The organism is Ruegeria sp. BC7 (genome assembly GCF_056539165.1).
This window is the reverse complement of sequence record NZ_JBQFUL010000002.1, coordinates 564643-618599: the sequence shown is the minus strand read 5'-3', so window position 1 is coordinate 618599 and position 53957 is coordinate 564643. Positions and strand designations below refer to the sequence as shown.

At 59.1% G+C, this 53957-nt stretch carries 59 protein-coding genes and 1 tRNA gene (2 of these 60 only partly in view); 28 read left to right on the top strand and 32 right to left on the bottom strand.

Annotated elements, in window-relative coordinates:
• Positions 1-383, bottom strand: partial view of an SDR family oxidoreductase gene (locus tag ACR0KS_RS08075; RefSeq protein WP_170567027.1) — the 5' portion only. Its footprint begins 397 nt before the window's first position; 383 of the gene's 780 nt are visible here — the first part of the coding sequence; it begins with the start codon at positions 381-383; its stop codon lies off the left edge, out of view.
• A gap of 73 nt (positions 384-456) precedes the next feature.
• The gene (locus tag ACR0KS_RS08070; protein ID WP_170382957.1) at positions 457-819 is read right to left on the bottom strand and encodes a nuclear transport factor 2 family protein; all 363 of its coding nucleotides are present in this window, start codon (positions 817-819) and stop codon (positions 457-459) included.
• A gap of 109 nt (positions 820-928) precedes the next feature.
• Between ACR0KS_RS08070 and ACR0KS_RS08065 the strand changes: the two genes are divergently transcribed.
• The 3 genes from ACR0KS_RS08065 to ACR0KS_RS08055 all read left to right on the top strand — a co-directional run bounded on the left by ACR0KS_RS08065 (position 929) and on the right by ACR0KS_RS08055 (position 5035).
• Positions 929-2533, top strand: coding sequence for a peptide chain release factor 3 (locus ACR0KS_RS08065; protein WP_170556936.1), 1605 nt, complete (start codon positions 929-931; stop codon positions 2531-2533).
• An 18-nt stretch (positions 2534-2551) separates the two neighbouring features.
• The gene (locus ACR0KS_RS08060; protein WP_170567029.1) at positions 2552-3493 is read left to right on the top strand and encodes a glycosyltransferase family 2 protein; all 942 of its coding nucleotides are present in this window, start codon (positions 2552-2554) and stop codon (positions 3491-3493) included.
• A gap of 183 nt (positions 3494-3676) precedes the next feature.
• Positions 3677-5035: a DEAD/DEAH box helicase gene (locus ACR0KS_RS08055; RefSeq protein ID WP_170567031.1), complete on the top strand. Its 1359-nt coding sequence runs from the start codon at positions 3677-3679 to the stop codon at positions 5033-5035.
• Here ACR0KS_RS08055 and ACR0KS_RS08050 read toward each other — a convergent pair.
• Genes ACR0KS_RS08050 through ACR0KS_RS08040 form a run of 3 tightly spaced genes read right to left on the bottom strand, consistent with a single transcriptional unit; the run spans position 5032 to position 7036 of the window.
• Positions 5032-5934, bottom strand: a complete 903-nt coding sequence (locus ACR0KS_RS08050) for a DMT family transporter (protein WP_170413551.1) — start codon at positions 5932-5934, stop codon at positions 5032-5034. The two genes, ACR0KS_RS08055 and ACR0KS_RS08050, sit on opposite strands and share 4 nt — an antisense overlap.
• Positions 5935-5955: 21 nt before the next feature.
• Positions 5956-6840, bottom strand: coding sequence for a fatty acid desaturase (locus ACR0KS_RS08045; RefSeq protein ID WP_170567033.1), 885 nt, complete (start codon positions 6838-6840; stop codon positions 5956-5958).
• The gene (locus tag ACR0KS_RS08040; protein ID WP_170382945.1) at positions 6833-7036 is read right to left on the bottom strand and encodes a DUF2061 domain-containing protein; all 204 of its coding nucleotides are present in this window, start codon (positions 7034-7036) and stop codon (positions 6833-6835) included. The genes ACR0KS_RS08045 and ACR0KS_RS08040 overlap by 8 nt, the downstream gene beginning before the upstream one ends.
• 107 nt (positions 7037-7143) lie before the next feature.
• On the opposite strand from ACR0KS_RS08040, the gene ACR0KS_RS08035 reads away from it, so the two are divergent.
• Both ACR0KS_RS08035 and ACR0KS_RS08030 read left to right on the top strand, forming a co-directional pair.
• The gene (locus tag ACR0KS_RS08035; RefSeq protein WP_170567035.1) at positions 7144-8004 is read left to right on the top strand and encodes a helix-turn-helix domain-containing protein; all 861 of its coding nucleotides are present in this window, start codon (positions 7144-7146) and stop codon (positions 8002-8004) included.
• Positions 8005-8075: 71 nt separating this feature from the next.
• A complete protein-coding gene (locus tag ACR0KS_RS08030; RefSeq protein WP_170382941.1) occupies positions 8076-8258 on the top strand; it encodes a hypothetical protein in 183 nt (60 codons plus the stop codon).
• Here the strand turns inward: ACR0KS_RS08030 and ACR0KS_RS08025 are convergent, their stop codons facing one another.
• The 3 genes from ACR0KS_RS08025 to bcoG all read right to left on the bottom strand — a co-directional run bounded on the left by ACR0KS_RS08025 (position 8259) and on the right by bcoG (position 11499).
• Positions 8259-9020 carry an SDR family oxidoreductase gene (locus ACR0KS_RS08025; RefSeq protein WP_170567037.1) on the bottom strand — a complete coding sequence of 254 codons (762 nt, stop codon included), beginning with the start codon at positions 9018-9020 and terminating at the stop codon, positions 8259-8261.
• Positions 9017-10498, bottom strand: coding sequence for a carnitine 3-dehydrogenase (locus tag ACR0KS_RS08020; protein ID WP_170567038.1), 1482 nt, complete (start codon positions 10496-10498; stop codon positions 9017-9019). The genes ACR0KS_RS08025 and ACR0KS_RS08020 overlap by 4 nt, the downstream gene beginning before the upstream one ends.
• An 86-nt stretch (positions 10499-10584) precedes the next feature.
• Positions 10585-11499, bottom strand: a complete 915-nt coding sequence (gene bcoG, locus ACR0KS_RS08015) for a 3-dehydrocarnitine:acetyl-CoA trimethylamine transferase BcoG (protein WP_170413568.1) — start codon at positions 11497-11499, stop codon at positions 10585-10587.
• 132 nt (positions 11500-11631) lie between these two features.
• On the opposite strand from bcoG, the gene ACR0KS_RS08010 reads away from it, so the two are divergent.
• Positions 11632-12618: a GlxA family transcriptional regulator gene (locus ACR0KS_RS08010; protein WP_170567040.1), complete on the top strand. Its 987-nt coding sequence runs from the start codon at positions 11632-11634 to the stop codon at positions 12616-12618.
• 71 nt (positions 12619-12689) lie between these two features.
• Here ACR0KS_RS08010 and ACR0KS_RS08005 read toward each other — a convergent pair whose 3' ends face one another.
• From ACR0KS_RS08005 to ACR0KS_RS07995, 3 genes are read right to left on the bottom strand one after another with little or no spacing between them, the layout of a single operon-like run.
• The gene (locus ACR0KS_RS08005; RefSeq protein ID WP_170567042.1) at positions 12690-13736 is read right to left on the bottom strand and encodes an aldo/keto reductase; all 1047 of its coding nucleotides are present in this window, start codon (positions 13734-13736) and stop codon (positions 12690-12692) included.
• A gap of 36 nt (positions 13737-13772) precedes the next feature.
• The gene (locus ACR0KS_RS08000; protein WP_170567044.1) at positions 13773-14231 is read right to left on the bottom strand and encodes a DNA polymerase III subunit chi; all 459 of its coding nucleotides are present in this window, start codon (positions 14229-14231) and stop codon (positions 13773-13775) included.
• Between the two features lie 4 nt (positions 14232-14235).
• Positions 14236-15702 carry a leucyl aminopeptidase gene (locus ACR0KS_RS07995; protein WP_170567046.1) on the bottom strand — a complete coding sequence of 489 codons (1467 nt, stop codon included), beginning with the start codon at positions 15700-15702 and terminating at the stop codon, positions 14236-14238.
• A gap of 240 nt (positions 15703-15942) precedes the next feature.
• Between ACR0KS_RS07995 and lptG the strand changes: the two genes are divergently transcribed.
• The 5 genes from lptG to rsmA all read left to right on the top strand — a co-directional run bounded on the left by lptG (position 15943) and on the right by rsmA (position 22338).
• Positions 15943-17043, top strand: a complete 1101-nt coding sequence (gene lptG / locus ACR0KS_RS07990; RefSeq protein WP_170567048.1) for an LPS export ABC transporter permease LptG — start codon at positions 15943-15945, stop codon at positions 17041-17043.
• Positions 17043-19205, top strand: coding sequence for an LPS assembly protein LptD (locus ACR0KS_RS07985; RefSeq protein ID WP_170567050.1), 2163 nt, complete (start codon positions 17043-17045; stop codon positions 19203-19205). The genes lptG and ACR0KS_RS07985 overlap by 1 nt, the downstream gene beginning before the upstream one ends.
• The gene (locus tag ACR0KS_RS07980; RefSeq protein ID WP_170567052.1) at positions 19196-20449 is read left to right on the top strand and encodes a peptidylprolyl isomerase; all 1254 of its coding nucleotides are present in this window, start codon (positions 19196-19198) and stop codon (positions 20447-20449) included. The genes ACR0KS_RS07985 and ACR0KS_RS07980 overlap by 10 nt, the downstream gene beginning before the upstream one ends.
• A complete protein-coding gene (gene pdxA / locus ACR0KS_RS07975; RefSeq protein WP_170567054.1) occupies positions 20446-21411 on the top strand; it encodes a 4-hydroxythreonine-4-phosphate dehydrogenase PdxA in 966 nt (321 codons plus the stop codon). The genes ACR0KS_RS07980 and pdxA overlap by 4 nt, the downstream gene beginning before the upstream one ends.
• Before the next feature lie 84 nt (positions 21412-21495).
• On the top strand, positions 21496-22338 hold the full coding sequence (gene rsmA / locus ACR0KS_RS07970) for a 16S rRNA (adenine(1518)-N(6)/adenine(1519)-N(6))-dimethyltransferase RsmA (protein ID WP_170567056.1): 843 nt from the start codon (positions 21496-21498) through the stop codon (positions 22336-22338).
• A gap of 58 nt (positions 22339-22396) precedes the next feature.
• On the opposite strand, the gene ACR0KS_RS07965 is transcribed toward rsmA, so the two are convergent.
• The 3 genes from ACR0KS_RS07965 to prfA form a co-directional block, all read right to left on the bottom strand.
• Positions 22397-22972: a DUF4167 domain-containing protein gene (locus ACR0KS_RS07965; RefSeq protein WP_170413593.1), complete on the bottom strand. Its 576-nt coding sequence runs from the start codon at positions 22970-22972 to the stop codon at positions 22397-22399.
• 237 nt (positions 22973-23209) lie between these two features.
• Positions 23210-24055, bottom strand: coding sequence for a peptide chain release factor N(5)-glutamine methyltransferase (gene prmC / locus ACR0KS_RS07960; RefSeq protein WP_170567058.1), 846 nt, complete (start codon positions 24053-24055; stop codon positions 23210-23212).
• On the bottom strand, positions 24052-25107 hold the full coding sequence (gene prfA / locus ACR0KS_RS07955) for a peptide chain release factor 1 (RefSeq protein ID WP_170567059.1): 1056 nt from the start codon (positions 25105-25107) through the stop codon (positions 24052-24054). The genes prmC and prfA overlap by 4 nt, the downstream gene beginning before the upstream one ends.
• Before the next feature lie 64 nt (positions 25108-25171).
• On the opposite strand from prfA, the gene ACR0KS_RS07950 reads away from it, so the two are divergent.
• Entirely contained in the window at positions 25172-25459 is a 288-nt protein-coding gene (locus ACR0KS_RS07950; RefSeq protein WP_170567061.1) for a hypothetical protein, read from the top strand.
• Here ACR0KS_RS07950 and ACR0KS_RS07945 read toward each other — a convergent pair.
• From ACR0KS_RS07945 to ACR0KS_RS07930, 4 genes are all read right to left on the bottom strand, one after another.
• Entirely contained in the window at positions 25400-25798 is a 399-nt protein-coding gene (locus ACR0KS_RS07945) for a DUF1499 domain-containing protein (RefSeq protein ID WP_480693166.1), read from the bottom strand. The two genes, ACR0KS_RS07950 and ACR0KS_RS07945, sit on opposite strands and share 60 nt — an antisense overlap.
• Before the next feature lie 74 nt (positions 25799-25872).
• Positions 25873-26820, bottom strand: a complete 948-nt coding sequence (gene speB / locus ACR0KS_RS07940) for an agmatinase (protein ID WP_170567065.1) — start codon at positions 26818-26820, stop codon at positions 25873-25875.
• A 62-nt stretch (positions 26821-26882) separates the two neighbouring features.
• Positions 26883-27848: an agmatinase gene (gene speB / locus ACR0KS_RS07935; RefSeq protein ID WP_170567067.1), complete on the bottom strand. Its 966-nt coding sequence runs from the start codon at positions 27846-27848 to the stop codon at positions 26883-26885.
• A gap of 12 nt (positions 27849-27860) precedes the next feature.
• Positions 27861-29024, bottom strand: coding sequence for a M20 aminoacylase family protein (locus ACR0KS_RS07930; protein ID WP_170413614.1), 1164 nt, complete (start codon positions 29022-29024; stop codon positions 27861-27863).
• Between the two features lie 66 nt (positions 29025-29090).
• Between ACR0KS_RS07930 and mazG the strand changes: the two genes are divergently transcribed.
• From mazG to ACR0KS_RS07915, 3 genes are all read left to right on the top strand, one after another.
• A complete protein-coding gene (gene mazG / locus ACR0KS_RS07925) occupies positions 29091-29948 on the top strand; it encodes a nucleoside triphosphate pyrophosphohydrolase (RefSeq protein ID WP_170567098.1) in 858 nt (285 codons plus the stop codon).
• Between the two features lie 64 nt (positions 29949-30012).
• Complete coding sequence (locus ACR0KS_RS07920; protein ID WP_170567069.1) at positions 30013-30954, top strand: nucleoside hydrolase; 942 nt, start codon at positions 30013-30015, stop codon at positions 30952-30954.
• Positions 30951-31400 (top strand): GNAT family N-acetyltransferase, encoded by a 450-nt coding sequence (locus tag ACR0KS_RS07915; protein WP_170382894.1) that lies wholly within the window; start codon positions 30951-30953, stop codon positions 31398-31400. The genes ACR0KS_RS07920 and ACR0KS_RS07915 overlap by 4 nt, the downstream gene beginning before the upstream one ends.
• Positions 31401-31447: 47 nt before the next feature.
• On the opposite strand, the gene ACR0KS_RS07910 is transcribed toward ACR0KS_RS07915, so the two are convergent.
• From ACR0KS_RS07910 to ACR0KS_RS07885, 6 genes are all read right to left on the bottom strand, one after another.
• On the bottom strand, positions 31448-31615 hold the full coding sequence (locus tag ACR0KS_RS07910; RefSeq protein WP_170382892.1) for a hypothetical protein: 168 nt from the start codon (positions 31613-31615) through the stop codon (positions 31448-31450).
• 176 nt (positions 31616-31791) lie between these two features.
• Positions 31792-32304, bottom strand: coding sequence for a GNAT family N-acetyltransferase (locus ACR0KS_RS07905; protein ID WP_170567071.1), 513 nt, complete (start codon positions 32302-32304; stop codon positions 31792-31794).
• A 41-nt stretch (positions 32305-32345) separates the two neighbouring features.
• Entirely contained in the window at positions 32346-33623 is a 1278-nt protein-coding gene (eno, locus tag ACR0KS_RS07900) for a phosphopyruvate hydratase (protein ID WP_170551685.1), read from the bottom strand.
• Positions 33624-33747: 124 nt separating this feature from the next.
• Positions 33748-34629, bottom strand: coding sequence for a DMT family transporter (locus tag ACR0KS_RS07895; RefSeq protein WP_170567074.1), 882 nt, complete (start codon positions 34627-34629; stop codon positions 33748-33750).
• Between the two features lie 137 nt (positions 34630-34766).
• Entirely contained in the window at positions 34767-35180 is a 414-nt protein-coding gene (locus tag ACR0KS_RS07890) for a Fur family transcriptional regulator (RefSeq protein ID WP_170382884.1), read from the bottom strand.
• A 73-nt stretch (positions 35181-35253) separates the two neighbouring features.
• The gene (locus ACR0KS_RS07885; RefSeq protein WP_170382882.1) at positions 35254-35958 is read right to left on the bottom strand and encodes an endonuclease/exonuclease/phosphatase family protein; all 705 of its coding nucleotides are present in this window, start codon (positions 35956-35958) and stop codon (positions 35254-35256) included.
• Here ACR0KS_RS07885 and ACR0KS_RS07880 point away from each other — a divergent pair.
• Positions 35947-37041, top strand: a complete 1095-nt coding sequence (locus ACR0KS_RS07880) for a DMT family transporter (RefSeq protein ID WP_170567076.1) — start codon at positions 35947-35949, stop codon at positions 37039-37041. The two genes, ACR0KS_RS07885 and ACR0KS_RS07880, sit on opposite strands and share 12 nt — an antisense overlap.
• A gap of 10 nt (positions 37042-37051) precedes the next feature.
• Here ACR0KS_RS07880 and ACR0KS_RS07875 read toward each other — a convergent pair whose 3' ends face one another.
• Positions 37052-38470 carry a protein adenylyltransferase SelO gene (locus tag ACR0KS_RS07875; protein ID WP_170567078.1) on the bottom strand — a complete coding sequence of 473 codons (1419 nt, stop codon included), beginning with the start codon at positions 38468-38470 and terminating at the stop codon, positions 37052-37054.
• An 84-nt stretch (positions 38471-38554) separates the two neighbouring features.
• Here ACR0KS_RS07875 and ACR0KS_RS07870 point away from each other — a divergent pair, with 84 nt between their 5' ends.
• Positions 38555-38974, top strand: coding sequence for a cupin domain-containing protein (locus ACR0KS_RS07870; RefSeq protein ID WP_170567079.1), 420 nt, complete (start codon positions 38555-38557; stop codon positions 38972-38974).
• A 3-nt stretch (positions 38975-38977) separates the two neighbouring features.
• Positions 38978-39868 carry a fatty acid desaturase gene (locus ACR0KS_RS07865; protein ID WP_170567081.1) on the top strand — a complete coding sequence of 297 codons (891 nt, stop codon included), beginning with the start codon at positions 38978-38980 and terminating at the stop codon, positions 39866-39868.
• On the opposite strand, the gene ACR0KS_RS07860 is transcribed toward ACR0KS_RS07865, so the two are convergent.
• Positions 39834-40958 (bottom strand): anhydro-N-acetylmuramic acid kinase, encoded by a 1125-nt coding sequence (locus ACR0KS_RS07860; protein WP_170567083.1) that lies wholly within the window; start codon positions 40956-40958, stop codon positions 39834-39836. The two genes, ACR0KS_RS07865 and ACR0KS_RS07860, sit on opposite strands and share 35 nt — an antisense overlap.
• A gap of 183 nt (positions 40959-41141) precedes the next feature.
• Between ACR0KS_RS07860 and tyrS the strand changes: the two genes are divergently transcribed.
• On the top strand, positions 41142-42386 hold the full coding sequence (gene tyrS, locus ACR0KS_RS07855) for a tyrosine--tRNA ligase (RefSeq protein ID WP_170567085.1): 1245 nt from the start codon (positions 41142-41144) through the stop codon (positions 42384-42386).
• Positions 42387-42458: 72 nt separating this feature from the next.
• On the opposite strand, the gene ACR0KS_RS07850 is transcribed toward tyrS, so the two are convergent.
• Positions 42459-43421: a hypothetical protein gene (locus ACR0KS_RS07850; protein ID WP_480693165.1), complete on the bottom strand. Its 963-nt coding sequence runs from the start codon at positions 43419-43421 to the stop codon at positions 42459-42461.
• A 243-nt stretch (positions 43422-43664) separates the two neighbouring features.
• On the opposite strand from ACR0KS_RS07850, the gene ACR0KS_RS07845 reads away from it, so the two are divergent.
• Positions 43665-44420 carry an SDR family NAD(P)-dependent oxidoreductase gene (locus ACR0KS_RS07845; RefSeq protein WP_170564828.1) on the top strand — a complete coding sequence of 252 codons (756 nt, stop codon included), beginning with the start codon at positions 43665-43667 and terminating at the stop codon, positions 44418-44420.
• Between the two features lie 3 nt (positions 44421-44423).
• Here ACR0KS_RS07845 and ACR0KS_RS07840 read toward each other — a convergent pair whose 3' ends face one another.
• The 3 genes from ACR0KS_RS07840 to ACR0KS_RS07830 form a co-directional block, all read right to left on the bottom strand.
• Positions 44424-46232, bottom strand: a complete 1809-nt coding sequence (locus ACR0KS_RS07840) for an ABC-F family ATP-binding cassette domain-containing protein (protein ID WP_480693164.1) — start codon at positions 46230-46232, stop codon at positions 44424-44426.
• A 41-nt stretch (positions 46233-46273) separates the two neighbouring features.
• Positions 46274-47008 carry a GNAT family N-acyltransferase gene (locus ACR0KS_RS07835; protein WP_170564830.1) on the bottom strand — a complete coding sequence of 245 codons (735 nt, stop codon included), beginning with the start codon at positions 47006-47008 and terminating at the stop codon, positions 46274-46276.
• A 97-nt stretch (positions 47009-47105) separates the two neighbouring features.
• The gene (locus ACR0KS_RS07830; protein ID WP_170382863.1) at positions 47106-47582 is read right to left on the bottom strand and encodes an outer membrane protein assembly factor BamE domain-containing protein; all 477 of its coding nucleotides are present in this window, start codon (positions 47580-47582) and stop codon (positions 47106-47108) included.
• Positions 47583-47667: 85 nt separating this feature from the next.
• On the opposite strand from ACR0KS_RS07830, the gene ACR0KS_RS07825 reads away from it, so the two are divergent.
• The 8 genes from ACR0KS_RS07825 (at position 47668) to ACR0KS_RS07790 (ending at position 53058) form a co-directional block, all read left to right on the top strand.
• Entirely contained in the window at positions 47668-48204 is a 537-nt protein-coding gene (locus ACR0KS_RS07825; RefSeq protein WP_170698113.1) for a DUF177 domain-containing protein, read from the top strand.
• Positions 48205-48410: 206 nt separating this feature from the next.
• Positions 48411-48617, top strand: a complete 207-nt coding sequence (gene rpmF / locus ACR0KS_RS07820) for a 50S ribosomal protein L32 (RefSeq protein ID WP_170564836.1) — start codon at positions 48411-48413, stop codon at positions 48615-48617.
• A gap of 24 nt (positions 48618-48641) precedes the next feature.
• Positions 48642-49730, top strand: coding sequence for a phosphate acyltransferase PlsX (gene plsX, locus ACR0KS_RS07815; RefSeq protein ID WP_170382859.1), 1089 nt, complete (start codon positions 48642-48644; stop codon positions 49728-49730).
• A gap of 21 nt (positions 49731-49751) precedes the next feature.
• Entirely contained in the window at positions 49752-50723 is a 972-nt protein-coding gene (locus ACR0KS_RS07810) for a beta-ketoacyl-ACP synthase III (protein ID WP_170564838.1), read from the top strand.
• Between the two features lie 96 nt (positions 50724-50819).
• A complete protein-coding gene (gene ihfA / locus ACR0KS_RS07805) occupies positions 50820-51122 on the top strand; it encodes an integration host factor subunit alpha (protein WP_008755922.1) in 303 nt (100 codons plus the stop codon).
• An 18-nt stretch (positions 51123-51140) separates the two neighbouring features.
• On the top strand, positions 51141-51779 hold the full coding sequence (locus tag ACR0KS_RS07800) for a MerR family transcriptional regulator (protein ID WP_170564841.1): 639 nt from the start codon (positions 51141-51143) through the stop codon (positions 51777-51779).
• A 61-nt stretch (positions 51780-51840) separates the two neighbouring features.
• A tRNA-Pro gene (locus tag ACR0KS_RS07795) sits at positions 51841-51917 on the top strand.
• A 61-nt stretch (positions 51918-51978) separates the two neighbouring features.
• Positions 51979-53058, top strand: coding sequence for a 2'-deoxycytidine 5'-triphosphate deaminase (locus ACR0KS_RS07790; protein WP_170564844.1), 1080 nt, complete (start codon positions 51979-51981; stop codon positions 53056-53058).
• Here the strand turns inward: ACR0KS_RS07790 and ACR0KS_RS07785 are convergent.
• Both ACR0KS_RS07785 and scpB read right to left on the bottom strand, forming a co-directional pair.
• Entirely contained in the window at positions 53055-53297 is a 243-nt protein-coding gene (locus tag ACR0KS_RS07785) for a hypothetical protein (protein ID WP_170564847.1), read from the bottom strand. The two genes, ACR0KS_RS07790 and ACR0KS_RS07785, sit on opposite strands and share 4 nt — an antisense overlap.
• A gap of 64 nt (positions 53298-53361) precedes the next feature.
• Positions 53362-53957: the 3' portion of an SMC-Scp complex subunit ScpB gene (gene scpB / locus ACR0KS_RS07780; protein WP_170564850.1), read on the bottom strand. The gene runs 61 nt beyond the window's last position; only the last 596 of its 657 coding nucleotides appear in the window; the start codon falls outside the window, past its right edge; the stop codon is at positions 53362-53364.

Below are 53957 nucleotides of genomic sequence, written 5' to 3'. Positions count from 1 at the left end.
ATCATCCCCGGCAGCAAGGCTTTCATGAACGCAATCGGCGTCAGCATGTTGGCGTCCAGCGCTTTGATGAAATCCTCACGCTCCCAATCCGACCACATACCCGGAGGAGGGCCGCCCGCGTTTGTCACAAGGATATCAACACCCTGCGCGGCATTAATAACCCGCTCCTGACCGTCCGGCGAGGTGACATCGCACGCCACCGTCTGAACGTTCACGCCATGGTCCGAGCGCAAACGCGCAGCTTCAAACTCTAACGCCTCGGCCCCGCGCGCGTTCATCACCAGATCGACGCCCGCTGCGGCCAAGGCCTCGGCACAGCCCAGACCCAATCCTTTGCTGCTGGCGCAAACCAGCGCGCGTTTTCCTTTGATTCCCAGATCCATATGATCCTCCCCATCTGTTGTTGCCCGCATGTCTAGCACCGGCCAGACGGGGAAGACCAGATTTCAGGGTGCGTTAGTAAAAGAACTCTTCGCGAACGATCTTGCCGTTCGCCACGTGATAGACGCCGACCTCTTGCATATCAAAGGTTTCACCGGTCTCTTTCACCTTGCCCTGCACCGCGAAGATCACGGCAAATCGATCGTCGCCGTGCGGGAACGGATCACTGACCGAGGCACCCGAAACTTCGTGTGCGCCTTCCCACCACTCCTGCTTGCCACGGATCGCGTCCCGACCCTGTGTTTCGCGGCCCATATTCATAAAATCCTGCCCCTCGACCGAAACGGCATCCTCGGCATAGAGTTTTTCCAAATTCTCTTTGGCGCGACCCTCGCGGCAGCCTGCGACAAGCTCGTCTGCGATTTCCTTCAAATTCATTGATCCACTCCACTATTTGTTCACTATATGTTCTTATTGCCACAAGCACACGATTCTAACCACCCCCTTTGTCTTGCTTCGGCGGGATTCCCCGCCTATACGCGCGAATATGCTTGATACCTCGAACCAACCCTCCCTGCCGCCCGAGATCGCCCGGCGCCGGACATTCGCTATCATCTCGCACCCGGATGCGGGCAAGACGACGCTGACGGAAAAGTTCCTGCTGTATGGTGGCGCCATTCAGATGGCCGGTCAGGTCCGTGCCAAAGGTGAGGCGCGGCGCACGCGCTCGGACTTCATGCAGATGGAGAAGGATCGGGGCATCTCGGTCTCGGCCTCGGCCATGTCATTTGACTATGGGAACTTCCGGTTCAATCTGGTGGACACGCCCGGTCACAGCGATTTCTCGGAAGACACCTATCGCACGCTGACCGCCGTAGACGCCGCCGTGATGGTGATCGACGGCGCGAAGGGTGTAGAAAGCCAGACGCAGAAACTGTTCGAGGTTTGCCGCCTGCGCGATCTGCCCATCCTGACTTTCTGTAACAAGATGGACCGCGAAAGCCGCGATACATTCGAGATCATCGACGAAATTCAGGAAATGCTCGCCATCGACGTCACGCCCGCCGCGTGGCCGATCGGTGTGGGGCGCGATTTCATCGGCTGCTATGACATGCTGCGTGACCGGCTGGAGCTGATGGACCGTGCCGACCGCAACAAAGTGGCCGAGAGCATTCAGATCGACGGGCTGGACGATCCCAAGCTGGCGGAACACGTGCCCGAACACCTGCTTGAGAAGCTGTTGGAAGAGGTCGAGATGGCGCGCGAGTTGCTGCCCGCGCTGGACCCGCAAGCCGTCCTGGAAGGCCACATGACCCCGATCTGGTTCGGCTCAGCCATCAACTCGTTCGGCGTCAAGGAACTGATGGAAGGCATCGGCGCTTACGGCCCCCAGCCGCAGGTGCAATCGGCTGAACCACGTCAGATCGCGCCGGATGAAAAGAAGGTGGCCGGGTTTGTATTCAAAGTGCAGGCCAACATGGACCCCAAGCACCGCGACCGGGTGGCGTTTGTCCGCATGGCTTCGGGCCATTTCAAGCGTGGCATGAAGCTGACCCATGTGCGGTCGAAAAAGCCGATGGCGATCTCGAATCCCGTTCTGTTTCTGGCGTCCGACCGCGAACTGGCGGACGAGGCTTGGGCCGGCGACATCATAGGCATCCCCAACCACGGTCAGTTGCGCATCGGAGACACCCTGACCGAGGGTGAAGCGCTGCGCGTGACCGGTATCCCTTCGTTCGCCCCGGAACTGCTGCAATCAGTTCGCGCGGCTGATCCGATGAAGGCCAAGCATCTGGAAAAAGCCCTGATGCAATTTGCCGAAGAAGGCGCGGCCAAGGTGTTCAAGCCCTCAATCGGCTCGGGCTTTATCGTCGGCGTTGTCGGTGCCCTTCAGTTTGAAGTGCTCGCCAGCCGGATCGAGATGGAATACGGCCTGCCCGTGCGGTTTGAGGCATCTCAGTTCACCTCGGCCCGCTGGGTCAGTGGCAGCAAGACCGAGGTTGAGAAATTCGTCAACGCCAACAAGCAGCACATCGCCCATGATCATGACGGCGACATCGTCTATCTGACACGCCTGCAATGGGACATTGACCGGGTCGTGCGCGACTATCCCGAACTGAACCTGACGGCCACGAAAGAGATGATGACGTGACCGACCAAAAGGTCTTGCATGACGCGTGATGCCCCAAGCTGGGGCATCGTCTCAACGGTCCGCGGCTTGTCCTCGGACATACTAAAGTTCGCGGCGTATCATCTGGACCTTGGCGTCGACCGCATCTACCTCTATCTGGATGAACCCAACCCGCGCGCCTTCAACGCCCTGAACCGTCACCCAAAAATCGAGGTTCGCAACTGCGACGCCGGGTTCTGGGCCCATCGTAAACGCGAACGCCCGGACAAGCACCAAACCCGGCAGACGGCAAACGCCACCTTTACCTACCGCAAGGCGCAAGAGGATTGGCTGGCGCATATAGATGTCGATGAATTTCTCTGGTCCGAAAGTTCGATCTCCAGCCTACTCAGCGCGGTCCCGGACCAACTGCTTGGTGTCCGCGTCCGCCCGATCGAAGCGATGGCAGGGGGTGGAGACCAGTACAAAGCCCATATTCCCGCTGGGCCCGAGCGCGAGAACATCGTCCAAACGCTCTATCCCAATTACGGCGCATTCGTTCTGGGCGGATTCCTGAGCCACGTGCAGGGAAAGCTGTTCGTGCGAACCGGGCGGCCGAAAGTCAGCCTTCGTATTCACAACGTGTTTCAGCATGGGGAACTATCGCCCTGCAAAGTAGAGCTGCAGCAAGTTGATCTTTGCCACAGGCACGCCCCGGACTGGGACCACTTCCTTGCGTACTACCAATTCCGGTTTGAACGCGGCTCTTATCAACCGGGCATGTCCCCCAACGTTCCCCGCGAACTTGGAGGCATGAACAAGAATGAACTGCTGGCGTGGATAGAGGCCGAAGGCGGACAGGACGCGCTGCGCACATTCTTTGACGAACTCAGCGGCGCAGACCCCTTGGTACACGCAAGACTTGAGCAGCACGGCCTTATTCAGCACCGACCGCTGCACCTCGATGAAAAGCTTGCGAAACACTTCCCCGGAAGCGTCTGAATTGTTGCAGGAAATCTCCAGCAGTTCGGATCGCCGCTACGTTAATTCGTCTTCATTTGACCCCGATCAACGATTTTGTTATGTCCCCGCCAAGCCGAAATGCGCGCTGCTGCGTATGGTCATCCGGACCCGGCACTCCTTTGACGTGCGGGCCAGGTCTAGTGTCCGCAAAAACGGACATACATGACAAAGTTTAACGAACTGAACCTGAACCCGAAGGTCCTCAAAGCCATTGAGGAAGCCGGATACGAAACCCCCACCCCGATCCAGGAGGGTGCGATTCCCCCTGCGCTTGAGGGTAAGGACGTTCTGGGCATCGCCCAGACGGGCACCGGCAAGACCGCAAGCTTTACCTTGCCGATGATCACCCTGTTGGCCCGTGGCCGTGCGCGTGCGCGGATGCCGCGATCGCTGGTACTGTGCCCGACGCGGGAACTGGCAGCGCAGGTGGCGGAAAACTTCGACACCTACACCAAACACCTGAAGCTGACCAAAGCGCTGTTGATCGGCGGCGTCAGCTTTAAAGAACAAGAGGCGCTGATCGACCGCGGGGTGGACGTTCTGATCGCCACACCGGGCCGTCTGCTGGATCATTTTGAGCGCGGCAAGCTGCTGCTGACCGGCGTTCAGATCATGGTGGTGGATGAGGCCGACCGGATGCTGGACATGGGGTTCATCCCCGATATCGAGCGCATCTTCTCGCTGACGCCGTTCACCCGCCAGACTCTGTTCTTCTCAGCTACTATGGCGTCCGAGATTGAACGCATTACAGACACGTTCCTGTCGGCCCCGGCCCGGATCGAGGTTGCCCGCCAAGCAACAGCGTCTGAGACCATCGAACAGGGCGTTGTCATGTTCAAAGGCGGTCGCCGCGACCGTGAGGCCAGCAATAAGCGCAAAGTCCTGCGCGCGCTGATCGACGCCGAGGGTGATAAATGCACCAACGCGATCATCTTCTGCAACCGCAAGACGGATGTGGATATCTGCGCGAAATCGCTGAAGAAATACGGCTATAACGCCGCCGCCATCCATGGCGATCTGGACCAGTCACAGCGCATGAAAACGCTGGACGGATTCCGTGACGGGTCACTGCGCCTGTTGGTGGCCTCGGACGTGGCCGCGCGCGGGCTGGATATCCCGTCGGTCAGCCACGTGTTCAATTTCGACGTGCCCGGCCATGCCGAGGACTACGTGCACCGGATCGGCCGGACAGGTCGCGCCGGTCGCGAGGGCAAGGCGATCACCATCTGCTCGGGTCGCGATGAAAAGGCGTTGGATGCGATCGAAAAGCTGATCCAGAAGGAAATCCCCCGGATCGACAACCCGGTCAAGGACGAGCCGAAACCCGACGCGCCCAAGCGCGAAAAGAAGGCCAAGCCTTCGGATGAGAGCAAGAGCGACAGCAAAAAGAGCGACCGCAAAAGGGACAAAGAGCCCAAGGGCCGCAATCGTCGCGACGGCGGTGGCGCGGCTGTTGTAGGTATGGGCGATCATCTGCCCAGCTTTATCGCGCTCAGCTTTGATGAGCGTCGCGCCGGTTAAATCGACAGCACCAGCACCAGTATCGACGCGCCCAGCAATGTCATCCCGGCGATCTCGCGCCGGGTGATGGTCTCGCGGAAGAACAGCAGCGAAGCGAAAAGGCTCAGGATCAGCTCGACCTGCCCCAGCGCTTTGACATATGCCGCATTCTGCAATGTGAAGGCCAGAAACCAGCAGAAAGACCCGCTCAGGCTGGTGAGACCGACAAATACTCCGGTCTGACGCGTGTCCCAGACGGCCCGTAACTCGGCCCGGTCCCGCCACAGCAACCAAAGACCCATGCTGAGAAACTGGAACGACACCACAACGGCCAGTGTCACCAGCGCCCGGAACCACGCGTCGATATCGCCCAACTCTAATGAAGCCCCGCGGTAACTGACCGAGGAAAACGCGAACAGAACACCCGATCCCAACCCCAGCCGCGAGGCGCGATTGGTCAGGTGTTTCCACCACGCCCCGTCCCCGCCGGGGTTTTTCGACAGCAACAGAACCGCTGTCAGTCCCAGAATGATCGCCGCAAACGCCCCCGCCGACACCTGATCGCCAAGGACCAGAAACCCTACGATGGCGGTCTGGATAACTTCGGTTTTCTTGAAGGTGATCCCAACAGCAAAATTGCGCTGCTTGAACAAAGCGACCACACAGATCGTTGCCAAAATCTGACTTGTTCCACCAATCACGGCAAACAGCCAGAACTTGGCGGTCAGCTGCGGCAGGCCGTGTCCGGTCAGCATCACGGCCACGACCAACCCAAGAACCGCCAATGGCATCGAATACGCAAACCGCGCAAATGTCGCGCCAGCCGCAGTCAGCTTCACGCTGCTCAGCGATTTTTGCAGCATAAAGCGAACGGTTTGAAAAGACGCCGCCGCAAGAGTGACAGGAATCCAAAGGCTCATGCCGACCCTTGTGGCCCTAAATCAATCCCGTGGCCAGAGAGGATGCGCAACCGGGTCCTTCGCACGAACTAGGAACGCACGGAAAATATCGGCATACGAGCGATACACGTAGGATTCGTTCCTATCCAGATAGCGGTCCTTTCCCTTGCGGTACAACGACGGCAGTTTATACCACGGCGCGCTGGGGTTCATGTGGTGAACCACGTGCAAGTTATTGTTCAGAAATAGAAACGCCAACGGCCCACGATCTTCGACGATGACGGTTCTGGCACCTGCATCTTCGTGCGCCCTGTGTTCCAGAAAGGTTCGGATCTTCACCAGCCCCAGCCCGATATAGGCAGACAGGATATAGGCCCATATCGGCATGCCGGATTGCGCAACGACCCAGAGAACCACAGCGACTCCGACCAGATGCAGCCCCCACGCCCTCAGGACATTCCGGTCGCCCTGAAAGGCCGCGCGCATTTCCTGCCGCGTAAAGACATATTGCCCAATCGCCGGGCCCAGAACGATACGCCCCAAAAGAGTGTTGTTCGCGGACAGCAGCAACCGTTGCCAACCGTACAAACGGCCCCAGACCTTCGGGTCGAGATAATTCGATTCCGGGTCATCATACGGATCGGTTAAGGTCGCGTCCCGGTGGTGGGCAAGGTGCAAGTCCCGGAAACGCTGATACGGAATGAACAGCGTCAACGGCAGAGCCATCAACGCCTCATTCAACCAGTTTTGCCGGAATGGATGCCCGTGTAACGCTTCATGCGTTAGTGAGGAGTGCATGGCCGCGACAAGCCCCATCGCCGGGATTGCCACCCACACGGGCGTGTAGAAAATCACCCCCAGCCAAGCTGCGTAACATGCCAGAATCAACGCGAAGGTGATCCATTCAGGTCCCTTGCGCTCAGACATTGCGGCCCCATGCGATGCCCGCCCAGACACGTTCGTAAATCACATAAAGCGTCAAACCGATCGCCGTGTTCACAATCGCCAATGTCCCACCGATCGCAGCGGACCCTGTTGCCACCAGCCCAACAAGGGTCATCACGATCAAACCCATTGCATTCCACAGCACCGCCTTCACGACCGATCTTTGTCGTGTTTCCATTCCGTCACCCATATTCTTGTTATGTCTCAAGAATTACGGACAACGTGTCAGGTTGAAAATTCTGAATATGATTAACAAAATTCATCAAATGTGATATTTTTAAACACATGCAGGATAAAGTCGACAAACGAGACCGAGCGGCGCAGTTCCGACAACGTCTAGCCCGCGCGATGGAAGAAAGGCACATCAGTCAGAGCGCATTGGCGCGCGACATTGGTGTGGACCGCTCGACCGTATCGCAGCTTTTGACCGACGATGGCGCGCGGCTACCTAACGCGCATGTGGTCGGCAGTTGCGCTTCGGCCTTGGGCGTGTCCGCAGATTGGCTGCTGAGCCTGTCTGACCGCCCTGAAAGCGCGGCAGAGTTGCTGGCAAGCTCGCTCACCATGACAGAAGCGCCGCGCGCCCTCGTGGATGAGCGGATATTTGAATGGCACAAAGAGGCTGCAGGCTACAAAATCCGTTATGTTCCAGCGACTTTGCCTGACATGTTGAAGACCCGCGCGGTGCTTGAATGGGAATATGCTCCGCATCTGGGCAGAACGGCGGATCAGGCAATCGGAGCGTCAAATGATCGCCTGACGTGGATGAGAAGTGCGCAGTCCGACTATGAAATCGCGATGCCGCTGTATGAGATCGACAGCTTTGCGAACGCGACCGGCTATTACGAAGGTCTCAACCTGCAAACCCGGCTAGAGCAAATCGACCACTTGCTTGCCCTGTGCGAGCAGTTCTACCCGCGTATGCGGATTTACCTGTTTGACGCGAAACGATTGTATTCTGCGCCAGTGACGATCTTTGGGCCACTGATGTGTGTCTTTTACGCAGGCAGCCACTACATGGCCTTTCGGGATCGCGACCGGATCGAAACCTTTACCCGCCACTTCGATACTCTGGTCCGCGAGGCAGATGTGACTGCCAGGCAGTTTCCTACACATCTTAAACGGTTACGCGAAAAGATGCGCTAGGGTCTTTCCTGTGCTATCGTCGGCTGGCGCGAACTTACGGGCATTCCGAACAATGACGGAGGACCACTGGAATGGACGCACTACAAACCGCACAATACGCACGTGCCCTTTACTCGGCACATGGTGACCGCGCCGAGGCGGAAGCCGCGCTGAAAATGCGCGAATGCGAGGCCGCCGGAAACATGCAACAAGCGCAGGACTGGCAGGCGGTTCGTCAGACCATCCGCCAAATACGCGGGCCAAATCAGGGATAGTCAGAGTTTTGGATCGGGGTTGACGGTATGGCCGTCCACGGCGATCACCTGCCCCGACACCAGCCGTGCCGCATCCGACGCGAGGAACACGGCCATATTCGCTATGTCCTGTCCTTCCACAAATCGTCCCATCGACGTGCCGGACGCGTAGCCGTCATACACCTGGTCACGGGTCATGCCCTTGGCCGCCGCCTCGCGCTCTAGCACGCCCTCCATGCGCGGTCCTTCCACAGCGCCGGGGCAAATGGTGTTACAACGCACGCCAAACGGCCCAAGCTCCATCGCCAGCGTCTTGGCCAGGCCGATCACTCCCCATTTCGCTGCCGCATAGGGCGCGCGATTGGGGTATCCGTATTGTCCGGCAGTTGACGATGTGATCACCACCGCCCCGCTGTTCTGACGCTTCATGATCGGCGCAGCGTATTTCGCACACAAAAACGCACCTTCCAGATTTACCGACAGGCACGCCCGCCAATCCTCAACCGCCACATCTTCGATCGACGCCGTCGGCCCCGCGACACCTGCATTGGCGCAGAGTGTATCCAACCCGCCCCATTCGGCTTCGATCCGCGCGAATATGTCTGCAACAGCCGTTTCATCTGCAACGTTGATTTCAGACTTTCTCCAGTGTGAGGGGCAATTCGACAATGCCTCGGGGTCCAGATCGGCTACCCAGACCTGCGCGGCCGCCGCGTCAAACGCCTCGGCCATGGCTCGACCAACGCCCGAAGCGCCGGCCGTGATCAGGACACGCCCGCTCATGACGGTTTGCGGATCGCGGCGCCCGCGCCTTCGGGATATGGCAAGCCCGCCTGAGCTTCGGCAATCCGCGCCATCGCAGCCTCAATCTCAGCCGACGGAGCGCTGGGGCGGCGGGTCTCAAGGCTGACATGCAGCAGGAAGCTCTCGCCCGTGGCCAGCAGCTTGTCACCTTCATACATGCTGTGAAAAACATGCAGTTTCTTGCCCTGCCCCAGCAGCAACTGCGTGCGCACCTCGATCTTCGCACCCGCATGCACCTCGTCGATATAGCGGATGTGGTTCTCGGCGGTGAAATAGCTGCCACCCGAGGCGATATAGTCCGCGTCACAACCCATGATCTCCATGAGCCGATCCGTGGCGGCGGCGAACGCCTCAAGATACCGCGCTTCGTTCATGTGGCCGTTATAATCCGTCCAATCCAGTGGAACCGCACGCGCGACGGTCAGGATCGGTTGGCTCAGATCGGCTTGGTCGATCGTCGGCAAGGCACCGGGCTTCAACGCGGAATCATGCTGGTTCAGGATCGCCCCCGCGCCCCAATCCTGCGCCTTGAGCGCCCGCATCATCCCCACAAGATTGTTGTCTCGGATACGCTCCAACTCGCGGATCGAGTGCATCCCCGACTGCGCATCCGACTGGCCAGCGATCATGTCCACCAGCTCATCCGTAAACTCGGGCACGTCCATCAGCTTGGTCCAAGGCCATTTCAGCGCCGGCCCAAACTGAGCCATAAAGTGCCGCATCCCGGCCTCGCCACCGGCCACGCGGTAGGTCTCGAACAGGCCCATCTGCGCCCAACGGATGCCAAAGCCCATGCGGATGGCCTCGTCGATTTCTTCTGTGGTGGCGATGCCGTCCTTGACCAGCCATAGCGCTTCGCGCCAGACGGCCTCAAGAAAACGGTCCGCGATATGGGCGTCGATCTCTTTCCTGACATGCAGAGGGAAAAATCCAACGGATTTCAACAGGTCTTGCGCACGCGTCACCATTTCGGCTGGATTCCTGTCGGTCGGAACCAATTCGATCAAAGGCAGCAGGTAAACCGGGTTGAACGGATGCGTCACCACGATCTGCTCCGGACGCAAAGCCCCTTCCTGCAACTCCGACGGCTTGAACCCGCTAGTCGACGATCCGATGATCGCATCTGGATCACATGCCTCTTGCAAGCCCCTGTAAACCTTCACTTTCAGGTCCAACCGCTCTGGCACACTCTCCTGAATCCACTGCGCCCCGCGAACGGCCTCAGACATATCCGCATGGAACGTCAGCGCGCCCTCGGGCGGCAGTGGCACATCACTTAGCCCAGGCAAAGACCGCCGCGCATTGTCCAGAACTTCCCCAATCTTGCGCTGGGCCTCCGGGTCCGGATCAAAGACCCGCACATCCCAACCGTTCAGCAGAAACCGTGCAGCCCACCCGCCGCCGATCACGCCACCACCAATGATTGCCGCTGTATTCACTTCGATCCGCCTCTTCATCTGGCCGAAAATATCCCGGGGGTCGCCATCTGTGGCGCCACTGGTACAAGCCCAGATGGCGACGGGGCTGCCCCCCAAATCCGCGCTTACTTCGCCACCGGTGCGCGCTTGACCAAGCCAAGCTTCTCACGCACCTCTGCAGGCCCAATCACCCGTGCGCCCATATTCTCGATGATGGTCCCGGCACGTTCCACCAGCTGCCAGTTCTCGGCCAGCACGCCCTTGTCCAGCCACAGGTTGTCTTCCAGACCGACGCGCACGTTACCACCCGCCAAAACAGTGGCCGCGACATAGGCCATCTGGTTCCGACCCAAAGAGAACGCACTAAACGTCCAGTCATCCGGCACGTTATTCACCATCGCCATAAAGGTGTTCAGATCATCCGGCGCACCCCACGGCACACCCATACATAGTTGAACCAGAGCGTTGGGTTCCAAAACTCCCTCTTTCACCAATTGCTTGGCGAACCAAAGATGACCGGTATCAAAGGCTTCGATCTCGGGCTTGACGCCCATGTCCGTCATCATCTGACCCATCGCCCGCAGCGCGCCAGGGGTGTTGGTCATGACATAGTCGGCCTCGGCAAAGTTCATGGTGCCGCAATCCAAGGTGCAGATCTCCGGCAGACACTCCGCGATATGCGCCACGCGCTCGGACGCGCCAACCATATCGGTACCCTCGGCCACCGGAAACGGGCTTTCCACCCCGCCGAATACGATGTCCCCGCCCATCCCGGCCGTGAGGTTCAACACAACGTCCACATCAGCGTCGCGAATGCGGTCTGTCACCTCGCGATACAGGTCCAGACGACGGCTGGGCACTCCGGTCTCCGGATCGCGCACATGGCAATGGACTACGGCGGCCCCAGCCTTGGCCGCTGCGATCGCACTGTCTGCAATCTGCTGCGGTGAGCGCGGCACATGCGGGCTGCGATCCTGCGTTCCGCCCGATCCGGTTATGGCACAGGTGATGAAGACTTCGCGGTTCATTTCCAGAGGCATGACGTTTTCCCCAAGTTATACCCGGTTTTGCCCTAGGTTTTCCCCAGACTTCTCCCCGGATTCCGATTTGCTTTCGGGCCCGAGTCTGACGCAGCCTTGCGGAAACACTTGCCAGAATGCGAATCAGACTTGATGAAATCCGCAAAAAACATACTGCAGCCCGAACATCGCGCGCTCAAAACAGCGGTTTTGGTGCTGGATGAATGCAACACGCTCAGCTTCGCTTCGGCCGTTGACCCGATGCGCGCAGCCAATCGACTTGCAGATCGCCCCGCATTTGACTGGGACTATGTGACCGCTACGGCAGAACCAGCCCTGCTGACCAGTGCCCTGACCGTTCCCGGAATTCCTTTGGCCCGTCTGCAAGGCTGCGATTTGATGATCGTGGTAGCTGGGTTCCAACTGGCGCGCCACGCGACACCCAGCCTGCTGGCCGGTCTACGCCGCATTGCCAGCGGCGGCGCAACCATGGCCGGTATCGACGGTGGCCCCTGGCTACTCGCCGAAGCGGGACTTCTGGACGGACATGCCGCCACCACACACTGGGAAGACCTGGACAACTTCGCCAACCGGTTCCCCGAGGTTGACGTGCGCCCTGACCGTTTCACGGTCTCGGGCAATCGCCTGACATCCGGCGGGGCTATTCCAGCCGTTGAGATGATGCTGCACATAATCGCCGCCCGGCACGGGGCAGGCTTTGCCGCGCGGGTGTCCGGCCTGTTCCTGTATGACGGCGCCCCTGCCCCAACAAAACCGCAAAGTCGCATCGGCGCCCCGCACCGCCACACGGCGCTGACGGCCAAGGCCAACAGTCTGATGGAATCGTCACTGGACGAACCCTTGCCGCTTTCCGACATCGCCGAGACCCTGGGCACCAGCCCGCGCACCTTGCAGCAGCAGTTCCGCCTGCGCCTGAACACCACGCCACAAGACCACTATCTGCAACTGCGCCTGGCCGAGGCGCGCCGTCTCGTCACCGACACCGACATGCCTCTGATGGATGTGGCGCTGGCCACCGGCTTCGGCTCACAATCCAGCTTCGCCCGCGCTTTCCGCACCGCCCACGGCCTCTCGGCCCGCGATCTGCGACAAGAGCGGACACAGCCCACTCATCACTGACCGGATCCCCTTCATCTGGCTAAAAATATCCCGGGGGAGTCGCGCGGCACGCGCGGCGGGGGCAGCGCCCCCTAGAACGGCATCGGATGTGCGCGGTGCGCCTCGGTAATGTCCGCCAACACCTCATCGGATAGCTGTAGGTCCTTGCCGTTCAGGATGTGGGCAAGCTGCTCAATCGTTGTTGCGCCAAAGATCGCCGACAACATGAACGGCCGAGTCTGACACCAGGCTAAGGCCATGTGCACCGGGTCCAGTCCATGACGCGCAGCGACCTCAAGGTAGGCGTCAACCGCATCAAACGCGCGGGATCGATGTCGTCCACCCATTTCAGGAACCAGCGACATGCGCGACCCTTCGGGCACCGCGCCCCCTTGATACTTGCCGGTCAGGAACCCAGCAGCCAGAGGCGAAAAGGCCATTAACCCCACATCTTCATGCACGCTCAACTCGGCCATGTCCGTATCGAAATGTCGGCACATCAAAGAGTACTCGTTCTGCACCGAAGCGACACGTGGCCCCACCCCGGCTTCGGCCAGTCGCAGCCACTGCGCGGTGCCCCATGCGCTTTCGTTCGACAGACCAAAAGCGCGGATGTTGCCCTTCTCGACTTGTGCCTGCAGCGCCTCAAGGCAGTCCCGCATATTGTCCAGCACCTCGTCGGTGTTGTGACCCGACGGCGCGTAGGTCCAGTTCTGACGGAACATATAGCTGCCCCGGTTGGGCCAGTGGAACTGATAGAGGTCGATACAGTCCGTTTTCAGGCGACGCAGCGAACCTTCGATCGCCTCAGGGATTGTCTGGCCCGAAATAGGCGCGCCATCACGCGCATGCGCGAAACCCGCCCCGGAATGCTTGGTTGCCAGAACATAGTCAGCACGCCGCGCAGGGTTTGCGGCGTTCCAGTTACCCAGTATCTCTTCGGTGCGCCCTACCGTCTCTTTTGAAATTGGGTTGACCGGATACATCTCGGCCGCATCGACAAAGTTGATACCGGCCTCCAGCGCCATGTCGATCTGTTTATGCGCATCGGATTCGGTGGTCTGCGTCCCGAAGGTCATCGTGCCCAGACACAGGTCCGAAACCATGATACCCGTGCGGCCCAAGGGCTTCATTTCCATCTTTCAATCTCCTGAAAATATCATTGAAGTAAGGCGTTATGCCTCGGCCTTCATCTCCCACCGGCCCGATTCCTCGGACCAGTACTTGGCCGCGCATCCGGCACCCGTCAACGCCTTCCATTGCCCCCGGGCATGCTGAACCGCCTGCGGGTCATTGCCGTCAAACAAGATGCACACTCGGTCCAGAGCGTTCACCTCATCGGGTTCGACAGGCGCGCCATCGACGGCCATCACACAGGACGGCCCGTTGGCTGCCTGCATCTCAGTCGTCAACAAAATGGGTTGCTTCGCGTCATGAGGGCCACCCGCCCGGCCATGAGGCAAAAACCCATCTTCCGGCCCCAGCCACAGCCTTTCGTCCAGCCAGTCCATCCGCGCGGGATCAGTACCCCGCACGGCGATCTTCCACCCGGCCTGCCGCGCCCGGTCCAGAAGAACCGGCAAGGTGTATTCCAGCGGCTGGCGGGTCAGGTGGTAGAAATAGACAGCGCCCACGGAGTTACTCGAAATTGTCCTGAACAAAGCGGCTCAGTGCGCGCACGCCCCACCCGGTTGCACCTTTCGGCGCATAGGATGTTTCAGCCGCGACCGAGGCGACCCCGGCAATATCAAGGTGAATCCACGGGGTTTCCTCTTTCACAAAGCGCTGTAGGAATTGCGCCGCCGTGATCGACCCCGCAGGCCGTCCGCCCACGTTCTTCATATCCGCGACACGTGACTTTAGTTGGTCGTCATAGGGTTTCCCCAATGGCATCCGCCAGGCACCCTCGTCCTCGGCCCCTGCCGCCTTGAGGAACGCATTGCAGAACGTGTCGTTGTTCGAGAACACGCCCGCATTTTCGTGGCCCAACCCGATAATGATCGCACCCGTCAGCGTGGCCAGATCGACCATACCTACAGGGCTGAACCGTTCTTGCGCGTACCACATGACGTCGCACAGGACCAAACGGCCTTCGGCGTCTGTGTTGATGATCTCGACCGTATCGCCCTTCATCGACTTGACCACATCGCCCGGGCGCGTGGCATTGCCCGAAGGCATGTTCTCAACCAGCCCTACAAGCCCGACCACATTGGCCTTGGCCTTGCGCTTGGCCAGCGCACGCATGGTGCCCGCGACAACGCCCGCGCCGCCCATGTCCATGGTCATGTCTTCCATGCCACCCGCAGGCTTCAGCGAAATGCCGCCCGTGTCGAACACAACGCCCTTACCGACCAGAGCCAACGGAGCATCGCCTTTGTCACCGCCATTCCACTGCATCACCACAACCTTGGACGGGCTGACCGAGCCTTGCCCCACGCTCAGCAGCGTGCGCATACCCAGTTCGGCCAGCTTGTTTTCTTCCAGAACCTCGACCTCGAGACCAAGGTCTTTCATCTCGGCCAGACGGTCGGCAAATTCGGTCGTGGTCAGGACATTGGCTGGTTCATTGGTCAGATCACGCGTCATCCGGACACCGTCCGCCACGGCGTAAAGAGGGGCAAACGCAGCCTCAACCTCATCCGGCTTTTGGTGACTGATCGTGACAGTGGCGGTGCGCTCAGACTCTTTCGACTTGTGCGCGTCAAAATCATAGCTGCGCAGTGCGATCCCAAGGGCCAGTTCTTCGGACCGGACCTGATTGCCCGCCATCACAAGGATATCGCGATTGTCTGACAGCTTCGCCAGTTTTGCACCGGCCTTACGCGCCTCAGCCGCGTCGGGACGGCGTGGCAGAACCAGAATGTCCAGTGCCTCGGCCGCCATACCGGTTGGCCACGCAAGCGACACCACATCGCCTGACTTTACCTTTTCAAACCGATCACTTTCGACCAGACGCGCCACGGCACCACGCGTCAGACGGTTCGCACGCCGAACGGCGGGGCTCATCTTGCCGTCCGGTGAAAGGATGATGACCACGCGGCCTTGTGCCTGCGCCATTGCGTCAACGTCAAAAGCCTGAAACTGGATCGGGATAAGACTGCTCATTGCGAACTCCTGAAAATCTGTTCCCCAAGACCTAGCCCGCACTGACCGTATTGACCAGATAGCAGTTTTCCCCGGCTGGCAATTGCAGTACAGTCTCGAAAAAATTCCGACAGGATCGGGGGAGAATACAGTGGCAAGACAGGGCAGGCATAAGCCATCGCTTCGTGGCGAATGTCGTTGTGATTCCGCTCTGACTTTCTTTGGCCGCCACGCCGATGAAGATGTGGCGAGGTCGAAGCCGTGATACTCGATCGTTACTTCGCCCGCCGTTTCATCCAGAGCTTTCTGGTGATAGGTGGAATATTCCTTACGCTGTTGATTCTGATCGACCTGATTGAACAGGTCCGCAGGTTTGACGAGGTTGACCTGTCTTTCGGCAAGCTGTTGCATCTAACACTGCTCAACACACCATCAGCCATCAGTGAAATGCTGCCGCTGCTGGTAATACTTTCGACGATTGCACTTTTTGTCGGGCTTGCCCGCAGTTCCGAACTGGTCGTGACCCGCGCGATTGGCCGGTCTGGGATCAGGGCGCTATTGGCTCCGGCGACGCTGGCCCTGATCATCGGCGCGGTTGCCGTGGCTTTGCTGAACCCCATCGCGGCGGCCACGTCCGAAGAATTCAAAAGGCTGTCGGACACATACAGAAACAACGGTGGATCGGCCTTTTCGATCAGCAGCGAAGGCTTGTGGCTACGGCAGGGGTCACAGGACGGCCAGTCAGTCATTCAGGCTCGTGGGACGTCAAACGGTGATACGCTGAAGCTGAAGCAGGTTACGATCATTACCTTCTCTCAGGATGGCACTCCGACTCAGCAGATCGTTGCAGACAGCGCGGAATTGCAGGACGGAATCTGGACCTTGCTGAATGCCAAAGTCTGGTCCTTGGAAGAAGACATCAATCCAGAAGCAAACGCTGTGGAACACGCGCGCCTCGAGATACCCACATCACTTACTCGCCAACGTATTCTGGACACGCTGGGGCGACAGGGATCAGTCTCGGTCTACGACCTGCCTCAGCTCATCCGTGACCTCAGCGAGGCCGGGTTTTCGACCAAACAGTACGAAGTCTGGCTACAAGTTCAATTGGCCCGCCCGATCTTTTTGGTCTCGATGGTGCTGATCGGAGCGGCCTTCACCATGAGGCATGTCCGATTTGGCGGTACGGGGATCGCGGTCCTGTCAGCCGTACTGTTGGGTTTCGGCATCTACTTCGTGCGCAACTTTGCCCAAATTCTAGGGGAAAACGGACAATTACCTATCTTTGTAGCGGCCTGGGCGCCGCCCTTCGCAGCCATTCTTCTGTCGCTCGGCCTGTTGCTGCACGCGGAGGACGGCTGATGCGGCTAGTTTCTTGCCTGCTTTTGTCCGGTGCGCTAGCGCTGGTCCTGCCTTTGGCCGCAGGTGCCCAGAATCAACCAAACGAAACAGCGCCCCAAAACGCTGCGCAGGAAGACGAACCGGCCCTGCTGGTTGCCGATCGCGTGTTTATCACACCGCAACGGGTGCTGGTCGCCGAAGGCAATGTCGAAGCGTTTCAGGGCGATATCAAGGTTACCGCTGAACGGATAACCTATGACCGCGACACAGGGCAGTTGACGCTGGACGGGCCAGTCCGAATTGATCAGGGGGGCGCAACGACCCTTCTGGCTGACTCGGCCGAGTTGGACAGCGGCATTCAGAACGGCCTGTTGATCGGTGCTCGGATGGTGTTTGAGCAGCAAGTCCAGATTGCATCCGTTCAGGCCAAACGCGCGGCGGGGCGCTATACTCAGTTCAGCAAGGTTTCGGCAACATCGTGTCACGTGTGCGCGAATGGGAAGCCTCCGATTTGGCAGATACGCGCGCGCAAAGTCACCCATGACCAACTGGAACGTCAGCTATATTTTGAGGGCGCACAGTTCCGAATTCGGGACATTCCAGTTTTCTATTTTCCCTACCTGCGTCTTCCGGATCCAACATTGGACAGGGCGACCGGTTTTCTGGTGCCGTCGGTCCGCACCACATCGCAGTTGGGAACCGGTATTCAAGTGCCGTATTTCTTCAAGTTGGGTGATCATAAAGACCTAACACTGACCCCCTACGTGTCCTCCAAGACCAAGACGCTGGGTTTCAGATATCGCCAGGCTTTCAAACGCGGCGGCATTCGGGTTTTGGGGGCGTATACCAAAGATGACCTACAGCCCGGTGAGGAGCGCGGTTACCTGTTTGCCGATGGCTGGTTCAACCTTCAGGACGGTTATCGTTTTACATTCGACCTTAAAACCACGTCCGACGACTCTTATCTGGCTGACTACGGTCTGCCGGATTTTGACCGGCTACGCAGTGAGGTCGCGCTAGAGCGGATAAAAAGGGATACCGCTTTCCGCACCAGCTTTATCCACTACAAGACTTTGCGCGACAGCGAAGATCAGGACGAAATCCCATCTCGAATCTTCGATCTCTACTACGAGAAACGCCACTTCCCGAACGCTCTGGGCGGTGAGGTGCGGTTGGGGTTCAACGCGCACGCTCATGAACGCACCAGCGACGAAGATATCGTTGGCCGGGACGTGGCACGGGCGACGTTTGATGCTGAATGGATGCGCAGTTGGGTATTTACCACCGGCCTGCGGGCAGACGCCCGGATCGGCGCATCAATCGACACATTCAATATCCGCCATGACAGCGATTTTCCCAGACAGGTCAACCGCACGACTCCGCGGGCCGCGCTCACTCTGCGCTATCCGATGTCCCGGAGGGAAAAGTCGGGCGCGACTCAGGTTCTCGAACCTATCGCTCAGGTCGGCTGGACACACGTTTCGACCAACGATGTTCCTATTGACGAAAGCACCTTTCAGGAATTCGACCAGGGCAACCTGCTGTCCCTTTCTCGTTTCCCGGCACCGGACCGGCGCGAAGACGGGCCGACCGGTGTAGTTGGCGTCAACTGGGCCCGCTATGGCGCCCAAGGCTGGCGCGCGCTGGCGACGGTTGGGCAAGTGTTCCGCGCCGACGCTGACCCCGAATTCAACCTGACGTCCGGCCTACAGGGTACGTCTTCGGACCTGTTGATTGCGGGGCAGTTGCAAACAGCGAACGGGTGGTCACTGGCGGGGCGCGGCCTGTTGAACGGGGATTTCAGTTTTGCCAAGGCCGAGATGCGCGCAGCGTGGAGCAAGCAGTCGACGAGTGTGTCGGGCAGCTATGTCTGGCAAGAAGCCGATCCGGATGAAAACGCGGACGACAAAATTTCCGAAATACGCGTGAATGGCCGCTACCGCGTTGACCAGAACTGGCTCACCCGCGCGTTTGCGCGTTATGACCTAAGCGAATCCGAACCAATCCGTTATGGGTTGGGCGTGACCTACCAAAACGAATGTGTACAGGCCAATATGGTCGTGAGTAGACGATTTACCGCGTCATCGAGTATTGAGCCTTCGACAGAATTCGGCTTTACCGTAGCCCTGACAGGTTACTCTGTCGAAGGTGGCGGCCAACAGTTCAAGAGAAGATGCAGTTGATATCACGTTTCTCCAATTTCATTCGCTCAGGGTGGCTTAAATCAGCCGCCCCGGTTCTGGCCGCCGCTGTGCTGGTTTTCGCCCCCGTAGCGGGTCAGGCGCAAAGCCCGTTTTCGCCTGCGATCAAGGTCAATCAGGACATCGTCACATGGTACGAGCTGGACCAGCGCCAGCAATTCCTGGCGGCTCTTGGCGCTCCGGGCGCGTCCGCAGATGAGGTCCGGCAGGCGTTGATCGACGACCGGCTTCGCAAACAGGCCATGAATGAGGCGGGAATCGAAATCAGCCCCGAAGACGTGCAAGTCGGCATTGACGAGTTCGCCGCACGGGGGCGCTTGTCGACGGATCAGTTCCTGCAACTTTTGGCCGATGCAGGCGTTTCTCGGGAAACAGTCAGGGATTTTGTCGCAGACCAGCTATCGTGGCGCGATTATATCAGCGCTCGTTTTCTGTCACAGGCTCGCCCCTCGGAAGATGAGATCAATAGGGCGCTGGGTCAGGCTGGTGGCGGTGGACTACAAGTGCTGATGTCCGAGATCATCATCCCGGTAAATCAGCAAACGGTAGCCCAGGCCGAACTTCTGGCGGATGAGATTTCCCAATTGGAAGGCTATGACGCTTTCTCGGCTGCTGCCACTCAATATTCTGCCGCCGGCACGCGAAATAACGGCGGGCGGCTGGACTGGCTTAACCTAACGAACCTGCCTCCTGCTTTGCAGCCGGTCATCCTGGGCCTCAAGAACGGCGATATCACACAGCCGATCACCCTTCCCAACGCAATCGCCCTGTTCCAGATGCGTGGCTTGCGCGAAGTTTCCACGGGCGCTCCGCGTTACTCCAAGATTGACTACGCAATCTATAACCTGCCGGGTGGTCGCAGCCAAGAAACACTGGCACGCGCCGCAAAGCTACGCGAAGAGATCGATACATGCGACGATCTCTACGGCATCGCAAAAGACCAACCAGCACAGGTTCTACAGCGAATCGAAGCCAGCCCTTCGGAAATCCCGCGTGATGTTGCATTGGAATTGGCCAAGCTGGATCTAAACGAAATCTCCACGGCTCTGACCGGAAATAACGGCCAGACCCTCAAGTTCCTGATGTTGTGCACGCGTACCCTTGACCGAGGTGAAGAAACCTCGCGCGTTGATGTCGCGAACGCGCTGACCCAACAACGTCTGGAAGCCTTTTCCGAAAGCCTACTTGAGCAGCTGCGCGCAGACGCAACGATCATCGAACAATGATCGCTCCAATCGCGCTCAGTTGCGGCGACCCCGCCGGAATTGGCCCGGAAATTGCAGCAAAAGCGTGGTCTGAGTTGCGCGAAACCTGCCCGTTTTTTTACATCGGGGATGCCGCGCACCTGCCTGAAGGAACCCCTACGCAAGTCATTGGCAGCCCGCAGGAAACGCTCGATGTTTGCTCTAGGGGTTTGCCTGTTTTTCAGCTCGACTTTCCCGAACCCAACCACCTCGGACGACCCGCTGCCGCCAACGCGCCCAGCGTCATCGATGCAATAGAGCTGGGCGTCTCAATGGTTCAATCCGGCGCGGCCTCGGCCCTGTGCACGGCCCCGATCCACAAGAAGGCACTGATTGACGGGGCCGGGTTCGCCTACCCCGGCCATACCGAATTTCTTGCAGCCTTGGCCGGGCGCAAACGCGTTGTAATGATGCTGGCCAGCGACAAATTGCGCGTGGTACCTGCTACGATCCATATTCCTCTGTCTCGCGTCCCGTCCGAGTTAACGCCAAACCTGCTACGCGACACGATCGAAATCACGGCCGAAGGGCTGCGTACCCAATTCGGCATCGCTTGTCCCCGCATTGCCATCGCCGGGCTCAACCCTCATGCAGGCGAAGGCGGCAAGATGGGGCATGAGGAGTTGGATTGGATCGGCCCGTTGATCTCTGACCTACCCTCAGAAAGCTACACAGTCAGCGGCCCGCACCCCGCAGACACAATGTTTCACGCCGCTGCGCGTGCACGCTATGACGCAGCCATCGCAATGTATCATGATCAGGCGTTGATCCCGATCAAGACGCTGGACTTTGACCAGGGCGTAAACGTGACGCTCGGCCTGCCTTTCATACGGACATCACCTGACCACGGCACCGCGCTCGATATCGCGGGCCAAGGTATCGCCAACCCGTCCAGCCTGATCGAGGCTTTGAAACTCGCCCACCGCATGGCAAAAAGCTCTTGATCCTTCACCTGGCTGAAAATATCCCCGCCGGAGGCAAAAAATCTATGGTGCACGCCATCCCTCTTGCGCCACGGTAATCTGAGAATGAGCGCTATCGACAATCTTCCGCCCCTGCGCGAGGTCATCGCAACCCACCAGCTTTCGGCTCGAAAGTCGCTGGGCCAGAACTTCTTACTGGACCTGAACCTGACCGCCAAGATTGCGCGTCAGGCCGGGGACTTGTCAGAGTGTGATGTTCTGGAAATCGGTCCCGGCCCTGGCGGCCTGACGCGGGGATTGCTGTCCGAGGGCGCACGAAAAGTGGTCGCGGTCGAGAAAGACACTCGCTGCATTGCAGCCTTGAACGACATCGCCGCCGCATATCCCGGCCGTTTGGAGGTCATCAACGGTGACGCGCTCGAGATTGACCCGCTGGCCTATCTCACACCGCCAATCCGCGTTGCGGCCAACCTGCCCTACAACGTCGGAACTGAGCTTCTTGTGCGGTGGCTGACACCCCCTGAGTGGCCCCCGTTCTGGCAAAGCCTGACCCTGATGTTTCAACGCGAGGTCGCCGAACGGATCGTCGCCCAACCCGGCAGCAAAGCCTATGGCCGTCTTGCCATCCTTGCGCAGTGGCGTGCCGAGGCCCGTATAGCCATGTCGCTGCCGCCCGGAGCGTTCACACCTCCGCCCAAGGTTTCAAGCGCCGTCGTACATCTGACCGCCCTGCCCGAGCCGCGCTATCCCGCCAACCCCGCCACGCTATCTCGTGTCGTGGCGGCAGCGTTCAACCAACGTCGCAAAATGCTGCGCGCTTCGCTGAAAGGCGTTGCACCAAATATCGAGGATAGGCTTGTGGCGGCCGGCATCCAACCCACCGAACGGGCTGAACAGGTACCACTGGAAGCCTTCTGCGCGTTGGCGCGCGAGGTCGACAAAGGCTGAAACAAAAAAGCCCCGAGTTGAAACCTCGGGGCTTTGTTTTTGAACTTGATGCCAGAGCTTACTCGGCCGCTTCGGGCGCATCGCCCTTGTCGGACGGCGTTTCTTCCTTCGCAGCGGCCTTGGGCTTGCGCGAGCGCGGCCTCCGGGCTGGCTTTTCCTTTTTCTCGGTGGCTTCGCCTTCGGTGCCCTTGCTTTCCGGGGTTTCCACCAAACCGGATTCCGGCGACGCGGCCTCGGGCGCAAAGTCCATCACATCGGGCTGCGGAGCCTCTGCCGGATCCGCCTGACGTGCTGCTTCGCGCTCCTGACGCTCGGCGCGTTCACGATCACGCTCGGCCTGGCGCTCGCGGTTCTGCCGCTCCTGCTCTTCCCGGCGCGCTTCCATTTCGCGTTGCGCTTCACTCAGCAAGCGCAGGTAATGCTCGGCGTGTTGCTGGAAGTTTTCGGCGGCCACGCGGTCATTGGACAGCTGCGCGTCACGGGCAAGCTGGTTGTACTTGTCAATGATCTGCTGGGGCGTGCCACGCACTTTACCCTCTGGGCCCGAGCTGTCGAAAACCCGGTTTACTACGTTGCCGCCAGAAGGACGATTGCGGTTATTCTTGGCCCGCGAGCGGGATTTGGAAGATCTCATCTACTTTAGTCAGCCTTGTCATTCGATGTCGATCATCTCGCGACTTGCACTGCTCGAAGGCTATTGCTGTGACGCGATGTCGACTTTTTGGGCTTGGCGTCAGGGGCGCGCTGTAACGGCGTCAACCTCGCTGACTAAACCTGAGTAAACATGTCCAGCGCGCACAGACAAGGGGGTTGTCAAAAATTTCGCAGCTTTTTTACATCAATCGGCGTATTTCAGCCTCAGTACGCTCCGTCACTGCGGCATTCTGGCAAAAACGACGCGGTCGCGACCGTCCAAATCGGGAATTATCCGTGTCTCGGCCAAGCCCGCGGCATCAAACAAAGCCGACACGTTTTTACCCTGCGAAGGCCCAATTTCGACCAGCAACCGTCCGCCGGGCATCAGAAAATCGGGAACTTCTGCGGCAATGCGGCGATATGCGCCAAGGCCATCGCCTTCGTCCGTCAGAGCCATGCGCGGTTCATGCTCACCCACTTCGGGTGAAAGGTCTTGCATTTCATCCAGCGCAATATACGGCGGATTGGAAACAATAAGGTCAAACTTGCCCTCAATGTTCGCGCACCAATCAGATTGAAGAATCTCCACCCGGCTTTGAACTTGATGCTGAACCGCATTCGCGCTGGCCTGGAGGCACGCAGCCTCGCTCAGATCCACGCCTACCCCGAAAGCAGTGTCCCTTTCCGCTAGCAGCGTAATCAGGATACACCCTGACCCGGTGCCGAGATCCAGAACATGGTCAAACGGTTCACTCAGCGCGGCCTCAACCAACACTTCGGTTTCGGGACGTGGGTCCAGAACGTCGCGGCTGACACGAAAACGACGGCCATAAAATTCTCGCTCACCCAGCAAATGGGAAACAGGCACTCTGATCGCCCGCAGCGAAATCAGTTGGTCGTACCGCTCGGCTATCTCTGGCGAAAGCTCCTCGGGCGCGATCAACGTGACGCGGCTCGCTTCGATGCGGGCAGCATGGGCCAGCAAGACACGCGCGTCTCTTGCCGGGTCAGCAACCCCGGCGGCCCTCAGACGGGCCGTTGCAGCGACCATCGCCTGTGCCGCTGTCAGCGCCCCGATCATTGCGACATCTCTGCCAGCAGGCGCGCCTGATCATCTGCGGTAAGCGCGTCGATCACATCATCAAGGTCCCCCTGCATAACCTGATCCAGCTTATAAAGCGTCAGGTTGATACGGTGGTCCGTCATGCGGCCTTGCGGAAAGTTATACGTTCTGATCCGTTCGGACCGGTCACCCGAACCTACCTGACTAGCCCGGTCAGCGGATCTTTCGCTGTCTATCCGTTGGCGCTCGAGATCATAGAGGCGCGTCTTGAGCACCTGCATCGCGATTTCCCGGTTTCGGTGCTGTGACTTTTCCGAACTTGTCACGACCAAGCCGGTTGGAAGGTGCGTAATCCGCACTGCTGAATCCGTCGTGTTCACATGCTGACCACCCGCGCCAGAGCTGCGCATCGTATCAATACGGATATCATTCGCTTCAATCTGAATATCCACATCTTCAGCTTCGGGCAGGACAGCGACAGTTGCAGTCGATGTATGGATACGGCCACCGCTTTCGGTTTCTGGAACGCGCTGAACACGGTGCACACCGGATTCATATTTCAACCGGGCAAAGACGTTGTCGCCCTTGATATGCGCCACGACCTCTTTGATGCCGCCAAGGTCCGATCCTTGTTCCTCGACGATCTCAAATCGCCAGCCATGCGCTTCGGCATAGCGTTGATACATGCGCAACAGGTCTCCGGCGAACAGCGCGGCCTCATCCCCTCCGGTTCCGGGGCGGATTTCCAACATTGCAGGGCGCGCGTCCGCAGCATCACGCGGCAGCAAGGCCAACTGGAGCGCATGTTCCGCGTCAGGGATGCGGGCTTGCAGGTCGGGGATTTCTTCTTGGGCCAGTTCCTTCATGTCCGGATCGGCCAGCATCGCCTCGGCCTCGGCCAAATCCGTCACAAGTTGCCGCCACGCCATGATCTGATCGACCACCGGCTTGAGGTCAGAGTATTCCTTGGCCAAAGCCGCGATGTCCCCGCCCGCGGCACCGTCTGACATGGCCGCCTCGAGGTATTGGAATCGCTGAGTTATCTGTTCTAGTCGTTCTTCGGGGATCATCCCCGGGGGTGTCTAGCAATCCGGGGCTTTGGTCAAGGGCCGACCGTGTGCTAAGCTGCGGCGCATGAGATGGTTTACGCTTGCTCTGACGCTGTTTTCCACCCCTGTCATGGCCGATTATGTCGGTCCGGACGGTAAGGTTCGTGACTGCTATTGCACCGACACATCCGGCACACGCATCGAGCTGGGCGAGATGATCTGCCTGCAGGTTGATGGCCGCATGTTCATGGCTCAGTGCCAGATGTCTTTGAACGTCCCGATGTGGCGCGAAGTGCAGGAAGGTTGCCTGTCCTCAGGACTTGAGAGCGGCCAACCACCCATCAACACGGTTACGGTTTACCCCGAAATCTGAACGCCCGAACCTTAGACGTCCATATATGCGCAGCGTATCCCCATCCTGCTGCACAGTGGTGTAGTCGGGAAAACCGACGACCTTGGTACGGGTGACGTATGTGATCATCCCTTCATCCACCGATCCGGCGAGGACAGAGGTCCGCGAGGAACTGAGCACGACCTGATTCAAATGAGCCAATCCATCGGGGCCGGTTTCGACGATACGGAAAACGCCGCCCTTCATATCTTGGTTTACGTCACCGACCGGCGGAACGTGCCATCGCGTAGGATCAGACGGCGCCAATCGTATGTAGGCACCAAGCAGAACAACCAGCGCAACCAATAGCCATATAAACATAATTTTCATCCCGATCCTGTCCTCAGGGAAACCATATTCTGTTTGCAGGACCGGACAAGGCGCAGCACCGCATCTTACCGTGACGTAACACCGGGCAGGATACACAGCAGCTCGAACAACAGGTTGGCCGCTGTAAGCGCCGTGTTGCCCGAAGGATCATATGGAGGGGAAACCTCAACCAGATCGCAGCCCACCACGTTCAGCCCCCTCAACGCCTGAATCAATTGCAGCGCCTGCGGAGTGGTCAGCCCGGCAATTTCCGGCGTGCCCGTTCCAGGGGCGAAAGATGGATCGAGGCTGTCGATGTCGTAAGTGATGTAAACCGGATGCTCACCTATGTCCTTGCGAATTTGCGATCCGATAACTGTCAGGTTCTGCTGCCACAGCTCCCAGGCCGGGAACTGGCGAAAGCCCCAGCCCTTAGCCTCGGTGAAGTCCGACGCCGCATAGCCAGAGCCCCGGATACCGATCTGGAAGGTCTTGTCAGGAACGATCAAGCCTTCCTCAAAGGCGCGCCGGAAGACCGTTCCGTGGGTCTCTTTCTCGCCAAACATCTCATCATTCACATCCGCATGCGCATCCACATGGACTAAGGCCACGGGCCCATGCCTGTTCGCCACTGCCCGCAGGATCGGCAAAGTGATCGAGTGATCGCCCCCCATCGCAACGGGAATCACCTGCTGGGCGAGGATGGCGTCATAGCTTTCCTTGATGATTTTCAGGCTTTCTGACAGCGAAAAGGTATTGATTGCCAGATCGCCTATATCCGCGATCTGCAGACTGTCGAAAGGCGCCGCATAGGTGGCCATGTTGTAGGGGCGGATCATCGCGCTTTCGGACCGGATTTGTTTGGGTCCGAACCGCGTGCCAGACCGCCATGAGGTTCCGATATCCATCGGAATTCCCAAAACAGCCACGTCCAGCGCAGCCAAAGATTCAGCCTGCGGCAATCGCATGAAAGTATTCGGCCCCGAAAATCGCGCCAGATCATTGCCGCTGATCGGTTGATTGAAATCTGTCATCCGTTTGTATCTCCCGTCGGACCGGTTTGCTTTTTGATACCGGCGGTATGGCTAACCAATGGTTAAGCCGTCAGCTTGTTCCAACCCAACAGGCAAATAATCTGCGTCGCCACATGCGCGCCAGCGATCGCCGTTGCACCGGACGTGTCAAACGGCGGAGATACCTCGACCACGTCGCCGCCCTTGATGTTGATCCCGGCGATGTCGCGCAGGATGATCTGCGCTTGAATAGAAGTCAGCCCACCCCAGACAGGTGTACCGGTGCCCGGCGCAAAGGCAGGATCCAGACCGTCGATATCAAAGCTCAGGTAGACGGGGCTGTCGCCCAGTATACCCTTGATCTTCTGCGCGACGGCAGCGGGGCCGGATTCATAAACCTCACGCGCGTCGATGATGTTGACGCCCAGCGTGTCCTCGTTGGTGGTGCGGATGCCAACCTGCACCGATCGCTTTGGATCGACGATGCCCGACTTCACCGCCTTGTAGAACATCGTGCCGTGATCCACGCGGGACATGTCATCATCGGCCCACGTGTCCGTATGCGCATCAAACTGTAACAGAGAAATAGGCCCGTATTTCTCGGCATAGGCCTTGAGAATCGGAAAGCTGATATAGTGATCCCCGCCCAATGTCACCGAGGCAACATCCGCCGCCAGAATCGTCCTGATATGGTCGGTCAGAGTGTCTGGAAACGCCGGGATATTGGCGTAATCGTAGGCCATGTCGCCATAATCCACGATCGCCAGCTCACTCAGCGCGTCAAAAGGCCAGCCATAGGGCGCATCCGGCGACTGCAGAGCACTCGCCTCGCGGATTGCACGCGGGCCCAGCCGTGTTCCGGGACGGTTGGTCACCGCCTGATCAAAGGGCACGCCTGTGACGGCAATATCAACGCCTTTCAGGTCTTTGGTATAAAGCCTCCGCAGGAAGGACGTCGCCCCGCCGAACGTATTTTCATATGACAACCCCTTGAGATCAGGGTTGGTGAACGCTTCGTCTACCTGGTTCTTTGAATCTTCCAGTGCCATCTATTCCCCCCATCAGCCCAGCGGCTGCGCCTTTTCGACGATCCGCGCGAAAAAGGATGCCCCAATCGGCGCGATCTCGTCGTTGAAGTTGTATTTCGGGTGATGCAGCCCGGCGCTGTCGCCCTGCCCCAGAAACAGATATGCCCCCGGACGCGCATTCAGCATATACGAAAAATCCTCGGCCCCCATTTCGCGCCCGGAGTTGGAGGTCACGCGGTCAGCGCCTGAGATTTCGCGAGCCACGCCAGCAGCGAAACCTGCCTTTTCAGCGTCGTTGATCGTGGCTGGGTAATTCACTTCGTAGTCTAGACGGGCCTGGACCCCGTAAGAGGCTGCCTGCCCTTGTACGATCTGCTCCATCCGTTCCATCACCATTTTCTGAACCAATGGATCAAACGTCCGAACTGTGCCGTTGATATAGGCCGTATCCGGGATCACATTATTGACCGTGCCGGTGTGGATCTGCGTGACCGAAACCACCAGGTCGTCCAGCGCATAGTGGTTGCGACTGACAATGGTTTGGATCGCCTGCGCAATACCGCACGCGGCCATCACCGGATCGCGGGTCTCGTGCGGCATAGCCCCGTGGCCGCCAACACCCTGAACATAAACGTGGAATGTGTCCACCGCTGCCATGATTGGACCCGGAGTTGTATGAAAATCTCCCACAGGAATCCCGGGCGCGTTGTGCAGCGCATAGACCTCGGAGATATCGAACCGATCCATAAGCCCTTCTTCGACCATGACGCCAGCGCCGCCGCCCTCTTCCTCGGCTGGTTGAAAGATCAACGCCACGCGGCCACGGAAATTCCGCGTCTCAGCCAGATACCGCGCGGCCCCCAACAGCATCGTCGTATGCCCGTCATGGCCACAGGCATGCATATTGCCCGGCTTGGTCGAGGCATACTCGACCCCAGTCTCCTCGGGGATCGGCAAGGCATCCATGTCGGCACGCAGGCCGATTGTCGGCCCCTCGCCCTGCCCGTTGATGATCGCGACAATCCCGGTTTTGGCAATTCCTTCATGCAGCTCGTCCACACCAAACTCGCGCAGTCTGTCAGCGACAAAAGCTGCGGTTTCATGACATTCAAACTCCAACTCGGGGATAGAATGCAGGTGCTGCCGCCACGCGGTCATGTCGGCGGTGTAATCGGCAATTCGGTTGACGACGGGCATCTGGGGTGGACTCCTGATCCTGACTGCGGAATGGATGCATCTGACACCGGAACGAAAGGGTTCGCAATGGCCGAAAATCCTCTGATCCACGATACCGACGCAGGGATCGAACGCCTGCTGGAGATCATGCGCCGTCTGCGTGACCCACAAACCGGCTGCCCGTGGGATATCGAACAGGATTTCGCCACCATCGCCCCCTATACCATCGAAGAAGCCTATGAGGTCGCCGACGCCATCGAGCGTGAGGCTTTTGACGAGCTAAAAGGCGAGCTGGGCGACCTGCTGTTCCAATCCGTCTTTCACGCGCAAATGGCCGAGGAAGCCGGGCACTTCACCTTTCAGGACGTGGTCCGCACCATGTCGGACAAGATGGTTGCACGTCATCCCCACGTATTCGGCGAGGAATCCCGAGACAAATCGGCCGAGCAGCAGACGCTGGATTGGGAAACCATCAAGGCGGCGGAGCGCGCTGGCAAGGAACAGAAGGGCGCTCTGGACGGTGTAGCCGCAAACCTGCCTGCCCTGTTGCGCGCGCATAAACTGCAAAAACGCGCGGCACGTGTGGGGTTTGACTGGCCCGATGCCAGCCACGTGCTGGCCAAGATCACCGAAGAAGCTGCCGAGTTGGAGGAAGCGCGCGACAGCATGGACGCCGACGCGCTAGAGGATGAGTTCGGCGATTTGCTGTTCGTGATCGTCAATCTGGGCCGCCATCTTGGGATCGAACCCGAGGCCGCCCTGCGCCGCACCAATGCCAAGTTCACCCGCCGGTTCGAGCAGGTCGAGGCCCGCCTTGCGGCGCGTGGCAAAACGCCGTCCCAAAGCGATCTGGCCGAAATGGACGCCCTGTGGGACGAAGTGAAAACCGAGGAACATCGCGCCAATGGCAAACTCCCGCCGGTGGATGCGGTGGCGGATACCTAAAACGGCTGGACAAGCCCCGGGACACTTGCGAGTGTCCGACCTTCACGACCCCCCGGAGACACCCATGCCCCCTCGTAAAATCATCATCGATACTGACCCCGGTCAGGACGACGCCGTCGCCATCCTGCTGGCACTTGCCAGCCCCGATGAGATCGAGGTTCTGGGCATCACAGCCGTCGCCGGGAACGTGCCGCTGGACCTGACATCCAAGAACGCCCGCATCGTCTGCGAACTTGCCGGACATACCGAGGTGCCGGTTTACGCCGGGTGTGACCGCCCACTGAAGAGAGCGTTGGTCACGGCAGAACACGTGCACGGAAAAACCGGTCTGGACGGCCCGGACCTGCCTGACCCTCAGATGCAACTGACCGAAGGCCACGCGGTCGATTTCATTATAGACACCCTGCGCGCGCATGAACCCGGCACGGTCACGCTGTGCCCACTAGGGCCACTGACAAACATCGCGACCGCCTTTACCAAAGCGCCTGATATCGTGGATCGGGTGCAGGAAATCGTGTTGATGGGCGGCGCGTATTTCGAGGTTGGCAACATCACACCGACAGCAGAATTCAACATTCACGTCGACCCAGAAGCCGCTGATATCGTGTTTAAATCAGGCCGCCAGATTGTGGTTATGCCGCTGGATGTCACGCACAAGGCGCTGGTTACGAAACCTCGCAACGACGCCTTCCGCGCTCTGGGAACCAAGGTCGGCATCGCCGTCGCCGAGATGACGGATTTCTTCGAGCGTTTCGACAAGAACAAGTACGGCTCGGAAGGTGCCCCGCTGCACGATCCGTGTGTCACCGCCTACCTGATCAAACCCGAGTTGTTTTCGGGCCGGTTCGTGAATGTCGAGATTGAGACCCAATCAGAACTCACAATGGGTATGACGGTCGCCGACTGGTGGCACGTCACCGATCGAAAGCCCAACGCGACATTCATAGGCGATCTGGACGCCGACGGGTTCTTTGCTCTGCTGACTGAACGGCTGGCCCGACTATGAGCGCGGCACTACGGCTTGCCCGCCCCGAAGATATGGACCGCTTGATGGGCCTGGTCACTGCTTTCCACACAGAGGAAGGTATCGCTCAGGATGCGGATCAGACCCGCAACGCCCTCGCCCCGCTGTTAGAGGGCATCCCCCACGGATGTGTCTACCTGATCGGACCCGGACGGGCACCGCTGGGATACATCATCCTGACATTCGGCTGGTCCGTCGAATTTGGCGGCATGGACGGCTTTGTGGACGAGATTTACATTCGCCCCGCCGTTCGCGGCCGTGGAATTGCATCCGAAGTCCTGCTGGACTTGCCAAAAGCTCTGGCCGGAGCCGGTCTTACCGCCCTGCATCTTGAGGTCGACCGCACAAACGAGTCAGCTCAGAAACTGTATCTGCGCACCGGGTTCAAACCGCGCGATCGATATATGCTGATGAGCAAAAAGCTCTGACTTGAAGGCGATCACGGGCACCCCGCCCGTGACCCGACAGGTTTTCCTTAACGCGCTTCACCACGGTAAATGTAAGTGGGCGACTGCATCTCCTGAACGGGATCACCCGGGCTGACGGCGTCGCCGCTGATCGGGTACGTGCCGGGCCCTGCACAGGCCGCAAGGAAAACAGTGCTGATCACTGATGCTACGAGAAGGAACTTAGAACCAGTCATGGTATTCTCCTTTTCTGTAATATCATGATGATACGAAACTAAACCCTGCCCCAAATAGGGAAAAGTTCACACATAAGAAGATTTATGTTTGCTTTTGCCCCGGTTTTGTAAATTTATCATTCAATAACAACAAGAAAGAACTCTAAAAAACTTCGCAGTTTTTAACTTGCGCGGGGCTATTCTCGCAGGTCCATCTCAAAAAACAGCAGATGGCCGTCTGTGATCTCGGGCATTTCCGAATAGGCGTCGCGCAATTGAAACCCCATCGACAGGTAAAGGCGTGTTGCGGCCTCCAGCGGTTTTCCCGTGTCCATCCGAATGAAATGGAACCCTTGCTGACGACAGGTTTCGATCAGATCGTTCATGATCGCATACCCTGCGCCGGTGCCCCGCGCATTCTCATTCACGAAGACACGCTTGATTTCAGCCACACCGGGTTCAATCGTATGATACATTCCACACCCGACCGCGCCGCCGTCCTTCAACGCCAACCGAACGCCCCCTGTTGGCGATGCGTGCTCGACCTCGATGGCGTCCATCAAACGGGCGTATTTCTCACGCGGATAGAACGTTCGCACAATGCGCTGAGATTTTTCGTCCAGCGTCAGCAGGAATTCGCGGTATTCCCAACACAAACGCCGGACCGCATCAAAGTGGTCCGGCGTCTTGGGTTCTATGATCGAAAGCAAAACCTGATCCTCGGCAAATGATACGAGGATCAGCCTAGCATTCAGCGCTTCAGGATCGAAGCCCCGGCGTATTCTGCGACTTCGCCCAGCGACTCTTCGATGCGGATCAGTTGGTTATACTTGGCCAACCGGTCGGACCGCGCCAGCGACCCGGTTTTGATCTGACCGCAGTTGGTCGCCACGGCCAGATCCGCGATGGTCGAGTCCTCGGTCTCGCCCGAGCGGTGGGACATGACGTTGGTATAGCGCGCGCGGTGCGCCATATCGACGGCGCGCAGGGTCTCGGTCAGCGAGCCGATCTGGTTCACCTTGACCAGCATAGAGTTCGCGCAGCCACGCTCGATCCCTTCGGCCAGACGCGCGGGGTTGGTCACGAACAGGTCGTCGCCCACCAGCTGCACCTTGTCGCCGATGGCATCGGTCAGGGCTTTCCAGCCGTCCCAGTCATCCTCGGACATGCCGTCTTCGATTGAAATAATCGGGTAGTCTTTAACCAGCGCCGCCAGATACTCGGCGTTTTCTTCAGAAGTCAGCGAGATCTTCTCGCCCGACAGAACGTATTTGCCGTCCTTGTAGTACTCGGTAGCGGCGCAATCCAAGGCAAGGTGGATTTCCTCACCCGGTTTATATCCTGCCTTTTCAATGGACTGCAGGATGAAATCCAGCGCTTCGCGGGTGGAGGCGATGTTGGGAGCGAAACCGCCCTCATCGCCGACGCCGGTGGCCAGACCCGCTGCGGACAGTTCGCGTTTCAGCGTGTGGAACACCTCGGACCCCATGCGCACCGCCTCGCGGATATTCGCGGCCGAAGTCGGCATGATCATGAATTCCTGGATGTCGATCGGGTTGTCGGCATGTTCGCCGCCATTGATGATGTTCATCATCGGCACCGGCAGAACGCGGGCCGAGGTACCGCCAACATAGCGATACAGCGGCTGGGTCGTGAAATCAGCGGCGGCCTTTGCGGTGGCCAGCGAAACGCCCAGAATAGCATTTGCCCCCAGACGGCCCTTGTTCTCGGTCCCGTCCAGTTCGATCATCGCCTGGTCGATGGCGACTTGTTCGGTCGCGTCATAGCCAACCAGTTCTTCGGCGATCTCACCATTCACTGCGGCGACGGCTTCGAGCACGCCTTTCCCCATATAACGCGCCTTGTCACCATCCCGCTTTTCGACGGCTTCGTAGGCTCCGGTCGAGGCACCCGACGGCACCGCCGCGCGGCCCATCGTGCCGTCTTCCAAAATCACGTCCACCTCAACCGTCGGGTTGCCCCGGCTGTCCAGAATTTCGCGTGCGTGGATGTCGATGATTGTGCTCATGAGGCCGATCCCTGTGGCTGCATTAGGTTGCATGCCTCATAGCATCACAGGGTCAAAAGTAAACCGGTCATGTTATCGCTAACACACATCAACACGGGTGTTTGCGCCAACGTGCGACGATCCGTCAGGTCGCCGCCACCAATTCTTGCGCCAACTTCCTCTCACGCAGGAACGTATAAAGCCCCGAGCCGATGATGAGCGTGGCCCCCGCCATGGTCATCATGTCTGGCCGCTCTCCGAACATGAACATGCCGGCGGCGATCGAAAAGATCAGGCGTGTATAGCGAAACGGGGTCAACGCCGAGGCATCACCGATCCGCATTGCCGTGACAATACCGTAGTAGCCCAGAACACCAAACCCCACCGCGCCTATGAACGGGCCTATCTCTGCCCTTTCAAGGGGCACAAGCGGTTGTGCATTAAGGACAATCAGAGCCAGCCCCGCCAGAGTTACCGCCACGTATGCCTGCAGCGCCACCACCGCCGACGCGATGCGTGCGTCCAGCTTGCGGGTGATCAGATCGCGCGCTGCAATCGCCACGACGCTGGCCACAACAAACAGGGTTTCTGGCTGGAACCCGGCAAAACCAGGCCGAATGATCATCATCACCCCGACAAACCCAACACCGATCGCGCTCCAGCGTCGCCAACCGACATGTTCGCGCAAAAACAGCGCTGCCCCCATGGTGACGACCAACGGCATGGCCTGAAAGACGGCGGCGACGGTGGACAAATCGACCAATGATAGCGCAGTTACGAAAGCCACGGCCCCAAAGCCCTCGCTGGCGGCGCGGATCAGGGGCAACGGCCCCCAAGCCGTCGCGTCTAGAATCCGTTTGCGGGTAACCACAGCCATCGCCGCAAAAGCCAATCCGCAGCATACCCCCAGAAAAACCATGATCTGGCCCGTCGGCACTGTGACCGAGAGATGCTTGATGAACATGTCCTCAAGCGCAAACGCTGCCATCGCGCCGATGATCAGCAAAATGCCGTTCACGTTGTTCATTGCTTTTTCCGTAGGAAGCCGCGGCGCAAATAGCCGCCTTTGACTTCACCAAAAGCCGAAGCTGCATCATCAGGCAAGCAATATCCGCACGGGACTCATGAAATCCCGTGCGCCCATCGTTCGCAATTCGTGATGAGTCAGTCCTGCTCCAGCGGAACTCCGTACAATTCCAGCCGGTGCCCTTTCAGCTTATACCCAAGCTTTGCCGCGATTTTTTCCTGCAGCGCCTCGATCTCGGGGTCTACGAATTCGATGACTTTGCCCGATTGCATGTCGATGAGGTGGTCATGGTGATCCCGCTCGGCGTCCTCGTAACGCGCGCGACCGTCGCCGAATTCCAGACGTTCAAGGATTCCCGCTTCCTCAAACAGCTTTACGGTACGATAGACGGTTGCAATCGAGATACCCGAGTCGACTTGGGACGCGCGTGCGTACAGTTCTTCGACATCCGGGTGATCTTCGCTCTGCTGCAACACATGCGCAATGGTGCGGCGCTGACCCGTCATGCGCAGACCTTTGGCTTCGCAGCGGGCGATGATCGTATCGGACATGATGACCCTCGGGACTTATTCGGTTCTCTGTCTTAATACGTCTGCGCGGCTGGCGCCACAGGGGAATTTCTTTCTAAGCCACACGCCGCAGATCGGCCCAGATCGGCAAGTGATCCGAAGCGATGTGAGCGGGCCGCGCATCGTGTACGCCATGAAGTGTCGCCTCCAACCCGTTGCCCAGCGCGATCCTGTCCAACGCACCCAAAGGCTGCGCGGCGGGAAAACTGGGAACTGGCGGCAGGAACCGCATGTCGGGGGCCAGATGATCCAACACCGGCTGGCGCGACCATTCGTTAAAATCGCCCGCCCAGACAGTCGGCATCTGGTCAAGATCGTCGTCGAACCGCCGTAGATGCGTGATCTGTTGACGTCTGGACGCAGGCAGCAGGCCAAGATGCATCCCCATCACCCGCAATGGCCCGATGTGGGTGTCAAACTCAACCCTCACGGCACCCCGCGGCTCTAGCCCCGGCAGATCATGATGACCTTTTTCACGCTCTTGAATCGCGTCACCGCGCCAGATGACAGCATTGCCGTGCCAACCCAGACTGCCGGCACCGCCCAGATCGACGATCTTCCAGCCAGCTTCATCCAGCATGAAATGCGGCAGAGCGGCCGGTCGCGGAGGAAGGCGTTTGTCGGCCTCCTGCAACACCACGATGTCGGCTTCCATGCTTTCGATAACCTGCAGGATGCGCTGCGGCTGCCGGCGAAAATCAAGCCCCACGCATTTCTGGATATTGTAGCTCGCAATGCGCAGGGTTGAATGAGTTTGCATTTGGACCTGATCAAACATTTCGACCAAGAGTGCCACGATGGTTGTCAGGTGCAACCCCTCGGCGCACGAAAGCCCAAGGTTTCCGCGACCAAGGGCCAGCTACGGCACGCCTCGCATGTTCCACTTGATCCGCAACCAATGTTCATTCTATCCCGGCGGCAGGCAGGTTCCGATTGCCGGTTTCCGAGGAATTTCATGGTTTCCAACCCAGTTCAAACGGACAATACCACCCGCGCCAGCCTTATCCTTGTCATCGGCGGAATGATGTGGGGTCTGTATTGGATTCCGGTCCGGTTCTTCTATGACCTTGGCTTGACGGGCCCGTGGCCGGGTATCGCAATGTACAGCGCCGCCCTGATTGTTCTGATCCCGCTGGTTTGGCGAGAGCGTTTGGCGCTGGCCTCGCAATGGCGCGATCTGGCCCTCAGCGGGATGTTCACCGGGGCAGCGTTCAGCCTGTATTCCCTCAGCCTTGTCTATACGGACGTCGTCCGCTCGATCCTGCTGTTCTATCTCACGCCGATCTGGGGCACGATGCTCGGTCTGTTTTTCCTGGGCGAGCGGCTGAGCTGGGGCCGTTTTGCCGGGCTGGTCTGCGGGATCGGAGGGCTGTTCGTCGTGTTGGGCGGCGACGGCTTCGTGCCGTGGCCCCAAAACGCAGGAGACTGGCTGGCGCTGGCGTCGGGCATCTGCTGGGCGCTGGGGACCCTTGGGCTGTATCGGGCCAGCAGTATTTCCGTTTCCGGGCAGGTGTTTGCTTTTGTGTTGGGTGCGCTGATCCTGTCATTCTTCAGCCTCGCCCTCATCCGCGGCCCGGTTCTGCCCGCCCTCGCCCAAGGCGACCACCTTTGGATCCTTCAGCTTGTCCTTCTGTCCGCCCTATACACGCTGCCCATGGTCTATATGACGATCTGGCCCGCGACCAAGCTGTCCCCCGCGCGGGTCGGCATCCTGTTGATGAGCGAGGTCGTCGTCGGAATCGCCTCGGCCGCTGCATTTTCTGGCGAACCCTTTGGCTTACGAGAACTGTTGGGTGCTGTCCTGATCGTCAGCGCAGCAGTCTTGGAAATCGTGCGAAAATAACCGCGAACGCTTACGTCCCGCAGAACGTTGCGTGCACCACTTCGCCCTGCGTTGGCGGGCGTTTGAGGTCGGCCTCATCGGGTTGATCCTTAAATGGCTGCGCCAGAACCCGGTTCAGGCGGTGGAACGGGCCATAATCACCCTGCACAGCCGCCTGGATCATTTGTTCGACCCGATGATTGCGCGGAATGAAGGCGGGGTTGGCCGCGGCCATGACCGGGAATGGGTCTTCTTCCCTCTGCAACCGTGCCTTCCAGCCCTCGGCCCAAGTGTCAAAAGCGTCCGGGTCCGTAAATTGATCGCGGGCTGTATCGCTGCCCAGCGCGCGGAACGTGTTGGTGAAGTCGGCCTGACCTTGCGCCATACGCACCAATAGATCGGTTATCAGTTCCGCATCGCCGTCTTCCGATGTCGACAATCCCAGCTTGGACCGAAAGCGCGCCTGCCAATTCTCTTGCAGCAGATCAGGCATGGCGTGAACAATCTCGGTCGCTTCTTCCACTGCGGCCTGCTTGTCCTCGATCTGCTGGATCAGGGCGGTTGCAAGCTGCGCGGCATTCCAAACGGCAATCTCGGGCTGATTGGAATAGGCATAGCGCCCCATGCGGTCGATCGAGCTGTAGACCGTGTTCGGGTGGTAGGTGTCCATAAAGGCGCAGGGTCCGTAATCTATGGTCTCCCCGGCGATCGAGCTGTTGTCGGTGTTCATGACGCCATGAATGAAGCCCACGCTCATCCATACGGCGATCAGCTCGGATTGTTTCTGGACCACGGCGCGCAACAGACCCATTGGCCCCTTGGCCTGAGGGTAGTGACGCTGAATGGCGTAGTCCGTCAGTTGGCGCAGGCTGTCGAACTGGCCGCGCGACGCAAAGACCTGAAACGTCCCCACGCGCAGATGGCTTTGTGCAACCCTTGTAAGCACAGCGCCGGGCATCGGCCCTTCGCGCAGAACGACCTCTCCGGTTTCAACCGCAGCCAGCGCCCGTGTCGTTGGAATGCCCAGCGCGTGCATCGCCTCGGATACAACGTATTCCCGCAAAACCGGACCCAACCAAGCCCGCCCGTCGCCCTGACGGGAAAACGGTGTTGGCCCCGACCCTTTGAGCTGTATGTCCCGGCGTACCCCGTCGATCCCGACGGTCTCACCCAACAGCACGGCGCGACCGTCACCAAGTTGCGGGTTGTAGTTCCCGAACTGGTGCCCGGAATAAAGCTGCGCGATCGGCTCGGATCCTTCGGGCAGTGTGTTTCCGGCAAACGCCTCGGCCATTTCATGCACATCGCCCGGAGTGACGCGCAAAACTCGCGCGAGGTCTTCGTTGAACGCGATCAGTTGCGGTGCGCGCACGGGGATCGGAGCCTGCCGCGCGTAAAAGCTGTTCGGAAGCTGGGCATAGGTGTTGTCGAAGGGGATCATCAGGGTCATGCGGCAAACATATTCCTGATCCGGCCGAATACCATAGCGGATCACGCAAACCCGTGCATAATCCTCCCCAACCACGAGGCACCAATGACCGCACAAGACATCATCGACCACCTGAAACTACAACAACACCCCGAAGGCGGCTGGTTTCGCGAAACCTGGCGCGCGGATAACAAAGGCCGCGCGACGGGCACCTGCATCTATTTCCTGTTGGCAGAGGGTGAGCGCAGCCACTGGCACCGCGTCGACGCGACCGAGATCTGGCTGTTCCACTCCGGTGCGCCGCTTATCCTATCCATCAGCGACACAGACACCGGACCAGCGGTGGATCATACGCTGACCCCGGGCCTTGCCCAAGGCGCGCCCCAACTGATTGTGCCTAAAGGCCATTGGCAAGCCGCCCGTACCACCGGGGATTACACCCTGGTCAGTTGCACCGTGTCTCCGGGGTTTGAGTTTGACGGTTTTGAACTGGCCGACCCCGGCTTTGACATCCCCCGCGGTTAAAGAATGGACCACCGCGCGCTCATAGCCTCGATTCCGCCGGAGGAGAAAGACCGCCTGCAAGAACGTTCCGACATCTCAGGCTTGCAGCACCTTTCCCTCTATGTGCTGATGCTTCTGGCTACCAGTTCAGGCATTGCCTTTCAGGTTCCGCTCTGGCCGCTTCTGCTGCTGCCTCAAGGTCTGCTGCTGGTGTTCCTGTTCACGCTCAGCCACGAATGCACCCATAAGACGCCCTTTCGCACCGGCTGGCTGAATGACGCGGTTGGTCATCTTGTTTCAGTGCCTATTGCCCTGCCCTTTACGTGGTTTCGGTATTTTCATCTGGCCCACCACAAATGGACCAATGACCCGGACAAAGACCCGGAGCTGGACGGCAAACCCAGACCGGAACGCTGGCGCGATCTGGCAATCTACCTCAGCGGCTGGCCGTATTGGAAAGGCATGGCGCTGGTTCTCTTTCACAATGCGATCGGAAAGATCGATGCGCCCTACCTGCCCCGGCGACAGCACCGCGCCATGCGGATAGAGGCGCGCGTTTTGCTTGGCCTCTATACGCTTGCTGGCATCAGCTTGGTTTTCACACCGGTTCTGTTCTGGCTCTGGCTGTTTCCGGTCCTAATGGGTCAGCCGTTCCTGCGCCTTTACCTGTTGGCAGAACACGGCCTCTGCCCGCCGGTCGCCAATATGCTTGAGAATTCGCGCACCACCTTCACCAACCGCGTGATCCGGTTTCTAGCGTGGAACATGCCCTTTCACGCGGAACATCATGCGTTTCCAAACGTGCCTTTCCACCAATTGCCATCCCTGCACGTCTGGACGAAATCCCATCTTCAAACCACATCGGATGGGTATGCTGAGTTTACGGCAGACTACGTGCACGCGCTGGAGCGCTGATCACCCCACCACCTACCAAAGCCTTGACCCCGGTTGTTCCCGGGCAAGAGGTCGGCAACCCCTTGGCCACACGCACGGCAAGATAGGCAAATGCCTGCGCTTCCAGCATGTCTCCGTCTAGACCCACGGCCTCGACCGGCTCTACCGGGCAGTCCAGCGAGACGCGCAGCATCTCCATCAGTACAGGATTGTGGCGGCCACCCCCGGTGACAAGCACGCGCGTGGGCCGTTTGGGGCAATGCTCCATCCCTTGCACGACGCCCGTTGCGCACATCGCTGTCAGAGTCGCTACGGCGTCAGCGTCCGAAAGCTCTTTCACCAGCCCGATCATTTCAGAGAAATCGTTTCGATCCAAGGATTTGGGCGGCATCTTGTTAAAAAACGGCTCGGCCAGAAACAGTTCCAGCGCGCCCGTCTCGACCGTCCCGCCGCGTGCAACAGCACCGTCGCGATCCATCGGCAGACCAAGCCGCGCCTGCATCAGATCATCCACGGGCGCATTGGCCGGGCCGGTATCAAAGGCCAGCAGCGCGCCGGGTGCCTCGGGGCCGTCAAAACCGGGGTCTACGTAAGTCAGGTTCCCCACCCCGCCGAGGTTCAGAAAACACACCGGCTCCGTGGCCCCGATCCACTTGGCACAGGCGAAGTGAAAGAACGGCGCCAACGGTGCGCCCTCACCTCCCATTGCCACATCGTCACTGCGGAAATCCCACACGACGGGAACACCCAGCGCCTGAGTCAAACCGTCGCCGTCGCCCACCTGCAACGTGCCCCGCCCACTTGGTTCATGGGCAAGCGTCTGGCCGTGAAAGCCGATCAGGTCGATCTCGTCGAACTCAGACAGCGCTTCGGCATGAGCAATTGTGACCAGCTCAGCGGCAGTATCGACTTCTGGACCGTGCCAATGGCCCAGCGCGGCCCTGAGGGTGGCGCGTTCTTCCTCGCAATAGGCGCGATAGCCGCTGGGACCGAACCCCAGAATGCGCACTCCGTCCGTTTCGACCACGGCGGCATCCACGCCATCCAGAGACGTGCCCGACATCGCGCCCAGTGCTGTGACCGTGTCCGATTTGCCAATTACCCGGCTCATGCCTTACCTCTTGCGTCCTTCGCGCCCGTTACATCGGCACGTTGGCCACAACCTGCACGGTAACGCGAACACAACGCAAGCCACATCAGACGCACCGCGCGCTTTTCCTGCAAAAGGTGCCTTTTCCTTACCACCCCCACCGCCTATACACTGCCCCGCAACACAAACCCAAAGGGCACGGATATGACCTACCACCCCAAATCGGATTTCATCGCCACGATGATCGAGCGCGGCTTTCTCGCCGACTGCACCGATTATCAGGGCCTTGACGACGCGCTGATCCGTGGGGTGCAAACAGCCTATATCGGGTATGACGCCACGGCGCAGTCGCTGCATGTCGGTCACCTGATGAACATCATGGTCCTGCGTTGGCTGCAAAAGACCGGGCACAAGCCGATTACCCTAATGGGCGGCGGTACCACCAAGGTGGGCGACCCCTCGTTCCGGTCCGATGAGCGCCCCTTGCTTGGCCCGGAACAGATCGACGCCAATATCGCCGGGATGCAGAAGGTCTTTGCCAAGTACCTGTCTTATGACGACAGCGACACCGGCGCGATGATGCTGAACAACGCCGAATGGCTGGACAGCCTGAACTATCTCGATTTTCTGCGCGATATCGGCCGGCATTTCTCGGTCAACCGGATGCTGAGCTTTGAATCGGTGAAATCGCGTTTGGACCGCGAACAATCGCTGTCGTTCCTCGAATTCAACTACATGATCCTGCAAGCCTATGACTTCCTTGAGCTGAACCGTCGCTATAACTGCGTTCTACAGATGGGCGGCAGTGACCAGTGGGGCAATATCGTCAACGGAATCGACCTGACGCGCCGCGTGCTGGATCAGGAAATCTACGGCCTGACGACGCCGCTTCTGACCACCAGCGATGGCCGCAAGATGGGCAAATCTCAGGGCGGGGCCGTATGGCTGAACGGAGATATGCTGAGCGCCTATGAGTTCTGGCAGTTCTGGCGCAACACCACCGACGCCGACGTAGGCCGCTTTCTGAAGATCTTCACGGAGCTGCCCGTGGACGAATGCGACCGTCTGGCCGCGCTGCAAGGGTCCGAGATCAACGAGGCCAAAATCCGTCTCGCCAACGAGGTGACCACTCTGCTGCATGGGGCTGAGGCCGCAGCCACAGCGGAAGCCACAGCGCGCGAAGTGTTCGAGAAAGGTGGCGTGGGCGACGACCTTCCGACCCTGACCGTCGGTGCGGATGAATTGCCAGCCTCGATCGTTCAGTTGATCGTGAAGTCCGGTCTGGCCAAATCCGGCAAAGAGGCCAAGCGCCTGATCGCTGAGAATGGTGCCAAGCTCGACGATGCTCCGCTAACCGACGCGGGGTTGATGATCGACGCGGGCGCGCTGTCCTCACCGATCAAGCTGAGCGCAGGGAAAAAGCGGCACGCACTGGTTCAACTGGGCTGAGCTGATAGACTAACAAAAAACGGCCACCCCTTTGGGTGGCCGTAGTTTTTTGAGATGATGCGCTTTGTGGCGTCAGCGTTTTCCGCCGTTGCCACCGCCATTGCCGTTTCCACCGCCTTGGCCGTTGTTGCTGCCGCCATTGCCAGTTCCGGGACCAGAGCCACCGGTATTGCCGCCGCCGTTACCGGAGTTCCCGCTGTTCCCGTTGCCGTTACCGGGGCCGCCGTTACTGCCACCGTTGCCGTTTCCACCACCTTTGCCGCCGCCATTGCTGCCGCCGTTGCCGTTTCCACCGCCTTGGCCGTTGTTGCCGCCGCCATTACCGGTTCCGGGACCCGAGCCACCGGTGTTGCCACCGCCGTTACCCGGATTGCCGCCATTGCCGTTCCCGTTGCCGGGGCCGCCGTTGTTTCCACCGTTGCCGCCGCCGTTGTTTCCACCGTTGCCGCCGCCGTTGTTTCCACCGTCGCCGCCGCCGTTGTTCCCGCCGTCGCCGCCACCGTTGTTTCCGCCGTCACCGCCGCCGTTGTTTCCGCCGTCACCGCCGCCGTTGTTTCCGCCGTCACCGCCGCCGTTGTTTCCGCCGTCACCGCCGCCGTTGTTTCCGCCGTCGCCGCCGCCGTTGTTTCCGCCGTCACCGCCGCCGTTGTTTCCGCCGTCACCGCCGCCGTTGTTTCCGCTCGGACCGGATCCCGCTCGGCTCACTTGATCGTCGTTCGGGTTTTCCCCCGTATCGGATGTTGCCCCAATCGACGCCGTAGCGAAATCTGTCAACAATGCGGCCAAAGCGGGGCACTGCTCACCAGTAACTGCCAAAGTGGCTTCAAAATCGGACCGCCGCTGCAGGCGTTCAATAAAGCTAGGCGTCACTTGCGTGCAATCACACAAGGCTTGATAATCGCCCGCATTGGCCGCAATCCGCGCCGTTCTCGCATTGCAAACTTCTGGCGCAGCCTGCGCAGTTGTCGCCATCAACGCCCCGACGAACGGGGATACCACCAAGGCTGAAACGCTTGATTTCAGTCTTATCCGCATCATTAATCTCCTTGCGCCCTCAAAACCCAAGTACCTCAGGATCTTCGATTTCAATGTGGAAGCCTCAGATGAAGCGCGGTTAAGCACATGCTGAAATTGCGTTAACTAAAGGGCTCGCCACTACTCATCACAACCGATCAGAACACCAGTTGTGACAGTCTTGGCGCGCCGATATACAATATCTACCCGCGCCACCAATCAAATGTGGTCACAATGTGTCAAAATTAAGGAGAGGTTACCGAAATGCAACTACCCTCAACCGCTGCCATAGTCACTGGTGGCGCATCCGGGCTTGGCGAGGCGACCGCTCGGTACTTTGCCGAAAACGGAGCGCAGGTCACTATTCTGGATCGTGACGCCGAGCGCGGAAAAGAGGTCGCGGCCGAGATCGGTGGGCACTTTGTCGAGACGGATGTGACAGATGAGGCTTCGGTCGCCGCTGCGATTGCCTATGCGACGGACAAGATGGGTCGGATCACTGCTGCGGTGAACTGTGCCGGTATTGCCGTGGGTATCAAGACGGTTGGGAAAGACGGTCCTCACCCGTTAAGCCCGTTCCAGCGCACAATCGACATCAACCTGGTGGGAACTTTCAATGTTTCGCGCCTGGCCGCCGAACAGATGGCCAAGAACGCGCCCGAGTCAGACGGCGCGCGGGGTGTGATTATCAACACGGCGTCGATTGCAGCGTTTGATGGTCAGAAAGGCCAAACCGCCTATGCCGCATCCAAGGGTGGCATTGTGGGCATGACGCTGCCGATGGCCCGAGATTTGGCCTCATCCGGTATCCGCGTGATGGCCATTGCACCGGGCATTTTCATGACGCCCATGCTTGCTGGCCTGCCGGAAGAAGTGCAACAGCAACTGGCGGCGGATGTCCCGAACCCTGCCCGCCTTGGCGACCCACGCGAATTCGGGCGGTTGGCCGGGTTCATCATCGAGATGGGCTATCTGAACGGAGAAGTTATCCGCATCGACGGCGCCCTTCGGATGAGGTGACGTTCAAGCGCCCTCGGCCTTTTCTTCTAGCATCAGCCATTCTTCCTCGGCTGCCGCTAGTTTCTCTTGCCGCTCAACCAGTGCCTCGGTCGCTTTTTGGAACTTGACCGGTTCACGGGTGAACAAGTCGGGATCGGACATGAGCTCTTCGAGCTTGCCGATCTCGGCCTCAAGCCGTTCCATTTCGGCTGGCAACTTCTCCAGACGGTGCTTTTCGGAAAAAGACAGGCCGGATTTGGGTTGAGCTTCCTGCTTCACCTTCGGCTTTGAAGGCTTTGCTTTCTCAGTCTTCTTCTCAAAAACGTCACCGCGCTGCGCAATATAGTCGGACCACCCGCCCGCATAAACGGTGGCGCGGCCATTGCCCTCCATCGCGATGGTAGTCGTGGCGACGCGGTCGAGAAAATCGCGATCGTGGCTGACCAGCAGCACGGTTCCATCATAGTCGTCCAGCAGTTCTTGCAGCAGGTCCAGCGTTTCCACGTCCAGATCGTTGGTCGGTTCGTCCAGCACCAGCAGGTTGGACGACTTGGCCATCAGTTTGGCCAGCAGCAACCGTGCTTTTTCTCCGCCTGACAAAGACTTAACGGCGGCCCGCGCCTGCCGCTCATCGAACAGAAACTCTTTGAGGTAGCCGACAACGTGCTTGGGCTGACCGCCGACCATCACCTGATCGGCCTTGCCGGAAACGCGCATCTCGGGGTCACCTGTCAGGCTGTCCCAGAGGGTCATTTCAGGGTCCAACTGAGCGCGGGTCTGATCGAAAACGGCAATCTCAAGGTTGGCTCCAAGCGACACAGAGCCTTCGTCCGGTTGCTCCTGCCCCAGCAGCATTTTCAGCAGGGTCGTCTTTCCCACACCGTTGGGGCCGACAAAGGCCACCCTGTCCCCGCGTTGGGCCAAAAGATCAAAGTTCCGAACGATCTGTTGCGTCCCGAAAGACTTGGCCAGCCCCTTAGCCTCGATAACCTTTCTGCCAGATTTAGGTCCTGCTTCCAGCGTCATCGCAGCCGAGCCCTGACGCTTGATCTGCGCTGCTTTCTCGGCCCTTAACGCCTGCAACGCACGCACCCGGCCCTGATTGCGCTTGCGCCGCGCACTGATGCCTTCGACGGCCCATTTCGCTTCGGATTTGATCAGACGGTTCAACTTGTGGCGCTGCTGGTCTTCTTCTTCCCAGATTTTGTCGCGCCACGCCTCGAATGCTTCAAAGCCCTGTTCTTGCCGCCGGACAACCCCACGGTCGATCCACAGGGTCGCGCGGGTAAGTGCGCGCAGAAACGCGCGGTCGTGCGAGATCAGGACATAAGCCGCGCGGGTCGCGCCCAACTCGCGTTCCAGCCAAGCAATCGCTTCGATATCCAGATGGTTGGTCGGCTCATCCAGCAGCATCAGGTCGGGCGCTTCGGCCATCAGTTTGGCCAGCGCCGCACGACGGCGTTCACCGCCCGAGGCGGTCTCAACAGCGCGCGAAGGGTCAAATTTCAAACCCTCACCCGCGCGTTCGACCTTGTAAAGCTCTCCGGGTTCCAACCCGCTGGAGGCATAGTCGCCCAGCGTGGCAAACCCCTCCATCCCCGGATCCTGCTCCATATAACCCACAGATTTTCCCGGAGGAATCACGATGTCGCCGTGGTCGGCCTCGACCAGCCCCGCCATGACTTTCATAAGCGTCGACTTGCCGGATCCGTTCCGCCCGACCAGAGCGACGCGGTCGCCCGGCTGAACCACCAGATCCAGCCCCGAAAACACCGGATCGCCCCCAAAGGTCAGGGAAATGCCGGCCATCTGCAACAAAGGAATTCTCGCCATATCCGCCAGCTAAACCGGCAGGGCCAAGGCGTCAACGACGATTACCCGACAACCGCGCGCAACAGCCGCTTTCGCGCCGGGGGAATCGCCCCGATCTCAAGCCCGGTAAAGACGTGGAGTGTATTCATGTGGCGATCGACAACCGCGTGATCGCTGACCCAGCCGCCCATCATCAGATATGTGCGCAGCAACGGCGGCATCCGCAGCATTGCCTTCTTCGCATCAGGTCGACGTCGCAGCCGTGCGGCAAAGCGGAACACATCGGGCGCTTTCACGCGCGGCAACCAGCGCTTTGGGGCCAGATGGCGATGTTTCAGCATGGCAAAGGCGTCCAGATACTCGGATGTTTCCGTCCCGGCGAAGGATGAGCAGCCAAACAACATTTCCACATTGTTTTCGTCCACATAGGCGGTCATTGCCCCCCAGGCGACGCGCAGGATGTCAGGGTCAGTCCAGTCGGGATGTACGCAGAATCGCCCCATCTCGACCATGCGCCCGGTGAACCCTTCAAGCGCCGAGAGGTCATAGAACTGGGCGGAATAGCTGCGCCCAACTTCGGACCCCTGATCCATCGTCAGCATCCGAAAGCAACAGACCAAGTGCCCGCCAGCGCGCGTATCCTCGATCAGAATATGTGCGCACAGCGGATCGAAACCGTCCTGATCCACCTGTTCCGTTCCAAAGGCCAGTGTCCGCAGCGCCTGGGCCGCCGCAATATCTTGCGGTGTTTGCGCCAGTCGCGCGCGGTACCGGCCTTTGCCGAGCAATAGTGCCATGGTCGCACCTCCGCGGTTGCAGACCCGTTTCATCTTGCCGCGTGACTATCACACTATGTGTGACCATCGTGTGACTGCGACAAGAACTGGCTACAAATTAATTGGTCGCGCCGGGAATGTTCGCTGGGTTGAAGTTGCCAATGTTACCAAGCAGCTGACGCAGGAAGCCCCGGCCCTCGATACTGGAATCCGTCACGCGGCGATCCAACTGAACGACCACTCCGTCCTCAAGCCCAAAGCGCTCGATGTTGCGAACGACCCCGCGCTGATCAAAGCTGATCGCGACCAGTTGGCGCTCAACGACTTCGGGGCGCTTGGGCCCGTAATGGCGCACTTTGGAGCGCACGTAATAGTAACCGGAATCACGAACCACACCTGATGAGCTAGGCGCACCGACGGCCTCGACCACACTTTCGCGGGTATCCACGCCAACTTTGATCTCGGCAAGCTCCTCGGTGGTGGGAACATAGCCGTGATTCTCGAAAACAGGTGTACACGCACCGGCAACGGCCAGACAGACCCCAAAGGCAAGCGCTTTGGACGCTGGTTTCAACCTGTTCACAACCTTCAACATTCACACCCTCTTGCCTTGGCCCCTTGCGGACCCTATCCGATTACATCAAACCGCAGCCCCGGTTCAACACAGGAAAGGGTCACGAATGAACAACCAGACATCTCTGCGGGTCGCCGACCTGCCGCAGAACGCCCCAACCATGTTCGATTTGCGTCCGGACTCCAAGATTCTGGACTCGATCAAGGACGATCTTAACCTGCTTGGACTGCGCAAGTTGACCTTTGTGGGCGAGGTTCGCGCCCAAGGCAAGCGCGACTGGGGTTTGAAAGGCAAACTGGGCGCGACGGTCATTCAGCCATGTGTTGTGACGCTGGAACCCGTAACGACCAGAATCGACGTGCCGGTAACTCGTGTATTCCTAGCGGATTGGTCAGACCCGGACGAAGAAGAGTTCGAGATTCCCGAAGGTGACGAATCCGAACCTCTGGGGCCAGAGATTGACCCCGCTCAGGTTATGATCGAGGCGCTGTCGCTCGCTCTGCCACAATATCCGCGCAAGGAAGGTGCCGAACTGGCACAGGCCGACTATACAGAACCGGGCAAACAGGCGATGACCGACGAAGACGTCAAACCCTTTGCCGGGCTAGCCGGTTTGCGCGATGCGATGAAAAAAGACGAGTGACACGGGTCTGATTTCCTGTCATAGCACGCCCTCAGAAAAATCGCTTGAACATGTCGAGAATCGCAGTATCTTCGCGCGCTCATCGGAATTTGGGTTGGACATTGCGGGGCTGGTCCCCTAAACGCGCGTCAAACCACGAGAAAAACGAAGAATGAAACCCGGCCCACAGCGAATCTGTTGGCCCTTAGTAGACAAAGGTTGAGACCATGGCTGTCCAACAGAACAAAGTTTCCAAGTCGCGCCGCAACAACCGCCGCGCACATGACGCTCTGGTTGCTGCAAACCCGAACGAATGCCCGAACTGTGGCGAGCTGAAGCGCCCGCACCACGTCTGTGCGTCCTGCGGCCACTATGATGACCGTGAAGTCGTCGCTCAGACCGACGAAATCGACCTGGACGAAGACGCGGCCTAAGCCTTTCAACGTACAGGCCAAGGCATGACAGAACAGCCCAAGCACGCCGGACGGATTACCATTTCGGTTGACGCAATGGGCGGAGATTCGGGGCCTGCCACAGTAGTGGCAGGCATTGCTCAGTCAGCAAACAAAAACCCCGATATCGCGTTTGTCCTGCATGGGCCCGAAGCCACGTTGCGCAAACTTGTCGCAAAACGGCGTGTCCTGAACGGACGCGTCGTTTTTCGTGATTGCCCCGACGTGGTCACGATGGAGGACAAGCCCAGCCAGGTTGTCCGCAACGGCAAGCAGACCTCGATGTGGTCTGCCCTGGAATCGGTACGGCAAGGCGAAGCGCACGGAGCGGTCTCTTGCGGCAACACCGGGGCGCTTATGGCGCTGTCGATGATGCGGCTGCGCAAACTGCCGGGTGTCAACCGCCCGGCAATCGCGATTCTGTGGCCTTCTCGCAACCCGCAGGGCTTTAACGTAATGCTGGATGTCGGCGCTGATGTGCGCGCGGACGCCAAGGATTTGCTGCAATACGCATTGATGGGTGCTTCATACGCGCGCAACGGCATGGCGCTGGAACGGCCACGGATCGGTCTGCTGAATGTGGGCACCGAAGAACACAAGGGCCGGGCCGAGCTGAAAGAGGCCCATGCAATGATCGCGGATTTCGCGGATCAGGCCAGTTTTGATTTTGTGGGCTTTGTCGAAGGCAGCGACATTCCCGGCGACAAAGCAGATGTCATTGTAACCGATGGGTTTACCGGAAACGTCGCGATCAAGACTGGCGAAGGCACTGCAAGCCTGATCGGTGATCTACTACGTGAAGCGTTCAAGTATTCCCCTCTGTCCCGCTTGGCTTCGGTCCTTGCGATCACGTCGCTGAACCGCCTCAAGAAACGCATCGACCCGCGCCGTGTAAATGGTGGGGTTTTCCTTGGCCTCAACGGAACCGTCGTCAAATCTCACGGCGGCGCGGACGCGACCGGAGTTTCAGCAGCGGTAAAGCTAGCCTTCACATTGGCTCAGTCGGGCTTTGCCGAAAAATTGGCGGCACGGGTTGCATCCACAGCCGAGCTTGCACAAGATGCCGCGCACGCACCGTCGAAGGCGGGCGAATAACAAAAAAGGCAGTACCTCAGAATGGCAGGCCGTTCAGTTGTTGTAGGTGTCGGACACTATTTGCCAGAGCGCATTGTTCCGAACTCCGAATTTGAAAAGACGCTCGATACGTCGGACGAGTGGATCAAGACTCGCTCGGGTATCGAACGACGCCATTTTGCCGCCGACGATGAAACGACGTCTGATTTGGCCACCAACGCCGCCGAAGCCGCGCTGAAGGATGCGGGGCTGACGGCGGATGACATTGACGCCATTGTCGTTGCAACGTCCACAGCCGACCTGACCTTTCCTTCGGCTGCGACGATGGTGCAGGCAAGGTTGAACATGACCAAGGGGTTTGCCTTCGACGTTCAAGCGGTTTGCGCGGGATTCGTTTTTGCACTGAGCAACGCAAATGCCTTGATTCTGTCCGGGCAAGCCAAGCGCGTTCTGGTGATCGGCGCCGAGACCTTTTCGCGAATCATGGATTGGTCGGACCGATCGACCTGCGTTCTGTTCGGTGACGGAGCAGGCGCGCTGATCCTCGAAGGGCAAGAGGGTGAAGGCACATCGCAGGATCGTGGCATCCTGGCGACTGACCTGAATTCGGACGGTCGCTATAAGGACCTGCTGTACGTAGACGGAGGCGTTTCGACGCAAACGACGGGCCATCTTCGGATGCAAGGCAATCAAGTCTTCCGACATGCCGTTGAAAAACTTACAAAAACTGCTGAAACTTCATTGGAAAAAGCAGGGTTGGAAAACTCGGATGTGGATTGGATTGTTCCCCATCAGGCCAATATCCGCATCATTCAGGGCACAGCCAAGAAAATGGGGCTGCCAATGGAACGCGTCGTCGTGACTGTCCAGGATCACGGAAATACGTCGGCCGCGTCGATCCCACTTGCCCTATCGGTCGCCAAGCAACGGGGCCAAATCAAGCAGGGCGATCTGATCGTGACCGAGGCAATCGGAGGTGGATTGGCCTGGGGCTCGGTCGTGCTGCGGTGGTGACAAGCGCAAAACGGCTTACACACCCTCTCGCAATTCATTGATATTGACAGTGAATTTCCCCCCGCCATATTCTATGGCATCAACAGGGGAATAGGCATGGGCGACAAAACACTGACCCGAATGGATCTGAGCGAGGCCGTCTTTCGTGAGGTTGGCCTTTCACGCAACGAAAGCGCGCAACTGGTTGAGAGCGTTTTGAACCACATGTCCGACGCACTTGTGCGCGGCGAACAGGTCAAGATCTCGTCTTTCGGCACATTCAGCGTTCGGGACAAGACTGCTCGTATAGGCCGCAACCCCAAAACCGGCGAAGAGGTTCCGATACAGCCGCGCCGCGTGCTGACTTTCCGCCCGTCGCACCTGATGAAGGATCGCGTCGCCGCCGGGAACCGCAAGTAAGATCAGGGCGGCAGTGTCATGAGCAAGTCCCCCGACGCATTTCGCACGATCAGTGAGGTTGCGGATTGGCTGGGCGTTCAAGCTCATGTTCTGCGATTCTGGGAAAGCCGTTTCAGTCAGGTCAAACCGGTAAAGCGCGCGGGTGGCCGCCGTTATTACCGCCCCAATGACATGCGGCTTTTGGGCGGCATCAAAAAACTGCTGCACGAGGACGGAATTACCATAAAGGGCGTACAACGCATCCTGCGTGAACAAGGCGTGTCGCATGTCTCGTCACTGTCTCAGAGTCTGGACGAGCCAGCTCAACCAGACCCGACCCCGCGTGACAGTGTCGTTGTTCCCTTCTCGACGAAATCCACCCCCGCTCAGGAACAGATCGCGTTGGACTTGGGGGGAACCAAGCCGACCGACATTCCACAGGTTGAACCAGCCGCCGCTGCACCTGCGGCCGAGGCAACTGCGACCACGACACAGGTTGCCGCAGCCGCCCAAAGCTCTGAGCCGGACCCGTTAACTGGGGCAGCCTTGGTTCGCGGAATCGCGTCTCAGGCTTGGAGCAAAACAGATTTTGACGAAGAACTTCTGCGTCAGATCGCGCCGGTCGCGAAAGAGCTGCGCGCCGTACTTGATCGAATTGAGAGTCGATCGGCGGGATAAGAAAAAAGGCGATGATTTCCTCTTGCCCCTGCCGGGAAAGTCTTTATGAACACCCCAACGTCGGGCTATGGCGCAGCCTGGTAGCGCGTCCGTCTGGGGGACGGAAGGTCGCAGGTTCGAGTCCTGCTAGCCCGACCAAATTACACCGACGTTTATGGCAAACAGGCCAGATCCCGCTCTGGCATCAGGGGGGATCGGAATGACAGGCGTATGTCCAAACCAACAGATCGAGGGCATGATAGCGCGCGGTGAGATTACCGCAGAACCAGCGATCATCGACCCGCAAGTGCAGCCAGCCAGTCTGGACCTGCGCTTGGGAACAGTAGCTTACCGCGTGCGCGCATCTTTCCTTGCTGGCGAAGGGCGCTCGGTCGCTGACCGACTGGCCGAGTTCGAGATGCACCGGATAGATATCAGCGATGGGGCGGTTCTGGAAAAGGGCTGCGTTTATCTGGTTCCGCTGATGGAATCGCTTGCCCTGCCCGACAGCATCACCGCAGTCGCCAACGCCAAAAGCTCGACCGGGCGACTGGACCTGCTGACCCGCACCATCACCGATGGCGGGACTGAATTTGACCGGGTGCCCGCCGGGTACAATGGCCCCTTGTATGCCGAAATCTGCCCCCGCTCCTTCTCGGTCCTTGTGCGGCCCGGAATGCGGTTGAACCAGATTCGGTTCCGCGAAGGGCAAGCTGTCCTGAGCGACGCGGAACTGACTGCGCTGCACAACGACTCGCCACTTGTCGATGGCCCTGCTGTCATTCAGGACGGCTTGGGTTTTTCGGTCGATCTGCAACTGCCAGACACCGATCTGGTCGGTTATCGCGCCAAACCGCATACTGGCGTGATCGACCTCGACCGGATTGGCGAATACGACCCTCAGGAATACTGGGAGGAAGTGCGCACCACCGATGGCCGCATCATCCTTGATCCCGGCGCATTCTATATTCTGGTCAGCCGCGAGGCGGTCCATATTCCGCCCATGTATGCGGCAGAAATGGCGCCCTATCTGGCTATGGTTGGCGAATTCCGCGTGCACTACGCGGGTTTCTTCGACCCCGGTTTCGGTCATGCCGCTGCTGGCGGCGCAGGATCGCGCGGTGTTCTGGAAGTGCGCTGCCACGAAGCCCCCTTCGTGCTGGAACACGGACAGGTCGTCGGGCGGCTGGTCTATGAGAAAATGGCCGAAATGCCCACGCAGCTTTATGGCGCGGGTATCGCCTCAAACTATCAAGGGCAAGGCCTGAAACTATCTAAGCATTTCAAAGCAGTAAGCTAGAACTTCATGAACCGGCGCATCTGACGGGTCATGCGCTGCGCCTGTTTCATGTTCTGCTTTTGCCGCTGGGCGTTCTGCTGCATGTGGCGTTCTGCACCGGAGTCGTCTTTGGCACCGGGCGCGTCGGCAGAGTTTCGACCAATCCGGCTTGCCATATCAAAGCCCTTGTCCACGCCCTTGTTCACCAGACGGCGCATGACTTGACGTACGATCATATCGATCATTCGATTGGCATTCATTGCTCAACTCCGTTTTCTTAGCCCCAACATAGACGATCGGCACCGTGGTAAAAGAGGCGAACGATCACTCTTCCTCGAACAGCTCTGTCTGGTCTTCATCTTCTTCGTCGCCCTGCCCCTCGCCCAGCGGCATGGCACCCGGCGGTGGGCGGTTTTCCAGCAAACCAGCAGCGCGCAATTCCTTGAGACCCGGCAGATCACGCGCGTTTTCCAGACCGAAGTGGTCCAGAAACTGCGGCGTCACCACGAAAGTCACCGGTCGCCCGGGTGTCATGCGGCGACGGCCAAGCCTGATCCACTCCATCTCAAGCAGTTGATCAATGGTGCCGCGCGAAACCGAAACACCGCGAATTTCCTCGATCTCGGCCCTCGTGCAAGGTTGGTGATACGCGACAATCGCCAATGTCTCGATCGCTGCACGGCTGAGCTTTCGCGTCTCAACCGTCTCTTTCTGCATTAGAAAGCCCAGATCGGCGGCGGTGCGGATCGCCCAGGCATCCCCTACACGCACAACGCGGACGCCGCGCCCCTCATAGCGTTTCTGAAGCAATTCAACCGCTTGCGCCGCGTCGCTGCCATGGGGCATCCGGGCCTCAAGATCGGCAATCGTCACGGGTTCGGCGCTGGCGAACAGCACGGCCTCGACCATCCGCTCTTGTT

Excerpts from the sequence above, each read along its gene's own strand:
- ACR0KS_RS08070 (WP_170382957.1), bottom strand. The coding sequence starts at position 819 with ATGAATTTGAAGGAAATCGCAGACGAGCTTGTCGCAGGCTGCCGCGAG.
- ACR0KS_RS08065 (WP_170556936.1), top strand. The coding sequence starts at position 929 with ATGCTTGATACCTCGAACCAACCCTCCCTGCCGCCCGAGATCGCCCGG.
- ACR0KS_RS08060 (WP_170567029.1), top strand. The coding sequence starts at position 2,552 with ATGACGCGTGATGCCCCAAGCTGGGGCATCGTCTCAACGGTCCGCGGC.
- ACR0KS_RS08055 (WP_170567031.1), top strand. The coding sequence starts at position 3,677 with ATGACAAAGTTTAACGAACTGAACCTGAACCCGAAGGTCCTCAAAGCC.
- ACR0KS_RS08050 (WP_170413551.1), bottom strand. The coding sequence starts at position 5,934 with ATGAGCCTTTGGATTCCTGTCACTCTTGCGGCGGCGTCTTTTCAAACC.
- ACR0KS_RS08045 (WP_170567033.1), bottom strand. The coding sequence starts at position 6,840 with ATGTCTGAGCGCAAGGGACCTGAATGGATCACCTTCGCGTTGATTCTG.
- ACR0KS_RS08040 (WP_170382945.1), bottom strand. The coding sequence starts at position 7,036 with ATGGAAACACGACAAAGATCGGTCGTGAAGGCGGTGCTGTGGAATGCA.
- ACR0KS_RS08035 (WP_170567035.1), top strand. The coding sequence starts at position 7,144 with ATGCAGGATAAAGTCGACAAACGAGACCGAGCGGCGCAGTTCCGACAA.
- ACR0KS_RS08030 (WP_170382941.1), top strand. The coding sequence starts at position 8,076 with ATGGACGCACTACAAACCGCACAATACGCACGTGCCCTTTACTCGGCA.
- ACR0KS_RS08025 (WP_170567037.1), bottom strand. The coding sequence starts at position 9,020 with ATGAGCGGGCGTGTCCTGATCACGGCCGGCGCTTCGGGCGTTGGTCGA.
- ACR0KS_RS08020 (WP_170567038.1), bottom strand. The coding sequence starts at position 10,498 with ATGAAGAGGCGGATCGAAGTGAATACAGCGGCAATCATTGGTGGTGGC.
- bcoG (WP_170413568.1), bottom strand. The coding sequence starts at position 11,499 with ATGCCTCTGGAAATGAACCGCGAAGTCTTCATCACCTGTGCCATAACC.
- ACR0KS_RS08010 (WP_170567040.1), top strand. The coding sequence starts at position 11,632 with ATGAAATCCGCAAAAAACATACTGCAGCCCGAACATCGCGCGCTCAAA.
- ACR0KS_RS08005 (WP_170567042.1), bottom strand. The coding sequence starts at position 13,736 with ATGGAAATGAAGCCCTTGGGCCGCACGGGTATCATGGTTTCGGACCTG.
- ACR0KS_RS07995 (WP_170567046.1), bottom strand. The coding sequence starts at position 15,702 with ATGAGCAGTCTTATCCCGATCCAGTTTCAGGCTTTTGACGTTGACGCA.
- ACR0KS_RS07985 (WP_170567050.1), top strand. The coding sequence starts at position 17,043 with ATGCGGCTAGTTTCTTGCCTGCTTTTGTCCGGTGCGCTAGCGCTGGTC.
- ACR0KS_RS07980 (WP_170567052.1), top strand. The coding sequence starts at position 19,196 with ATGCAGTTGATATCACGTTTCTCCAATTTCATTCGCTCAGGGTGGCTT.
- pdxA (WP_170567054.1), top strand. The coding sequence starts at position 20,446 with ATGATCGCTCCAATCGCGCTCAGTTGCGGCGACCCCGCCGGAATTGGC.
- rsmA (WP_170567056.1), top strand. The coding sequence starts at position 21,496 with ATGAGCGCTATCGACAATCTTCCGCCCCTGCGCGAGGTCATCGCAACC.
- ACR0KS_RS07965 (WP_170413593.1), bottom strand. The coding sequence starts at position 22,972 with ATGAGATCTTCCAAATCCCGCTCGCGGGCCAAGAATAACCGCAATCGT.
- prmC (WP_170567058.1), bottom strand. The coding sequence starts at position 24,055 with ATGATCGGGGCGCTGACAGCGGCACAGGCGATGGTCGCTGCAACGGCC.
- prfA (WP_170567059.1), bottom strand. The coding sequence starts at position 25,107 with ATGATCCCCGAAGAACGACTAGAACAGATAACTCAGCGATTCCAATAC.
- ACR0KS_RS07950 (WP_170567061.1), top strand. The coding sequence starts at position 25,172 with ATGAGATGGTTTACGCTTGCTCTGACGCTGTTTTCCACCCCTGTCATG.
- ACR0KS_RS07945 (WP_480693166.1), bottom strand. The coding sequence starts at position 25,798 with ATGTTTATATGGCTATTGGTTGCGCTGGTTGTTCTGCTTGGTGCCTAC.
- speB (WP_170567065.1), bottom strand. The coding sequence starts at position 26,820 with ATGACAGATTTCAATCAACCGATCAGCGGCAATGATCTGGCGCGATTT.
- speB (WP_170567067.1), bottom strand. The coding sequence starts at position 27,848 with ATGGCACTGGAAGATTCAAAGAACCAGGTAGACGAAGCGTTCACCAAC.
- ACR0KS_RS07930 (WP_170413614.1), bottom strand. The coding sequence starts at position 29,024 with ATGCCCGTCGTCAACCGAATTGCCGATTACACCGCCGACATGACCGCG.
- mazG (WP_170567098.1), top strand. The coding sequence starts at position 29,091 with ATGGCCGAAAATCCTCTGATCCACGATACCGACGCAGGGATCGAACGC.
- ACR0KS_RS07920 (WP_170567069.1), top strand. The coding sequence starts at position 30,013 with ATGCCCCCTCGTAAAATCATCATCGATACTGACCCCGGTCAGGACGAC.
- ACR0KS_RS07915 (WP_170382894.1), top strand. The coding sequence starts at position 30,951 with ATGAGCGCGGCACTACGGCTTGCCCGCCCCGAAGATATGGACCGCTTG.
- ACR0KS_RS07910 (WP_170382892.1), bottom strand. The coding sequence starts at position 31,615 with ATGACTGGTTCTAAGTTCCTTCTCGTAGCATCAGTGATCAGCACTGTT.
- eno (WP_170551685.1), bottom strand. The coding sequence starts at position 33,623 with ATGAGCACAATCATCGACATCCACGCACGCGAAATTCTGGACAGCCGG.
- ACR0KS_RS07895 (WP_170567074.1), bottom strand. The coding sequence starts at position 34,629 with ATGAACAACGTGAACGGCATTTTGCTGATCATCGGCGCGATGGCAGCG.
- ACR0KS_RS07890 (WP_170382884.1), bottom strand. The coding sequence starts at position 35,180 with ATGTCCGATACGATCATCGCCCGCTGCGAAGCCAAAGGTCTGCGCATG.
- ACR0KS_RS07880 (WP_170567076.1), top strand. The coding sequence starts at position 35,947 with ATGAGTTTGCATTTGGACCTGATCAAACATTTCGACCAAGAGTGCCAC.
- ACR0KS_RS07885 (WP_170382882.1), bottom strand. The coding sequence starts at position 35,958 with ATGCAAACTCATTCAACCCTGCGCATTGCGAGCTACAATATCCAGAAA.
- ACR0KS_RS07875 (WP_170567078.1), bottom strand. The coding sequence starts at position 38,470 with ATGACCCTGATGATCCCCTTCGACAACACCTATGCCCAGCTTCCGAAC.
- ACR0KS_RS07870 (WP_170567079.1), top strand. The coding sequence starts at position 38,555 with ATGACCGCACAAGACATCATCGACCACCTGAAACTACAACAACACCCC.
- ACR0KS_RS07865 (WP_170567081.1), top strand. The coding sequence starts at position 38,978 with ATGGACCACCGCGCGCTCATAGCCTCGATTCCGCCGGAGGAGAAAGAC.
- ACR0KS_RS07860 (WP_170567083.1), bottom strand. The coding sequence starts at position 40,958 with ATGAGCCGGGTAATTGGCAAATCGGACACGGTCACAGCACTGGGCGCG.
- tyrS (WP_170567085.1), top strand. The coding sequence starts at position 41,142 with ATGACCTACCACCCCAAATCGGATTTCATCGCCACGATGATCGAGCGC.
- ACR0KS_RS07850 (WP_480693165.1), bottom strand. The coding sequence starts at position 43,421 with ATGCGGATAAGACTGAAATCAAGCGTTTCAGCCTTGGTGGTATCCCCG.
- ACR0KS_RS07845 (WP_170564828.1), top strand. The coding sequence starts at position 43,665 with ATGCAACTACCCTCAACCGCTGCCATAGTCACTGGTGGCGCATCCGGG.
- ACR0KS_RS07840 (WP_480693164.1), bottom strand. The coding sequence starts at position 46,232 with ATGGCGAGAATTCCTTTGTTGCAGATGGCCGGCATTTCCCTGACCTTT.
- ACR0KS_RS07835 (WP_170564830.1), bottom strand. The coding sequence starts at position 47,008 with ATGGCACTATTGCTCGGCAAAGGCCGGTACCGCGCGCGACTGGCGCAA.
- ACR0KS_RS07830 (WP_170382863.1), bottom strand. The coding sequence starts at position 47,582 with ATGTTGAAGGTTGTGAACAGGTTGAAACCAGCGTCCAAAGCGCTTGCC.
- ACR0KS_RS07825 (WP_170698113.1), top strand. The coding sequence starts at position 47,668 with ATGAACAACCAGACATCTCTGCGGGTCGCCGACCTGCCGCAGAACGCC.
- rpmF (WP_170564836.1), top strand. The coding sequence starts at position 48,411 with ATGGCTGTCCAACAGAACAAAGTTTCCAAGTCGCGCCGCAACAACCGC.
- plsX (WP_170382859.1), top strand. The coding sequence starts at position 48,642 with ATGACAGAACAGCCCAAGCACGCCGGACGGATTACCATTTCGGTTGAC.
- ACR0KS_RS07810 (WP_170564838.1), top strand. The coding sequence starts at position 49,752 with ATGGCAGGCCGTTCAGTTGTTGTAGGTGTCGGACACTATTTGCCAGAG.
- ihfA (WP_008755922.1), top strand. The coding sequence starts at position 50,820 with ATGGGCGACAAAACACTGACCCGAATGGATCTGAGCGAGGCCGTCTTT.
- ACR0KS_RS07800 (WP_170564841.1), top strand. The coding sequence starts at position 51,141 with ATGAGCAAGTCCCCCGACGCATTTCGCACGATCAGTGAGGTTGCGGAT.
- ACR0KS_RS07790 (WP_170564844.1), top strand. The coding sequence starts at position 51,979 with ATGACAGGCGTATGTCCAAACCAACAGATCGAGGGCATGATAGCGCGC.
- ACR0KS_RS07785 (WP_170564847.1), bottom strand. The coding sequence starts at position 53,297 with ATGAATGCCAATCGAATGATCGATATGATCGTACGTCAAGTCATGCGC.